This window comes from Nocardiopsis terrae, from assembly GCF_014651695.1.
Classification (GTDB): domain Bacteria; phylum Actinomycetota; class Actinomycetes; order Streptosporangiales; family Streptosporangiaceae; genus Nocardiopsis; species Nocardiopsis terrae.
In genome coordinates this window covers 605,115-647,903 of record NZ_BMXJ01000005.1, presented here as the reverse complement: position 1 = coordinate 647,903, position 42,789 = coordinate 605,115, and the positions used below count along the sequence as shown (strand labels likewise).

Sequence of the window (42,789 nt, the reverse complement as noted above, 5' to 3'; positions counted from 1 at the left end):
CCCGACACAGTCGTTTACCTGGCACAACTACCCCCTGAATCAGGTTCGTTGCAACAGATGCTAGAAACCACCCGCCGAAATCGCCCCTGGTAGCAAGATCACCGCGGTTGGGGTGGTTGTGGTGCCGGGGGTGCCGGGGTGCCGGGGTGGAGACACGTGGAGGGGCGGGCACACTGACGCGTGCCCGCCCCGGTCTGTGCGCCCCCTCCGTCGGGGCGCCGGTCAGCCGCACGAGGGGCCGCCCGGCGGTAGCGCGGTTCAGCCGCGCGCGGCCGCCCAACGGCTCCGCAGCTCTGCGGTGCCGGTCCCGGTGAGGGAGCCGTAGACGTTCAGCCGGGCGATGCCGCCGTCGGGGAAGACGTCGGTGCGCACGTGGGTCACGGTGACCGGGGCGTCCAGGACGAAGCGGTGGGCGCTGTCCGGCTGGAGCCCGGTACGGCCCACGATCTCGAACCATTCCTCCGGGGAGTCCGAGTGCGCGTCCCGGCCCAGGACGGTCACCCAGCCCGCGGAGTTGCCCTTGAGGTAGGCGGTGTCCAGTTCGATGGCGCGCACCGAGGCCTGGGCGGTGAGCCGGAAGCGCACCCAGTCGTTGCCGGTGTCACGGCGGCGACGGTTCTCCCAGCCGTCGTCCATCTTGTGGGAGCGGCCCGGCTGGATGATGTTCTCGGGCGAGGAGTAGAAGCGGTCCGAGGCGTCCTCGACCGTGCCGCCGTTGACCAGGGCGGCGACGTCGAAGCTGCCGAGCGCGGCCAGCCAGTCCGGGTCGGCGACGGGCTCGCCGTACACGCGCAGGCGGGCGACGCCGCCGTCGGGGAACTGCTTGAGCCGCAGGTGGGTCCAGCGGTGCCGGAGGTCGACCTCGAAGCCGTTCTCCGCGTGGCCGTACACCGGGGTGCGCGGGACGATCTCCGTCCACTCGGCGGCGAGGAGCTCCTCGGTGGTGGGGGTGCCCGCCACGTGCGTGGCCTCGACGCCGATCTCGGTGGGGTGGTTGCCGCGGAAGTGCGCGGTGTCCACGACCAGGCCGCGGATGACGCCGGGCAGGGCGAGCCGGACCAGCGCCCAGTCGTGGTCCTCGGCGGTGGGGTGCGGCTGCTCGGCGCTCACGCCCCGGCGGCGCCGGGTCTCCCAGCCGTCCATGACCTTGCCCTTGTGCCCGAAGTGGTGCGGGTCGAACACCGCGGGTTCGGTCCGGAGCAGGTTCTCGCGCTCGGCGAAGAACTCGTCGTTGGCGGCCACGACGCCGGCGCCCAGGCGGCGGTCGGCGAGGTCGACGAGACCGGAGAAGTCCAGCTCGGTCCTGCGGAAGTCCCCGTAGGGGTCGCCGCCGGGGTAGGGCTGGGCGTTGTAGGCGCGGGGGTCGAAGGGCGGGGTCTGGCTCACGTTTCTCCTGTCGGTGTCTGGGGTGGGACGTTTCCAGGGTGGCAGGAGAAACTGATTACTTCCAGCGAAAGTTTTTGATCACTATGTTCGTTTCAACTGAACGTTTGCTGTGCTCAGGCGCGCGGCCGCCTCCGCCAGGGCACGCAGGGCGAGGGCGATCTGCGGACGTTCGCCGGAACCGGAGCGCACGGCGGTGACCACGTGGCGTCGCGGCTGGTCCGCGTGCGGGACACGTAGGGCCACCCCGGGCGCGTCCCCGGTGGCTGCCAGGCGGGGGATCAGCGCGACGCCCATGCCTGCCGCCACCATGTCGAGGATGGCCCGCCAGTCGGAGGCCACGTGTGCCTGCTCGGGAACGAACCCGGCCTGGGCGCAGGCCGCGATGGTGATGTCCCGCCAGGGCCCGGACGCCCCGTAGATCCACGGCTCCTCGGCGAGGTCGCGCATCCGCAGCGCCGGTGTGGCGGCCAGCCGGTGCCGGGCGGGCACGGCCACGTCCAGGGGGTCGGTGAGCAGCTCGCTCCGGTCGTAGCGCCCGTCGTGGCCGGTCGGGGCCTGGGCGGCCAGGGACAGTCCGATGTCGATCTCACCCGCGGCGAGGAGTTCGTACACCTCGGCGGCCTCGGCCTGGTGCACCCGCGTGCGCAGCCCGGGACGGGCCCCGCGCAGCGCGTTCAGCGCCGGGACCACCAGAGAGGGGATGGCGGTGGCGAAGGTGCCCACGCGGACCCGCCCGGCCTCGCCGCGCACGAACCCGTCGAGTTCGGCCTCGGCCCGCTCCAGTTGGGCCAGTACGACGTCGGTGTGCCGAAGCAGCACGTGCGCGGCGTCGGTGAGGCGGACCCGGCGCCCGTGCGCCTCCAGCAACTCCACCCCCACCTGCTGGGAGAGCGTCGACAGCTGCTGGGAGACGCCGGAGGGCGTCATGGAGAGGGCCTCGGCCGTGGCCCTGACGGTCCCGAGTTCCTCGAGGGTGCGGAGTACGCGCAGTTTGCGCAGGTCCCAGTCGCTCACCCTCACAGGCATACCATTCATCTCCGCTTAACAGCAGCGGGGCGGGCGCACGGTCGCGGTGCGCCCGCCCCTGGTCGGTCCGGCCGGTCAGGCCCGGTCGGGGTGCCCGGCCTCCTCCTCGCCGCCCCGGTGGGCCGCGCCCGCCTGGTCGGTGTACTTGGCCTCGCCGGGACCGGCGGTGCCGATCTCCGCCTGGTCGATCTCGGCGGGGGTGGGCGAGGGACCGCGGCCGATCACGTTGAAGCAGATGTTCAGCAGGATCGAGACGATCGCCGCGCCGATGATGCCCGAGTGCGCGATGAGCTCGACCGACTCCGGGAGGAAGGAGTAGAAGGTCGGGTAGGCCAGCGGGATGATCGCCACACCCACGGAGGCGGCGACGAGGATCAGGTTGAGGTTGTTGGTGAAGTCCACCTTGGCCAGGGTCTTGGCCCCGCTGGCGGCCACGCTGCCGAACAGGACCAGCCCGGCTCCGCCCAGGACCGGGGTGGGGATCGCGGCCATGACCCCGCCCAGGACCGGGAACATCCCCAGGGCCAGCAGGATGGCGGCACCGGTGGCGACCACGTAGCGGCTCCGGATGCCGGTGAGCGCGAGCAGGCCGATGTTCTGCGCGAAGGAGCTGGTCGGCGTGGCGCTGAAGATCGGGCCGATGATCGAGCCGCTCACGTCGGCGCGCAGACCGGCCGAGATGCGCTTGGCGTCGACCCTGGAACCGGTGATCTCACCGACCGCGATGATGTGCGAGGCGCCCTCGGTCAGGACCACCAGCATGATGATGCACATGGTGATGATCGCGGTGACCTCGAACTGGGGGGCGCCGAAGTAGAAGACCGACGCGGGGTTGAACACGAGGTCCGCCTCGCCCACCCGGCTGAAGTCGGCCATGCCGAGCGGGAGCGCGACGAGCGTGCCCACGACCAGGCCGAGCAGGATGGACAGCCGTCCCCAGATGCCGGGGAAGAGCCGGGAGCCGACGAGGATGACCGCGAGGGTCAGGCCGGCCAGGGCGAGGTTGGCCAACGGCGCGGCCGGGACCTCGGAACCGTCCTCCAGGACGCGGACGTTGCCGTCCATGATCCAGCGGGCCGCCACCGGCATCAGGCTGACGCCGATCACCGTGATGATCGTGCCGGTGACGATCGGCGGGAAGAAGCGGATCAGCTGTCCGAAGAACGGGGTCAGGACCAGGGCGAACACACCCGCGGCCATGGACGCGCCGAAGGCGACGGGCAGGTTCTCGCCGTCCTGGCCGGCGGCCAGAGCGGTGATGGCGCTGACGGGGACGAAGGAGCAGGCCACCACGATGGGCATCTGCGCGCCGACCCGCCGGTGGCCGACGGTCTGCAGCAGGGTGGCGATACCCGCCACCAGGAGTGCGCCGCTGACGAGGATTCCCATGGCGGCGGGGTCGTTCGCGAGCCCAGCGGCGGCGCCGATGACGAGGGCCGGTGCCACCGCACCGGCGTACATGGTGAGGATGTGCTGGAGCCCGTAGACGAGCAGGAGCCGCGTGGGCAGCTTCTCGTCCTCGGGGCGGGCGGGGTTCGTGGCAGTTGTTGTGGCCGAGTCCTTCGCGGACGGACTGTTCGACATGGCCAGTTTCCAGCCTTTGCGATCGGTGGTCACCGAGGGGGCGACCGGGTTCTCCGGGCGGTTGCCCGGTGGTGTCGCTCCGGCCCCGGACGCTCGGGAGGCACAGCTCCCGGGTGCGCGGAAGGCCGGTGTGGCCCGCCTTTCGGCGGGCAGGCGAGGAATACCTCGGGTGGGGGACCTCGGGGCCGGTCAGACTCTGAGGGGATCGGATCCGTGAGGTGGGGATCCGGGGCCCGGCCGCACGCGCGGGCCCCGGGGTTCAGAGGGTTCCGAGGGACGCCGGGCGGAACCCGAACGGGTTTTCCCCGGCGTCAGGGGATCAGATGAATCCCGGAACGGTCTTCCAGGCGTCGCCGGCCTCGGGCGCGTCATCGCGCTCGACCGTGGCCTCGATCTTGCCGTAGGGGCGGTCCGCGGCGAAGAACACCTCGTTGGGGTTGTCCAGGCCGAACGGGGACAGGTCCACCAGGAAGTGGTGGTTGTTCGGCATGGAGAAGCGGATCTCGGCGATCTCCGGGTGGGCTTCGAGGACGGCGGTGCCCATCGCGTACAGCGTCTGCTGCAGGGCGAGGCTGTGCGTCTCGGCGAAGGCCTCCAGGCACAGGGCGCGGACCGAGGCGTAGGACTTGTCGAAGTCGTGGTCGGTGCCGACGTAGCGCCAGCGGGCGGTGACGTCGGTGGCCAGGATCCGGTCCTCGGTCTCCTTCAGGGTGGTGTACCGGGTCTTGGGGTAGCCGTGGAACTCCGAACCGGTGGACTTGAGGACGGTGAGGCCCTCGAAGCCGGAGACCACCCACTCCCGGTCGCCGTCCTTGTTGACGACGGTGGTGCGGGTTTCGGCGCCGCGGCGGGAGAACGCGTGGTCGTGCGGGCCCTTCGCGGTGGCGATCCGGTCCCAGGAGTACTCCTGGACCTCCTGGCGGGCGCCGTGCACGTACTCGTGCTCGTCCACGAAGTGCCGGGCCAGTCGCAGGGCGAAGTCCTCGATCGCGCCGACGCCGCCCCACTCGCGGGCCTTGGCGTAGACGGTGTTCTTCTGGGTGTCGGTCGGCAGGCACTTGGCGTTGTCGCCGACGGTGTGGACTTCCTCCAGGTCGCCGCGGAGCTGGGAGGTGACGTTGACGTCCTTGATCTGGTGGACGTCGGTGTCGCGCTGGACGTGGACGAGGCGGACCTCGGCCTTGCCGTACTGGTTGTCTCCGAGTCTGATGCCCATCAGGGTGAACTCCATCCGTGTGGATTCGGTTTCATCGCTCGCGCCGTGCGCGGCATGCGCGCCGGTGCGCTGTGCGTATGAGGGAGGACCGCTGTGGTCATGCGGAAGGACCTGTCACGCACTCGAAGAGGTCTGGGTGTCACGGGCGGGGTGGGGCCGGGCGGTTCGCCTCGCTTTCGGGTCAGGGACCGGGTGGGCCGGGCTAGGAGCCCCGGTAGGTCGAGTAGGCGAACGGGCTCAGGAGCAGGGGCACGTGGTAGTGCTGGTCCTCCTCGGCGAGGTCGAACACGATGCTGACCTCGGGGTAGAACCCCTTCTGGCCGGTCGCGGCGAAGTAGGCCCCGGTGTCGAAGACGACGCGGTAGTACCCGGCGGTGAGCTGGTCGGGGCCCAGGTCGGGCACGCGGCCGTCGTCGTTGGTGCGCCCCTCGGCGACGGTCCTCCAGGAGGTGCGGCCGCGGTCGGCGGCGGCCTCCAGCCGGACGGGCACGTCGCGGGCGGGGCTGCCCAGGGCGGCGTCGAGGATGTGGGTGGTCACGTGGCTCATGCTGCCTCCAGGAGTTTGACCAGGCGGAGCCCGGAGATCTTGCGGAGCTCCTCACCGACCACGGACAGCTCGGTCTCGCGGTCGTTGTCCAGGCGGTCGACCAGGTCGGCGAGGAGTTCGCGGCTGCTGCGCCCGCTGGCGCACACGAGGTAGATCTGCCCGAACCTCCCCTCGTACTCACCCTGAGCGAAGGTGAAGATCCGCTGGACCCGTGCCGAGGCGTCGTCGGTGTCGGCGGCGAAGGCGGACTGCTCGCCGCGCGACCAGGCCGACTCGGTGTCCCGGCCCTCGGCCTTCTCCCCGATCCGGGGGTGGCGGTCCAGGGCGGTGGCGACCTCCTCGGCGGTGATCCCGCGCGCGTGGCCGTCGGCCCGGGCGAGGAGGGTCCCGCGGTCGGCGTAGGGCGCCTCGGACGCGACGGCCTCCACCCAGCGGTCCACGTTCAGGCACTGGGCGAGTTCGGTGCGCAGCTCCTCCCGGGACAGGGCGTTCAGTCGCGCCAGACCCGGGTCGGGTGTGCTTCCCGACGTGTCCGGGGTGCTCTCGGGCATGTGTTCTCCCGTGGCTCGGCCGGCGCGCCGACCTCCCCCCGTGGGGCGGAGATCCTCGAACCGGCCAGGGCTTTCATAGTGCAGATAGCTGATTCCGTATTACGGATTGGAGGGACTCTAGTTGATGACAGTGTGACCTTGTCAACACTGGCAAGGGGGGATCGGAGAAAAACAGTCGAATCTGTATCTACCGACAAAGAAACCGTGAAGTTCCTGCGTACCGGTGGGGCTCGCGGGGTGTCCGGGGGCCGTGTTCGCGCGGGGCGGGGTGCGGGCGCACCGCTGCTCGCCGTCGGGTTCGGTCGTCGGGGTGGTTGACAAGCGGTGGTGGTCCGGCACACACTCAAGGCATTCCTTAAAGTGAAAACTACTTTCCGCAATACGGAAGTGGATGCCGGAGGCAACGCATGAGCCACACACTCGGGTACACGGTGAACTGCTCCCTGCTGTTCACCGAGCTCCCCGTCAACGAGCGTCCCCAGGCCGCACGCGACGCGGGCTTCCACGCCGTCGAGTTCTGGTGGCCCTTCGAGAGTGCGACCCCGGCGCAGGAGGAGGTCGACGCCTTCGTCGACGCCCTCGACGCCGCGGGTGTGCGCCTCAGCGGCCTCAACTTCTTCGCCGGTCGGCTCCCCGGTCCCGACCGCGGCGTGCTGTCCCACCCCTCCCGCACCGCCGAGTTCCTCGCCAACACCGAGGTGGTCGCCCAGATCGCCGAGCGCACCGGCACCACCGGCTTCAACGCCCTCTACGGCCTGCGCCAGGACGGGGCCGACCCGGCCGAACAGGACCGCCTCGCGCTGGAGAACACCGTCGCCGCCGCCGAGGCGGTCGCCAAGGTCGGCGGCACCGTGCTCGTCGAACCCATCAGCGGCTCCGAGGACTACCCGCTCAAGACCGCGGCCGAGGGCCTCGCCTTCGTCGCCAGGGTCAAGGAGGCCGGGGCCGAGAACGTCGCGCTCCTCGCCGACTTCTTCCACCTCGCGGTCAACGGCGACGACGTCGCCGCCGTGGTCCGCGACCACGCGGCCGAGTTCGGACACATCCAGATCGCCGACGCCCCCGGCAGGGGCGAGCCCGGAACCGGCGACCTGCCCATCGACGAACTCCTCTCCGCCGCCCAGGCCGGCGGATACCGGGGCCTGGTCGGCCTGGAGTACAAGCCGACCGTCCCCACCACCCAGAGCTTCGGCTGGCTGGGCTGACCCCAGGGACCGCCCCGGCCGCGCCATCCACACCAGTCACACAGTCTGAAAGGGGCCGTCATGGCCATCCGTAAGATCGCCTTCATCGGTCTGGGCATCATGGGCCTGCCCATGGCCGTCAACCTCGTCCGCGCCGGCTACGGCGTCACCGGCGTCAACAAGAGCCCCGACCGCGTCGACGCCCTGGTCACCGAGGGCGGCCTGCGCGGCGGGAGCATCGCCGAGGCGGTTGCCGACGTCGACGCGGTCATCACGATGGTTCCGGACTCCCCGGACGTCAACCAGGTCCTGCGCGGTGAGGGGGGCGTCTACGACAACGCCAAGCCCGGCACCCTGGTCATCGACATGAGCACCATCCGCCCCGACGTCTCCCGGGAGCTCGCCTCGGACGGCACCGAGAGAGGTTTCCGCGTTCTGGACGCCCCGGTCAGCGGCGGCGAGGCCGGCGCGATCGAGGCCAAGCTCTCCATCATGGTGGGCGGCTCCCAGGACGACTTCGAGGCCGCGCGCCCCGTCTTCGACGTCCTGGGCTCCACCCCGGTCCTGGTCGGCCCCAACGGTTCCGGCCAGACGGTCAAGGCCGCCAACCAGCTCATCGTGGCCGGCAACATCCAGCTCCTCGCCGAAGCCCTCGTCTTCCTGGAGGCGCACGGCGTCGACACCGAGTCCGGTCTGGAGGTCCTGGGCGGCGGGCTCGCGGGCAGCACCGTGCTCCAGCGCAAGGGCAAGGCCATGCGTGAGCGCGACTTCGCACCCGGCTTCCGGATCGCCCTGCACGACAAGGACATGCGCATCATCACCGACTCCGCGAGCGCGGCCGGGGTGGCCATCCCGCTGGGCTCGCAGGTGGCGCAGTACGTGGCCGCGCTCAGGAACCAGGGCCACGGCGGCCTCGACCACTCCGCCCTGCTCAAGGTCGTCGAGCAGCTCTCCGGCCGCGACGGCGAGTAGCACCCGCCCGGCCGGGTCCGGTCCCACCGGCCCGGCAGGCATCCCGGCAACACCAGCGGAACCAGCAGCACCGACAGCCACAGCAGTCCGTATGACCGGGGCACCGCGCTCGTCCCCGGGTGTTGGCCCACCCGGGAGGCAGGCGAGAACGCCGCCCCACCCCTAGCACCCAAGCACCCAGCACCGGGGCGCCGGGGACGGCCCGTCCAGACGGGGCCGACCCCGGCGCCCCGGCCACCCCAGCACTGAAGGGTTCGCTCCCATGGCGAAAATGCCCGCGATGAACGCCGTCGTGGAGGTCCTCAAGGACGAGGGCGTCGACACCGCCTTCGGCTGCCCCGGCGCGGCCATCCTCCCCCTCTACAAGGCGATGGAGGAGGTGGGCGGCATCGAACACCTCACCGTCCGCCACGAGGAGGGCGCCACCCACATGGCCGACGGCTGGTCGCGCACGACCGGCAGGGTCGGCGTGGCCATCGGCACCTCCGGCCCGGCCGGGACCAACATGATCACCGGCCTGTACACCGCCATCGCGGACTCGGTCCCGATCGTGTGCATCACCGGCCAGCAGCGCACCGACCTGTTGGACAAGGAGGGCTTCCAGGCGGTCGACATCGTCGAGATCGCCAAGCCCGTCACCAAGTGGGCCGTCCAGGTCAAGGAGGCGGCGACCGCCCCGTGGATCTTCCGTGAGGCCTTCCGCATCGCCCAGGAGGGCCGTCCCGGACCGGTCCTGGTCGACATCCCGGTGGACATCGCCCAGCACCTGATCGAGTACGACCCCGAACTGGACGCCGCGCTCAAGGTCAACACGGTCGAGCCGCACCTGCCCCGGGTGGAGAAGGCCCTGGACCTGCTGCTGGAGGCGGAGCGCCCGCTCATCCTGGCCGGCGGCGGCGTGATCCTGGCCGAGGCCTCCGACGACCTGCGCGAACTGGCCGAGTACCTCCAGGTGCCGGTACAGGTCACCCTCATGGGCAAGGGCTCCTTCGACGAGGACTCGCCCCTGTACTCGGGCATGACCGGCGTGCAGACCTCCCAGCGCTACGGCAACGCCTCCTTCCTGGAGTCGGACCTGGTCCTGGCCGTGGGCGCGCGCTTCGCCGACCGCCACACCGGCCAGATCGACGTCTACCGGGGCGAGCGCAAGTTCGTCCACGTGGATATCGAGGCCACCCAGATCGGCCGGGTCTTCGAGCCCGACCTGGGCGTGGTCTCCGACGCCAAGCTCTTCCTCCGGGAGCTGCTGGCCGCCGCCAGGCGCCGGAGGGCCACCGCGCGGGTGGGCGCGTGGATCGACCGGGTCAACGAGCTCAAGTCCACCCTGACCAGGCGCGAGGACTTCGACACCGTCCCGGTCAAGGCACCGCGCGTCTACAAGGAGATCAACGAGGTCTTCGACTCCAGCACCTACTTCGTCACCGCCATCGGCCTCTACCAGATCTGGGGCGGCCAGCACCAGAAGGCGTACAAGCCGCGCCACTACCAGATCTGCGGCCAGGCGGGCCCGCTCGGCTGGGAGATCCCCGCCGCCATCGGTGTCAAGAAGGCCCTCAAGAACACCGAGCCGGACGCCGAGGTGGTCGGCATCGTCGGTGACTACGGCTTCCAGTACATGGTCGAGGAGCTGGCGGTCGCGGCGCAGTACAACGTGCCGTACGTGATCATCATGCTCAACAACGAGTACCTGGGCCTGATCCGCCAGGCGTCGATCCCCTTCGACATGAACTACCAGGTGGACATCCACTACGACGAGTACGGCACCGACAGCGTCAAGCTCATGGAGGCCTACGGCTGCTCCGGCCGCCGGGTCTGGGAGCCCGGGGAGATCCGGGAGTCCCTGGAGTGGGCCCGCAAGCAGGCGCAGGCCACCTCGCGCCCCGTCCTGGTCGAGATCATGATCGAGCGCGAGGCCAACACCCCGCACGGCCCGGCCATCGACGCCGTCAAGGAGTTCGAGCCGCTGCCCGGCGCGTAGTCCCCGGCGGGTGACCCCGGTCCGGGCGCACCGTCGCCCGGACCCCACAGACCGCCAGGGGGCCGGACCTGCACCCCGGCCCCCTGGCGAGGCCCCCTCCCAGACCGGCGGGAGGGGGCCGCACAGCCCCGAGGGGCGGCGGTGTTCTTCGCTGGCGCACCGCCGCCCCCCGGGCCGTTCGTCCCGCGACCCGGATCAGGCCCGGCGGGTCTTCTGGCCGGTGACACGGGCAACGGTCTCGAAGTCGTTGTCGTTGTGCAGCAGGACGAGGCCGTGCATCTCGGCGCAGGCGGCCACCAGCAGGTCCACCGGACCCGCGCTCCGGTGCTCGCCCCTGGCGGCGAGGAGGCGCTGGACCTCCCAGGCCCGTGCGAAGTGCGGTTCTCCCAGATCGACCGGGAGCAGCATCCGGTTCAACAAGTTCACCATCCGCTCCCGGTGCCCTGCGGAACGCGCACTGTACAGGAACTCCAGTTCGGTGACAGGGCAGACCGCGATGGTGCCCTGGACGAGCGCGTGGTCCCACTCCTCGTTGCCTTCGGGATTGGTGTAGATGCGGGTGAGTGCGCTGGTGTCCACCAAGTAGACGGCTGGGCTCATCGGCGGTAGTTCCGCTTGTCTTCCAGGATCTCGGTGTCCACGCCGCCCTCGGCCACGAGTTCGCGCATCTCGGCCAGGGCGGCGGCTCTGTCCAGTCTGCGCACGGTTTCCTGGAGGGCCGTGTTGACCGTGTCCTTCTTGGTCTTGGTGCCGAGGATCTCGGAGGCCCGTGCCAGCGCCTCGTCGTCGATGTCGATCAGGACCTTGCTCATCGCCGAACCTCCTCGTATATACGAACCAACATTAACTATATACGAGATGACTGGGCAGGAACCCGGCTCCGGTGAGGTCGCGGCTTCTGTGACGGGGACGGGCTCCGCGGCCGGTGACGGCCGCGGAGCCCGTGGGAACCTCCGGGGGCGGGTCAGCCGCAGTAGGACTCCTCCTCGCCGATGATCCGGTAGGGGCAGTCCGCGTAGTCCAGCAGCCGCAGTACGGCCTCCTCGTTGCGGGAGGTCTCGCGCCCGATCACCGAGGAGGGCGGGTAGAAGCCGCCGCCCCACCACGACCGGGGATACATCTCGTAGGTGAAGTTCACGATGCCCTGGTCGGCCCACAGCCAGTCGTTGATCGAGCCGTCGGTGACGTACAGGTCACTGGACTGCTGGGGCGTGTAGCCGTTGGCCTGGGCCATGTACGTGCCCAGCGCCTCGTGGGTGTCGTACTCCTCCTGGGTCATCCCCTCGGTGGCCTCGTCGTAGGTGTAGCCGAAGGGCCACAGGATCAGCTCGCTGTAGGTGTGGAAGTCGATGGCGCTGGTGATCTGCTGCTCGCCCCCGACCGCGCGGCCGCGGACGAAGTCGGCGATCGCCGCGACCTCGGGGGAGGACTCGGGGGCCGCGCCCCGGTAGGTGAGGCTGCTCGGGTTGCCGGAGGAGCCGCCGCAGCAGCCCCACTTGTGGTCCCAGTTGCGGTTCATGTCGGTGCCGACGGCCGACGACCCCTGGTTGGGCTGGCGGTTCTTGCGCCAGTTCCGCCAGTTGGTGCCCGCCATGTCGTACTCGCTGCCGTCCGGGTTGGCGTTCGGCAGGATCCAGATCTCGCGGTTGTCGACCAGTTCGGTGATGCGGGGGTCGTTGCCGTATCCATCGGTGAGCAGGTCCAGCAGGTAGACCGCCATCTCGACGGTCAGGTGTTCGCGTGCGTGCTGGGAGTGGACGAACAGCACCTCGGGCTGGTCCTCGTCCACGGACACGTTGTCGCTGATCTTGACCGCCACCAGGTCGCGACCCTCGTACGACTGGCCGTAGACCTGCTGGGAGGCCAGGCCGGGGTGGTCCGCGACGACATCGTCGACGATGTCCAGCAGTTCGGGGTAGGTGGTGTACCCGGGGTCGGGGCTGGCGAAGGTCCCGGGGACGTCGAAGGGGTCGGGGGCGTAACCCAGGTCGTTGAGCTCCGCCACGTCCTCGACCGAACCGGTGACCAGCACCGAGTCCTCACCGACGTGGTCGACGGCCACGCCGGTCGCGGCGATCTCGGAGCGCTCCTGGGCGGTGTGCACACCGGTGATCTCGTACAGGTCGTACGAGGGTTCCGCGGTGGCGCTGCCGGTGGCCAGGGTGCTCAGCAGGAGCACGCCTGCAGCCACGGGGACGAGGGTTCTTCTGAGCAGGGGAGCGGGGGACGGGTGGTCCACGATGCCTCCATGAGCGGGGGGTGAGGCTTCGAACACGTGGCGATATTGGAGATCGGGACGCCGCAACCTGTCAATATGGCTAACTTTGCGTAGCCATAGAAGCATTCTGACTAGTTTGGCGGCCTTGCCACGTGAAGCCCGCTTTTTCCGTCACCGTTCGCATACCCAGCGTGGCCGCATGTGGCCATTCGGTACCGGGTCCCCCTGCGCTGGCCGCTCGCCGAAGGCGATCGAAGCGGGGCGGTCGGGGAGGGGTGTCGTCGTGGGGCGTGCCCGGGGTCCGTGGCCGTCCCGGCGCGGAGACGCCCGCCCCGGGTCCCGGGCGGGCGTGGATGAAGGAAGGATTTCCGTCGGCGGTACCGGCCCGGCGTCGGCGCGGCTTACGTGGCTTGCTCTGCGCGGCGATGCTGGCCTCGGGTGTTGGCCGCACCCTGGGTCCCGCCGACGGAATCCGTATGACCCCCCTAGCACTGAAGGGTTCCCCTCCAGGGTAACCGCCAACGGCTATATCTTGAAGTCGAGGTACCCGTTTTGAACGATCATCTGAAATCGGCCGAAAGCTCCTCAGTCGTCGCAGGCCAAGCCGGGGTCGTCCCACACTGTGGACATCGGGTACCGGATTTTCCCCGGCGTCTGCTAGCGTGACGATCGTTATGCTGCGCGAGCTGCTCCTCCTTAGTGGCCGCGGCGGGGATCGTTAGACGGTCGGCCCCTCGCCGCGGGACTTCGGCTTGCCGTGTCGACCACGACATCACGCGCCACAATTTCCCGAGGAGCCACACCGCTATGGTGCCGCAGCAGAAGACCAGCCCCATGCCCTTCCATCGTTACGAGCCCTTCGCTCCGGTGGACCTGCCCGACCGCACCTGGCCTTCGAAGTCCATCACCGAGGCCCCCCGCTGGCTGTCCACCGACCTGCGCGACGGCAACCAGGCGCTGATCGAGCCGATGGACTCCGCGCGCAAGCACGAGATCTTCCAGCTGCTGGTCCGGATGGGGTACAAGGAGATCGAGGTCGGTTTCCCCTCGGCCAGCCAGACCGACTTCGACTTCGTCCGGTCGCTGATCGAGGACGACCTGATCCCTGACGACGTACAGATCTCCGTGCTGACCCAGGCCCGTGAGGACCTGATCGAACGCACGGTGCAGAGCCTGGTCGGCGCCAGGCGCGCCACCGTGCACCTGTACAACGCCACCGCGCCCACCTTCCGCCGCGTGGTGTTCCGGGTGGACCGCGAGGCCTGCAAGAACATCGCCGTCGAGGGCACCCGGCACGTGATGCGCTTCGCCGAGCAGTACCTGGGCGAGACCGAGTACTTCGGCTACGAGTACTCGCCGGAGATCTTCGTCGACACCGAGCTGGACTTCGCCCTGCAGGTCTGCGAAGCGGTCATGGACGTCTGGCAGCCCGGCCCGGGCCGCGAGATCATCCTGAACCTGCCCGCCACCGTCGAGCGCGCCACCCCCAACGTCTACGCCGACCAGATCGAGTGGATGAGCCGCAACCTGACCCGGCGCGAGCACGTGGTCCTGTCCGTGCACCCGCACAACGACCGCGGCACCGGCGTGGCCTCGGCGGAACTGGCCGTCATGGCCGGGGCCGACCGGGTCGAGGGCTGCCTGTTCGGGCACGGTGAGCGCACCGGCAACGTCTGCCTGGTCACCCTGGGCATGAACCTGTTCAGCCAGGGCGTCGACCCCGAGATCGACTTCTCCGACATCGACGAGATCCGCCGCACGGTCGAGCACTGCACCCAGCTGCCCGTCGCGCCCCGCCACCCCTACGGCGGCGACCTGGTCTACACGGCCTTCTCCGGCTCCCACCAGGACGCCATCAAGAAGGGTTTCACCGACCTGGACGCCCGCGCCGCCGAGGCCGGCAAGCAGGTCGAGGACTACCCCTGGGACGTGCCCTACCTGCCCATCGACCCCAAGGACGTGGGCCGCAACTACGAGGCGGTCATCCGGGTCAACAGCCAGTCCGGCAAGGGCGGCGTCTCCTACGTCATGCAGCGGGACCACTCCCTGGACCTGCCGCGCCGGCTGCAGATCGAGTTCTCCCAGGTCATCCAGAGTTTCATGGACGCCGAGGGCGGCGAGTTCCCGGCCGAGCGCATCTGGGAGATCTTCTCCGAGACCTACCTGGCCGAGCGCGGCCCGGTGGCGGTCCTGGCGCACCGCTCCAGCACCTCCGAGGACGGCACGTACACGATCGAGGCCGACGCCCGCGTCAACGGTGAGATCCGCGAGCTGAAGGGCACCGGCAACGGCCCCATCTCCGCGTTCGGCGACGCGCTGGCCGACGTGGACGTCAAGGTCCGGGTCATCGACTACGTGGAGCACTCCATGGGCGAGGACGGCAACGCCCGCGCCGCCGCCTACGTGGAGGCCGAGATCGACGGCAGGACGGTGTGGGGCGTGGGCATCCACAGCAGCATCACCACCGCCTCCCTGAAGGCCGTGTGCAGCGCCATCGGCCGCGCCTGACCCACACCACCCGGCACCCCTGGCACGGGAGCCCGGCACCCCCGGCACTGAGCGGACGGGGCCCGCGACACACGTCGCGGGCCCCGTCCCGTGTCCGGGCCCAGGATCACAGGTGGAGGGAGAACCCGCCACCCTCCCCGGGGGTGAACCCGCAGGAGCGGTAGAAGGCGTGCACGTAGGCGTCCTCGGCGGCCAGGAACCGGATCCTGTGGCAGCCCTCCCGCTCGCCCAGTCCCCGCACGGCGGCCAGCAGCAGGCGGCCCACGCCCCGGCGGCGGTGCGCCTCGGCGACCACCAGGTTCTCCAGGACCAGGCACGGCCGCCCGCCGCGGCCGAGGTCGGCCATGACCACGCAGTCCACCGTGCCCAGCAGTTCACCCGAACCGTCCTGGGCCACCAGCAGGGTCCGCCCGTCCTGCGCGGCGATCTCCGACCAGAGCCGGGCGGTCTCCGCCGCCGGCATCGGCGGGTCCTCCGGGTGCCTCTCGCCGAGCAGCCGGAGGACCCGCGGAAGGTCGGCGCGGTCCGCGGGACGGATCTCGATGCTCACCCCGCGCACTCTAACCGCCGCGGAGACGGCACGCCCTCCGGCTACCTGTTTTGTCCGAGAGGGTTCCGGCCTTCAGGCCGGAGGTGAATCGGATCCGAGCCCGTATCCGCCCGCCTGTCAGGATGGGTGGCCCCTGCTTTGTCGTAGGCGGGTGCGAGGGTGTTGGGGTGCAGTTCCGATACCAGTACCGCCTCTACCCGGACGGGGAGCAACGCCTCGCGCTCGCCCGCTTGTTCGGGTGTGTGCGCGTGGTCTTCAACGATGCCCTGGAACGCACCACCGCCGTCAAGGCCTCCAACAAGCTGCTCGGTCCACCCCAGGCGCGGATCGCTCAGGGCCCCTAGCAGCGGGTGCCCAAGAACGCGGACCTGTCGCGGGAGCTGATCGTCCAGGCCAAGAGGACCCCGCAGCGGCAGTGGCTTTCGGAGGTGTCAGCGGTCCCGCTCCAACAGGCGTTGCGGGACCTGGACCAGGCGTGGAGGGCCCATCAGGACTCCAGAGCCGGGAAACGTCAAGGCGCGAAGGTGGGGGCGCCACGGTTCAAGTCCCGCCGTGACCGTACCCAGTCGGCCCGCTTCACCGCCAACGCCCGCTGGAAGATCACCGACCAGGGCAAGCTGTCCCTGCCCAAGATCGGTGAGGTGAAGGTGAAGTGGTCGCGATCGTTGCCCTCATCCCCCTCCTCGGTGACCGTGGTCAAGGACGCCGCCGACCGGTACTTCGCCTCGTTCGTGGTCCAGACCGACGATGCACCACTCCCCGCAACCGAGAACGAGGTGGGCATCGATCTGGGCCTGTCCCACTTCGCGGTGCTCTCCGACGGCACCAAGGTGGACAACCCCCGGTTCCTGCGCCGTGCCGAACGCAAGCTGCGCAAGGCCCAACGGGCCCTGTCCCGCAAGTCCAAGGGATCGAACAACCGGGCCAAGGCCCGTCTGGGGGTCGCCCGCGCCCACGCACGGGTGGCTGACTGCCGCCGCGAGTTCCACCACCAGCTGTCCACCACGATCGTCCGTGAGAACCAAGCGGTGTATGTGGAGGACCTGTGTGTGAAGGGGCTCGGGCGCACGAAGCTGGCCAAGAGTGTGCACGATGCCGGGTGGTCGGCGTTCGTGCACATGCTGGAGTACAAGGCTGCCCGGTACGGGCGCGCCTTTGCCAGGGTGGACCGGTTCCTGGCCTCCTCGCAGACCTGCCATGTGTGCTGGGTGGTGGACGGGCCCAAGCCCCTGCACGTGCGCCAGTGGGCCTGCCGGGCCTGTCAGACCATCCACGATCGGGACGTGAACGCGTCCCGGATCGTGCTCGCCGCTGGACGCAAACTCGCCCCAGGGCGGGAAGCGGAGAGTTGAAACGCCTGCGGAGGTTGGGTAAGACCACCACCCTTTCGGGTGGGGCACCGGCCGGTGAAGCAGGAACCAGCGGGCGCCGCGAGGCGCACCGCGCCTACAGCCGCGAGGTTGTGGGAATCCCCGGGGGTGAACCCCGGGGAGGACGTCAATCGTAACCGAACTTCTGGGTCCAGGCGTGGCCGGACTCACCGACCCCGATGGCCTCGAGGTCGCAGTTGAGGATGTTGGCCCGGTGGCCGGGGCTGTTCATCCAGGCGTCCATGACCTGCTCGGCGCTGGTCTGCCCCTTGGCCACGTTCTCCGCCCCCCAGGCGTCGTAGCCGTGCCGCCGTGCGCGCTCGCCCGGGCCCTCGCCCTCGGGGCTCTCGTGGGACATGTAGTCGCGGGCGTCCATGTCCTCGCTGTGCTCCTGGGCGGCGCTGGTGAGCCGGTCGTCCACGTGCACCGGGTCGCAACCGTTCGACGCGCGCTCGTCGTTGACCAGGTTCACGACCGCCGAGGTCGACGAGGAGCCACCGGTGGACTGGCCGCCGCCTCCGCGGCCCCCGCCACCGTTCCCGCCACTGTTGCCGCCTCCGCCGCCGCGGCCGCCCTCGCCGTCGTCGGATCCCTCGGGCTCGTCGGTCCCCTCGGACTCCTCCGTGGACGAGGAACCGGTGACGCTGGAGCTCTTCGGACCGCTGTCCCCCCGCGGTTCGGTGGTGCCGGGAGCACTGGTGGGCGTGGCGAAGAAATCGTCCTCGGGCTCCGTTCCGGGGACACTCGAGTCGTCGGCCGCGGTGTCTCCGAGCCCACTGCCGGCACCACCGGAGGCGGCGGTCGTGCCGTCCGCTGGGTCCGGTTCCTCGCCGAGCCCGGTGAGGACCAGGGCTCCGGCCAGGGTCAGCCCCACGGGGATCGCGACCATACCGGCCACGAGCGGCACCCTGCTGCGCCGTCCTTCACGGTTCGAGCGCTGTTCGCGAGCGCTCGTCCTGCGCCTGCCTCGGCGACCTCGCGCCATATCGCTCTGCCTTCCGTACCGGGATGGGAATCGTTCGGGCACCCCTGCGGGGCGGTCGGGTACACGTGGTCCCGACGGGGTTCCGACGCCGGGGTCAGTGGTCTTCCCCGGGACGGTTCTTCCCGTGCCCATGACCACGCGTGGAATCGGTGGTCTGATGCTGGGCGGGCTTTTCCTCCGGTTTCGGGCGATGATGCCGCGGGGGAAGGGCGGTGAGCCCGAAACCGTGTGCCCTAGCGCGTGAGAGTAGAGCAAATACTGTGAAAAGGGAATCCAAACCGTAATAAACCAGCTCAAGGGACTGGGCGTTCGCGCGAGACGGTCGTCGCCATCCGCGACAATGGGGGTGTGAGTCTCTACCGCGACGAGGGCGTCGTCCTGCGCAACCAGAAACTGGGCGAGGCCGACCGTATCGTCACCCTCCTGACCCGCCGCACCGGGCTGGTGCGCGCCGTCGGCAAGGGCGTGCGCCGCACCAAGTCGCGCTTCGGCGCCCGGCTGGAGCCGTGCACCCATGTCGACCTCCAGCTGCACACCGGCCGCACCCTGGACGTCATCACCCAGGCCGAGACCGTGCGCTCCTACGGCAAGACGGTCGTGTCCGACTACTCCCGCTACACGGCGGCCACCGCGATGCTGGAAACCGCGGAGAAGGTCGTCGCCGTGGAGAAGGACCCGGCGCTGCGCCAGTTCCTCCTCCTCATCGGTGCCCTGCGTACCCTGGGGGAGGGGAGCCACGACTCCAGGCTGGTCCTGGACGCCTACCTCCTGCGCTCCCTGGCCGTCGCCGGGTACGCCCCCGCCCTGACCGAGTGCGCCCGTTGCGGAAGCCGGGGGGAGCACCGTGCGTTCGCGGTCCACGCGGGCGGTATGGTCTGCTCGGTGTGCCGTCCGCACGGTTCCACGCACCCCTCGCCCGAGACGCTCCGGCTGATGTCGGCGCTGCTCGGGGGCGACTGGGACAGCGCGGACGCCAGCGACGGCAGGCATCGCTCCGAGTGCAGCGGGCTGGTTGCGGCCTACCTGCAGTGGCACCTGGAAAACGGAATCCGATCACTGCGCCATGTGGAGCGTTCTTGAGTCTGTTCAGCTTCGACAACGGTAAGCGGCGTGAGCGGGACCACGCCGCGCCCGTCCCGCACCCCAGCGGGGCCCGGCCCCCCGAGGTGCCCGCCGACCTGGTGCCCCGCCACGTGGCCGTGGTCATGGACGGCAACGGCCGTTGGGCGAAGGAACGCGGCCTGCCGCGCACCGAGGGGCACAAGGCCGGTGAGTCCTCCCTCTTCGACGTGATCGAGGGCGCTCTGGAGATGGGCATCCCCAACCTCTCCGCCTACGCCTTCTCCACCGAGAACTGGAAGCGCTCGCCCGACGAGGTGCGCTTCCTCCTCGGTTTCAACCGTGACACCATCCGCAACCGCCGCGACGAGCTGCACGCCCGCGGCGTGCGCGTCAAGTGGGCCGGACGCTCCGGGATGCTCTGGAAGAGCGTCATCCGGGAGCTCAAGGACGCGGAGGAGATGACCAGGGACAACACCCGGCTCACCCTCCAGTTCTGTGTGAACTACGGCGGACAGGCGGAGATCGTCGACGCCGCGCGCGAACTGGCCCGTCAGGCCGCCGCCGGGCGGATCTCCCCGGAGAAGATCACCGAGGAGACCCTGGCCCAGCACCTCTACGCCCCCGACGTCCCGCCGGTGGACCTCTTCGTGCGGTCCTCCGGTGAGCAGCGGCTGTCCAACTTCCTCCTCTGGCAGTCCGCCTACGCGGAGTTCGTCTTCCTGGAGACGCTCTGGCCCGACTTCGACCGCCGCGACCTGTGGCGGGCCTGTGAGATCTACGCGAGCCGGGACCGCCGCTACGGCGGTGCCGTGCCCAACCCGGTGGCTGAGGAGACCAAGTGATGGCCAAGACGAACCGCCCCGAGGAGACCTCGCCGATCAGGCCGGGGATGACGCTCGCCTCGCTCGGCGACAGCTTCACCGAGGGCGTGGGCGACCCCTACCCGGACGGCAGCGGTGTCTTCCGGGGCTGGGCGGACCGGCTGGCCGAGCACCTCGCCGACCACGTGGGCGAGGTCGGATACGCCAACCTGGCCGTGCGCGGCAAGCTCATCCGCCAGATCGTCACGGACCAGGTCCCGCCCGCCCTGGAGATGGCGCCGGACCTGGTCACGCTGTGCGCGGGCGGCAACGACCTGCTGCGCCCGGCGGGCGACCCCGAGCGGCTGGCGAAGATCCTGGACCGCACGGTGAGCCGCCTGCGCGCCAACGGCAGCCAGGTCGTGCTGTTCACCGGCGTCAACGTGGCCACCGGGTACATGCGCGGCACCATCGGCCTGTTCGCGCGCTACTACATGAACGTGCGCGCGATCGCCGACAGGTACGACTGCTTCCTGGTCGACCAGTGGTCCATGGACGTGCTGACCGACTCGCGCGCCTGGGACGAGGACCGCCTGCACATGTCCCCGGAGGGGCACCGCCGCCTGGCTCTGCGGGTGGCCGAGGTCCTGGGCGTGCCCACCGGGGAGCGCTGGGACGAGCCCTGGCCCGAGGCCGAGCCGGTCAGCTGGACCGAGGCGCGCAGGGACGACCTGCACTGGCTCAAGGAGTCCCTGGGGCCGTGGATCGGACGCAGGCTCACCGGAAGGTCCTCGGGTGACACGGTGACCGCCAAGCGCCCCGAGCTGACCCCGCTCACGAAGGACCGCTGACACCCGTCGGGAGGGCCGCCCGGTCGGCGGCCCTCCCGGGTGCCCCGCCCTCCCGGGCGCCCCGAGGTGTGAGTTCCGCCGCAAAAGGCGGAGAACCGCCAACCTACTGTCGCGTAACCAGAGGGTCGGGTTGGATCATCGGACACCATGAGCGGTGTGCCTACCGGATCCTCCGGTGACCTGAAAAGCAAGGACATCCTGTCCTACGTCGCCCTCGGTGACAGCTTCACCGAGGGCATGAGCGACCCCTACCCGGACAGCGACAGCGTGCCCAACGGCCGCTATCGGGGTTGGGCCGACCGCCTGGCCGAACACCTCGCCGTGCACGTGTCCGAGGTCCGCTACGCCAACCTCGCCATCCGCGGGCGCCTCATCGCGCAGATCCGTGACGAACAGGTCCCGCGCGCGGTCGAGATGAAGCCCGACCTGGTCACCCTGTGCGCGGGCGGCAACGACATCCTCCGCCCCGGCAGCGACCCCGACCAGGTCGTCGAGATCTTCGAGTCGATGGTCGCGGACCTGCGCGCCACCGGTGCCAGGGTGGTCGTCTTCACCGGTTTCGACACCAACTGGCAGCCGGTCATGCGGCACCTGCGCGGCAAGATCGCCACCTACAACATGCACATGCGCGCCGTCGCGGACCGTTACGGCTGCGACGTGGTCGACGTGTGGAGCATGAAGGTCCTCTCCGACTCCCGGGCCTGGAACTGGGACCGCCTGCACCTGTCCTCGGAGGGCCACCGCCGGCTCGCCCTGCGGGTGTGCGAGGTCCTGGACCTCCCGGTGGACTCCGACTGGAACCAGCCCTGGCCGCCCCCGGAACCCCGCGACTGGCGCACCGCACGCCAGGAGGACCTGCACTGGGCACGCGAGTTCCTCGTCCCGTGGATCCACCGCCGCCTCACCGGCCGCTCCTCCGGTGACGGCGTGAACGCCAAACGCCCCACCCTGGAACGCTGCGAGCCCGGCGACGGACGCCGGGGATAGACACCGCGAGGGGCCGCCACCCGGTGACGGGCGGCGGCCCCACTGCTGTCGGCACCGCGGCGCGGGCGGCCCCGGCCGCCCGCACCGCGCGTTCGGTCAGGGCAGGTCGGCGGAGCCGAACACCGGGTAGTGGTCCGAGTAGTCGTCGTAGGTGTACTCGCGGCCCCAGGAGCGGACCGTCCAGGGCTCGCTCTTCACCGGCCGGGTCTCGTTGACGTAGGTCTGCGGGGACGCGTCGCCGATCGGCAGGACGTGGTCCAGCTGTTCCGGGGCCCAGTCCGGGTACTCCTCGGCGGCGATCGAGTTGGTCCCGGTGTCCCACGAGGCCGTGTCGTTGGCGGATACGGGCTCCACGGCGCCGAGCTGCTCCAGCGCACGGTCCCACTCCTGGCCGCCGCCCACGATGTTGAGGTCGCCCGCCAGGTACACCGGTTCGGTGTCGAGGACCTCCTTCTCCTCCAGCACGGAACGGATCTGGTCCAGCTGCTGGCCGCGGACCTGCTCGTCCTCCCCGTCCCCGCAGGAACCGTCCTCGGACTGCATGTGGGTGCCCACCACGTGGAGCGGGCCGTCGGGGGTGTCCAGCTCCACGTAGGCGAAGCCCTTGTTGGAGAACCAGTCGGCGCCGCAGGAACTGGTGAAGACGTGTTGTTCACTGCGGACGATCGGCCAGACGCTGTGCACGCTCACCCCGCCGTTGGTGACGGTCTCGTGACGGAAGCCGGTCGTGCGGTCCCAGCCCGACTCCGAGCGGCCCAGGACGGGTGTGGCGTGCGGGTACTCCTCGGCCAGGCCCTCGCGCAGGCGTCCGGCACTGGAGTTCTCGAAGAGCTCCTGGAGCACCACGACGTCCTGACCGGACAGGACGCCGTCGTCCGCGATCAGGTCGGCGCGGATGTCCTGGCCCCAGTTCGGGTAGAGGGCCTTGGGCATCAGGAACGTGTTGTGGGTGGCGATGCGGGGGGCTGGCTGGGAGGCGGGCGCCGAATCGGCGAAGGCGGGGGTGGCGGACAGGAGCGGGGTGATGAGCAGCGTCGTCAGGAGCGCTGCCGTGGTTCGTCTGTACACGGTCGCACAGCCTGGCCCAGCCGTGACACGGGATGGCTACTGGCGGGTAACCAATGGGTGGAGTTCGTGTGCACGACGGGCCCCGTACGCACCCGGCCGGGTGCGTACGGGGCCCGTGACGACCCCTTCTCGGGGTCAGGTCTGCTGCACGGCCCGCAGGGAGCAGTCGGCGCAGGTGCCGAACACCTCCACCGTGTGGGTCACGCCGGTGAAACCGTGCTCGGCGCCGATCTCCGTGGCCCACTCCTCCACGGTGGGACCCTTGATCTCCACCGCGGTGGAGCAGGTCCGGCACACCAGGTGGTGGTGGTGGCTCTCGGTGTCGCACGCACGGTAGACGGCCTCGCCGTCGTCGGTGCGCAGCACGTCCACCTCACCGGAGTCGCTCAGGGCCTGCAGGGCCCGGTACACCGTGGTCAGACCGATCTTCGACCCCTCGGACCGCAGGTCCGCGTACAGGTCCTGCGCACTGCGGAAACCGGAGGCATCGGTCAGCGCCTGCCGAACGGCCTCGCGTCGTGTGCTCATGGTGTCACCCTCCCCCGATCTGTCTGGGGCATCGTATCTGCCGGTCCCCCCGGCACGGGCTGCAGGGGTTCCGGTGTCCGGCGCCTGCCCGCACGGCGCAGGACACCGCCCACGACCACCGAGAGGCAGAAGATCGCCAGTGCCAGCAGCACGATGGTGGCTCCCGGGGACAGGTCCGAGTAGAAGGCCGTGGTCAGCCCGCCGAGCGAGGAGACCAGACCGATCAGGACCGCCAGTCCCATCGTCACCCGGAAGCTGCGGCTCAGCTGCTGGGCAGCGGCGACCGGGACGATCATCAGGGCGCTCACCATCAGCACACCGACCACCCGCATCGCGATCACCACGGTCAAAGCCGCGGTGACCGCCAGCAGGATGCTCAGGAAGCGCACCGGGAGCCCGTGGGCCCTGGCCACCTCCTCGTCCTGGCACAGCACGAACAACTCGCGGCCGAAGACCGCCAGGACCACGGCCACGCCGACGGCCAGCACGCCCACGATCCAGATGTCCTGCTCGCCCACGGTGCTCACCGAACCGAACAGGAAGGACGTCAGGGTGGCGTTGCTCGCCCCCGGGGTCATCCCGATGAGCAGGACGCCGCCCGCGATGCCGCCGTAGAACAGCAGGGCCAGGGCCACGTCGCCGCTGGTGCGCGTGCGTACCCTGACCAGCTCCATGGCGATGGCGCCCAGGGTGGCCGTGACGGCGGCGGTCAGCACGGGGGAGGTGCTCGTCAGCAGGCCCAGGGCCACGCCGGTGAGAGCGATGTGGCCGATGCCGTCGCCCAGCAGGGCGAGGCGGCGCTGGACCAGGAAGGTGCCGATGATCGGGGTGACCAGACCGACCAGCAGCGCTGCGAGCAGCGCACGCCGCATGAACTCGTACTGGAGCAGCTCAGTCACGGCGGGGCACCTCCAGACGGATCATCTCCGCGGCCGTGCCGGTGTCCGCGGGGCTCGGGTCGGGATCGTTGGGATCGGGGTGGGGGTGCTGGTGCTCGTGCCCGGGACGCGCGCACTCCCCGGTGGCCTCGGGCGCCTCCCCGTCGTGCACGACGCGGCCGTGCTCCAGCACCACGGCGCGTTCGATGACCTCCTCCAGGGGTCCCAGCTCGTGCAGGACCAGGACCACCGTGCTGCCCCGGTCGCGCAGCCGGGTGATCGCTCCGGCGAGGGCGCGCTGGTTCTCCGCGTCCACCCCGGCCATGGGTTCGTCCATGACGAAGGTGTCGGGTCGTCCGGCGAGGGCGCGGGCGATGAGCACCCGCTGCTGCTGGCCGCCGGAGAGCTCGCGCACGGCGTCCCCCGCCCGGTCGGACAGGCCCACGGTGTCGAGGGCCTCGTCGACGGCGGCTCGGTCGGCCTTCGTGGTGAAGGAGAGGCGTCGGCGCGTGGCGACCTGCCCGGAAGCGACGATCTCGCGCACGGTGGCGGGCACGGCGCCCCCGGCGGTGAGCCGCTGGGGCACGTAACCGATCCGGCGCCAGCCGCGGAACCGGCGCAGGGGCGTGCCGTGGATCCGGATCTCGCCGGAAGTGAGGGGAACGATACCGAGCATCGCGCGCATCAGGGTCGACTTGCCCGAACCGTTGGGCCCCAGGACGGCCATGGTCTGACCCACGGGTATGTCGACGCTGACGCCGTTGAGGACGGGGACGCCGTCATAGGCGGCGTGCGCGTCGATGGCCTGGAAGGCGTGCGGGGCGTCGGAGGCCCGGCCCCCGGCCCCCTTGAACTGGGCAGACACTCACCCAGTATGACGAAAACGAAAATGGTTGTCAAAAATGGCGGGGGTGCTCCGGATCTCAGAACCCGAGCATCCGCGCCACCGCCAGCACCAGGACCACCGACACCATCAGGATCCGTGGGATCCGCTGCTGTCGGTTGAGCGAGGGCCAGGTCAGGAAAGCCAACCAGAGGAAGGACACCACCACCAGGAGCAGGCACAGCGCACCCAGCCAGCCGGGCGCCGTCAGCCCCGCGACGAACAGTGCTCCCAACACGGCGGGGGGCAGCCACCGGGGCCGCTGGTGCAACCACACGAGCGGTACCGCGCTGCGCCGCTCCACCTCACGGCGCAGCCGACCCGCGCCCGGTGTGAAAAGGGAGTCCCCTGGCGGAAGCGGCCGACCCGGGCCGGGCCGCCGCTGCTCGTCCTCGTGCTCGGGAGAGGCCATCGTCGCCTGTTCCTCTTCCTGTGTCCCGTGCCGCCGACCCCCGGACCGGGCGTTTTCGACCGGCTGGTGTGCACACCGTGCTCCGGGGCCTGTGATAATCGTGGATCTGACCCTAGTGCAGGGCTCTGGCACAGCGCCGGGCGCAGGCACGGCCGCACCGCCGCGCACACCCCCTCGTACCCGCATCCCGACTGTCCCGGGTTCGGCACGAGACGGGTCGTCAACCGTCTACATTCAGTTATTGGCCGTCTGAACTAACGCGGACCGTCCGCACCACGGTTCCCGCGCGTCGCACAGCGACGAACCCTCCGGAGGGTGTCAACTTCCGTGCCCGAACCCACAGTCATCGTGACGTTCGACGTCACCGAGCCGCATCTGCAGAACTGTCTCGACTCCCTGGCCCGTCAACGGGACGACAGCCAGCACGGGGAGGCGGCGCAGAGCACCGCCGCACGAGCGGACACCGAGGTCGTCCTCGTGCCGGTCCGCCCCACCGACGGCGGGCGAAAGTCCCCTGACGGCGGCTCCGAGGCCGCCGAGGAAGCCGTCGAACAGGACACGAACGGGGATGACGAGGGAGACCGAACCGGGTCCGACGAGTCCCGCCCCGAGGAGGACGACCAGGGCGACGAGGCGGTCGAGTCCGCTCGCGAGGACGGGCTCGCCGCCGCCGAAACCTTCGCGCAGGCACCGCCCGCAGGGCTGCGCGTCACCCTCCTGCCGGGCGGGCCGGCGCCGAACCACCCCGAGGCGCGTTCCCGGGGCAGCGCCGCGGCCAGCGGCAGCCACCTGCTCTTCATCGAGGGCTCCGACGCGCTGACCGGCTACGCCCTGGCCTACCTCGCCCGTAGCGCCGCCGACACCCGCTCCGACCTGGTCATCGGTAACGTCCACCGGTTCAACGAACTGGGCGCCGCACCCTCCAGGGCACACCGCAGGTTCGGGCGCCACCGGCTCGCCGAGGACCCCCGGGCCGTACCTGGCCTGGTGTCGGACGCCACCCTGGGCAACCGGCTCTGGCGCAGGGAGTTCTGGGACTCCCTGCCCGTTCACGCCCTCGCGCCGGAGGACGACGACCTCGACATCCGCCGTGCGACCCTCCTGGCCCGGGCCGTGGACGTCCTGCCCGCCCCGGTCCTGCTCCTGCGCGAACGCGAGAGCTCCGGCACCCCTCTGGAGAACGGTGCCCTCACCCGGCGTCTCACCGTCATGGGCGAACTCGGCGCGGAACTCACCGGCGCCGACCGCGAACTCTGGGACCGCACCCTCCTCCAAGGAGAGCTCCACCGCCTGCTGCTGCGGCTCGACGACGCCGACGACGAGGTCCGCCAGACCGTCCTGGACCTGCTCAACGGGTTCCTCGACCACGTGCCGGACACCCTTCTGCGCCAGCTCAACGTGCTGAACCGCCTGCTGTACCACCTGGTGCGCAAGCGGCGGCTGGACGACGTGCTGGAGGTCGCGACCTTCGCCAAGAGCGTCGAGATCAAGAAGGCCACCGTTGTCCGCCAGGGGCTCGGCTACTACATCCGCTACCCCTTCTTCGAGGCCAAGGACCCGGCCAAGGCCGTCCCCAGGGAGATCTACCGCCTCGAGGACGAGATCAAGGTCCGGCAGAAGACCGAGAACGTCCACTGGGAGGACGGCCGGCTGCACGTCAGCGGCCGAGTCGGTATCCGTAACCTGCGGGCGCGCAAACGCTGGCAGCAGCACATCGTCGCCTTCGTGGTCAACACCGCCACCCGGCGCCGCGTCCGGGTCCCGGTGCGGACCCGGCTGGCCGCCGAGTACCGACTGCCCGACCTGCCCGACTCCGCACGGCACGACTACGGCGGCTTCACGGTCGTCGTGGACCCGCGCCGACTGCGCACCTCCGGCAGGTGGGAGCCCGGCGACTGGAAGATCGAGCTCGTGGTGTTCAACCGCAGCCTGACCCGGCGCCGCATCGTCTCCAACCCGGTCTCCGGCCCGCCGGAGCGCCCCGGCTACCAGAGCGTCGGCGACGACGTGTGGGTGCGTCCGCACTGGAACAAGGACCGCCACCTCGTCATCAGCGTGGAACCGGAACGCGCCCGGGTCACCGAGCACCGGTTCGAAAGCCGTACCGCCGAACTCTCCCTCAGCGGTGAGCTGCTGTCCGCGCCCGCGGCCGAGGCCACCGAGCTCAGGCTGGTCCGGCGCCCGGGCACGGCCGTGCTCAGCTACCCGGTCAGTATCCAGGGCGGCCGCTTCGACGCCGTCGTGCGGGCCGAGGAGCTCTTCGCCCGCGGACTCAGCGAGTGCGGCGGCGTGATCCGGCAGGAGGAGTGGGACGCCCACCTGGTCACCCCCGACCAGCGGACCGTCCCCCTGATCCTGCCCGACGAGGTCACCACCGCCCCCTACGCCTCCGAGGGCGCCCAGCAGGAGTTGGCGGTCCAACGGACCGCCACCGGCCACCTGAAGCTGCGGGCGGGCCGGGCCCACCCCGTGGTCGACCGGGCCGAATGGCAGGAGCGCGTCCTCGTCCTCGGCGGGGAGTTCGCCAGCGGGGTCGACCTGGGCCTCGTCGTGAAGGCGCGCGGCCGGGAGGAGGAGCACCGGCTCCGGGTGGAGCGCTCCGGAAGCCGCTTCACCGCCCGCTTCGACCCCTCCCGCATCCCCACCCTGTCCGGCAAGCTGTCCCTTCCCGCCGGCTCCTACCAGGTGTGGGGGCGGGTCAGTGAGGAGTCCGCTCAGGAGGGCGCCCCGGCCGGCAGCGTCGACGTGGGAGTGGAGTTCACCGACACCCTCATCCACGGACTGCCGCTGGGAACCGAGACGCCCGAGCGCACCTACACGCTCTCCTACCAGGGGCGCGGCATCCCGGTGCTCCAGGTCGGCACCGACCTGCGGCCCGCCGAACGCGGGGCCTTCGCCCAGCGCGAGCTCCGGGAGGCCTTCTACCCGGCCCAGCGCGCGAAGCCGGTCACCGAGGGCGTCCTCTTCGACACCTACACCGGACGCCAGTACTCCGACAGCCCGCAGAGCATCTACGCCGAGCTGCGCAAGCGTGAGCGCTGGGCCGACTACCCCATGTCCTGGCTGGTCGCCGACGGGCAGGTACGCCTGCCCGACGACCTCACCCCGGTCCGGCACCGGGGCGAGGAGTACTACAGGGAACTGGCCCGAAGCCGCTACCTGGTCAGCAACTCCCGGCAGCCCGGATGGTTCCACCGCCACCCGGACCAGGTGGTCGTGCAGACCTGGCACGGTTCGATGCTCAAGCGGATCGGCTTCGACGTGGAGAACATCCGCGGCAAGTCGCGCGACTACTTCGACAAGCTCGCCTGGGAGACCCAGCAGTGGGACTACCTGGTCTCACCGAGCCCCTGGGCGACCCCGATCCTGCGCAGCGCGTTCCGGTTCGACGGGGAGATCCTGGAGACCGGCTACCCGCGCAACGACATCTTCTTCTCCCCGGAGCGCGAGGCCGTCGCCGAACGCACCCGGCGCCTGCTCGGCCTGCCCGAGGGCAAGAAGGTGGTGCTGTACGCGCCCACCTGGCGTGACGACAAGTACTACACGCGCGGCAAGCACAAGCTGGACCTGCACCTGGACCTGCGCCGGATGTACGACAAGCTCGGCGACGACCACGTCCTGCTGGTGCGCCGCCACCCCCGCGTGGTCGACAGCGTTCCGATCGTGGGGGAGGACTTCGTCTACGACGTGTCCCTGTACCCGGAGATCCAGGAGCTCTTCCTGATCACCGACGTACTGGTCACGGACTACTCGTCGATGATGTTCGACTTCGCCAACACCGGTCGGCCCATGCTCTTCTTCACCTACGACCTGGAGAGCTACCGGGACAACCTGCGCGGGTTCTACTTCGACTTCGAGGAGACCGCGCCCGGGCCGCTGCTGACCCGGTCGGACGACGTCATCGGAGCGCTGCTGGACATCGACGAGGTCGCCGCGCAGAGCCGGGACTCCTACCGGGCGTTCGTCGACCAGTTCTGCCCCCTGGACGACGGCCACGCCTCGGCCAGGGTCGTCGACCGGGTCTTCGGCAAGGATTAGGGGACGTTTCCCTCGCGGCCGCCGCAGGAGGGCGGTCGGGCCGGCCCGGGGATCCCCGGGCCGGCCCGCCGCGCCCCTGCGCGACAATGGTCCCGTGATCGTCATCACCCGTTACTCCGTGCCCGAGGCCGAGACCGAGGCCTTCCGAACCGACGCCGACGCCGCCGTCGACGTCCTGTCCCGGCGGCCCGGTTTCCGAGGCCACCGCATCGGCCGCGCCGCCGACGAACCGACCCTGTGGACCGTGGTCACCGAATGGGAGGGCGCCGGGTTCTACCGCCGGGCCCTGTCGGACTACGAGGTCAAGGTCACCGCGGTCCCGCTGCTCTCCCGGGCTATCGACGAACCCTCCGCGTTCGAGATCCTCACCAGCGGCGACGCGCCCTCCTGAGCGGCCCCGCTCCGGGACTGCCGCGCCCCTCGCGAAGGGTGCGCGGCCGTCTGCGGATTGCTCTAGCCTGGGGGGAAGCGGTCGCCCGGTGCGCCACATCCGTGGCTCCGCGTGCGAACCGCCCTCCCACACACCCGACGATGTATCGCGAACAGCGATCCACCGACCGCCAGCCGGATGGAGAGTCACCCATGGCCGCCAAGTCAGAGGCAATGGACGCACTGGTCAACCTCGCCAAACGCCGAGGTCTGGTCTACCCCTCCAGTGAGATCTACGGAGGTCTGCGCGCCGCCTGGGACTACGGCCCCCTTGGCGTGGAGCTGAAGAACAACGTCAAGCGCCAGTGGTGGCGCTCGATGGTGCAGGAGCGCGACGACGTCGTCGGCCTGGACTCCAGCGTGATCCTGGCCCGTGAGGTCTGGGAGGCGTCCGGCCACGTGAAGGAGTTCGTCGACCCCCTCACGGAGTGCCAGTCCTGCCACAAGCGCTTCCGCGCGGACCACCTCATCGAGGCCTACGAGGAGAAGCACGGCCGGGAGCCCGAGGAGGGCCTGGCCGCGATCGCCTGCCCCAACTGCGGTGCCAAGGCCTCCTTCACCGAGCCGCGCATGTTCAACGGCCTCCTGCGCACCTACCTGGGCCCGATCCAGGACGAGAAGGGCCTCGCCTACCTGCGCCCGGAGACCGCGCAGGGCATCTTCGTCAACTACAAGAACGTCGAGCAGAGCGCCCGCCGCAAGGTTCCCTTCGGCATCGGTCAGATCGGCAAGTCGTTCCGCAACGAGATCACCCCGGGCAACTTCATCTTCCGGACCCGTGAGTTCGAGCAGATGGAGATGGAGTTCTTCGTCAAGCCGGGCAGTGACGAGGAGTGGCACCAGTACTGGATCGACCAGCGCCACCAGTGGTACCTGGACCTGGGTATCGCCAAGGACAACCTCCGCCTGTACGAGCACCCGCAGGACAAGCTCTCCCACTACTCCAAGCGGACCGTGGACCTGGAGTACCGGTTCAACTTCCAGGGCAGCGAGTGGGGCGAGCTGGAGGGCGTGGCCAACCGCACCGACTTCGACCTCAAGACGCACGCCGAAGCCTCCGGTGTCGACCTGTCCTACTTCGACCAGGAGAGCAACGAGCGCTACATCCCCTACGTCATCGAGCCCGCGGCCGGTGTCGACCGGGCGGTGCTCACGTTCATGCTCGACGCGTACAACGTCGACGAGGCCCCCAACGCCAAGGGGAAGCTGGAGAAGCGCGCCGTGATGCGCCTGGACCCGCGCCTGTCCCCGGTCAAGGCCGCCGTCCTGCCGCTGTCGCGCAACGCCGACCTCTCGCCCAAGGCCCGTGACCTCGCCGCCCTGCTGCGCAAGCGCTGGAACGTGGAGTTCGACGACGCCGGCGCGATCGGCCGCCGCTACCGCCGCCAGGACGAGATCGGTACCCCGTTCTGCGTAACGGTGGACTTCGACACCCTGGAGGACGACGCGGTGACCGTGCGCGAGCGCGACACCATGTCGCAGGAGCGCGTGTCGCTGGACCGTGTCGAGATGTACCTGCTGGAGCGCCTCCCCGGCTGCTAGAGGGGCCACGGCCCCTTCGGGGGAACCGACACGAACGGCCGCCCGTCCTCCTTGGTGGAGGCGGGCGGCCGCTCGTGTCTCAGACGCGCTGTCAGCGCGGCGGCCTGACCTCGCGCCGCCGCACGGCCTCGGTGCCGCCGAGCTCTTCGAGGAGTTCGGTGAGCAGGGAACGCACGGTGGCGAGGGACTCCTCGCCCAGACGCCGCAGGAGCCGCTCCTCCAGGGCCTCCCGGGCGCGACGGGCGGAGGCGACGGCCTCGTGGCCCCGAGGAGTCAGCCAGACGCGGCGCACACGGGCGTCCCGGGGATCGGGAAGGCGTTCGGTGTAACCGAGCCGCTCCAGTTCGTCGACGGCCTTCGAGGCGCCCTGCTGGGTCATACCGAGCTTCTCGGCGAGTTCCCCGATGGTGGGCGGTGTGTCCAGGAGGCGCTGGAAGACGTAGCCGTGGGACACGCGCAGGTCGGCGAAACCCTGGGCGGCGAGTCCCTCCTGGACGGCGGAAACGGCCGCTGCGCCGACGAAGTGGGCCAGGGTGCCCGTGTCGAGGTCGTGCGGTTCGGGTGAGTGGTGCATGGGACCATCCTCTATTGACAACCATGGTTGTGCAAATAAGGTTGTGGATATGTCGAAGCTTGCTGACCACCCCCACGTCCGTACCGCTGTCAAATACCACCGGGCGGTGTCCCGCTTCGCGGCGCCCGAGGAGATCGCCTCCTTCTTCCATCCGGAGGCCGTGCACGTCCAGTTGCCCAACGCCCTGTTCCCCGACGGGACCGTTCGGGGGGTCGCGGAGTTGGCCTCCGCCTCCCGGGAGGGGGCCGCACTGCTCGCCGAGCAGGATTTCGAGGTGGTCAACGCCGTCGCCGCGGGGGACCGGGTCGCCGTGGAGGTCGCGTGGTCCGGGGTGCTGGCTGTGCCGCTCGGCGAGCTGGCCGCGGGTCAGGTGCTGCGCGCCCATGTGGCGGCGTTCATGGAGTTCCGCGACGGCAGGATCATCGCTCAGCGCAACTACGACTGCTACGAGCGCCCGGGCCCCGCGCCGTCGGGGGCGAGTGGCGGCGCCTGAGTCGGAGAGTGTCCTCGGCGGGGTGGAAGGGGGGAGGCGACCGGACCCGGGGGGATGTGGTTTCCGGTCGCCTCCTGGCGCCCACGGCCGCACACGGCCGTAGGAACCGGTTCCCAACCTAGCGGTAGGGGGTGAGGGATAAAGGGGGGTTTGGTGCCGATTGTCTCGCCGCGTGAGCCAATCGTGACTCCTGGCTGCCGGTCGTCAATCATACATAGCTCTTCTATGCCTAGAACTGCTAGGGTTATGACCCCTGGCAGCTCTAGGCATGAGGAAGCGAATGCACATAGACAAGGACCTGGTCGCCGCATCGGCAACACCGCTCGTCCTGGGCATCCTGGCCGAGGGTGAGTCCTACGGCTACGCCATCGTCAGGCGCGTCAACGAGCTCTCCGACGGCCGGATGCAGTGGACTGACGGAATGCTCTACCCCCTGTTGCACCGGTTGGAGCGCAACGGACTCGTCCGGGCCTCCTGGGGCAGGTCGGACGCGGGCCGCCGCCGCAAGCACTACGCCATCACGGAGGCGGGACTCGAGGCGCTGGCCGAGCGGCACGAGCAGTGGAAGGTCGTCGCCGAGGCGCTCAGGCAGGTGTGGGAGGCGGCCGCACACCCCCCGCGCCCGGGTGCCGCTCCGGCAGGGGGTTTCGCATGACGACCGAGCCCGCCCGCGGGAACGTCCTGGAGGAGCAGATCGGCCAGTGGCGCGGTTTCGTGCGCCGCCGTCAGGCCATCTCCGCGCCGGACATCGAGGAGATGGAGGACCACCTGCGCGAACAGATCGCCGACCTGGAGTCGAGCGGTCTCGACAGTGAGGAGGCCTTCCTCGTCGCGGTCAAACGCATGGGCAACCTGGACGCGGTCTCGCGTGAGTTCGCGCGCGAACACTCCCACCGGCTGTGGAAGCAGCTGGTCCTGGTCCCCGAGGCCGACGGCGGACCCGGCGCGCGGCGCTGGCGCGAGCTCGGGGTGATGCTGGCGTTCGCGGTCGGCGCGGGCGTGGCGGTCAAGATCCTCGTCAGTGCCGTCGACGACGAGATGGCGCTGCTGCGCAACCTCCCCTTCGTGGTCCTTCCGTTCCTGGCGGGGTGGTTCGCCTGGAAGAGCCGCGCCCCGTGGCGGGTGTGCGCGGTGACGGCCGCACTCGCGGCGGTCCCGGCCCTGGCGGTGAACCTCTACCCCTTCACGCAGACCCCCGGCCCCTACCCGGCGCCCGGGATGACCGAGGTGCTCGCGTTCACGCACGCCCCGGTCCTGCTGTGGCTGCTCGCCGGTGTACTGCACACGGGTGGTCGGTGGCGCTCGCACGAGCAGCGGATGGACTACGTGCGGTTCGCGGGTGAGCTGGCGATGTACCTCGCGCTGCTCGCACTGGGTTCGATGGTCCTGCTCGGCCTCACCGCTGCGGTGCTCTCCCTGGCCGGCGTCGACCTGGAGCCCTTCATGGAGGACTGGCTCCTGCCGTTCGGCGTGCCCGGCGCGCTGCTGGTCGCCGCGTGGCTGGTGGAGGCCAAGAAGAGCGTGGTGGAGAACATCGCTCCCGTGCTGACCAGGGTCTTCACCCCGCTGGCACTGCTGATGCTGGTCGCCGACCTCGTGGTGCTGCTGGTGAACGGTCCGCTGACCACGGTCGACCGCGAGCTGCTCATCATCATGGACGCGGTCCTGGTGCTCGTGCTGTTCCTGTTGCTGTACTCGATCTCCGCCCGCGACCCGCTGGCCCCGACCGGGATCTTCGACTGGCTCCAGCTCGCACTGGTGGGCGCCGCGCTCGCGGTGAACGCCGTCGCACTGACGGCGATGCTGACCCGGATCGCCGAGTTCGGTTTCACCGCCAACAAGACGGCGGCGCTCGGCCTGAACCTCGTACTGCTGGTGCACCTGGCCTGGTCCGCGTGGCTGCTCCTGGGCTTCGTGCGTGGCAGGCGCCCGTTCACGGCGGTCGAGCGTTGGCAGACCGCCTACCTGCCGGTGTACGCGGTGTGGGCCGCGGTGGTCGTGCTGGTCTTCCCGCCGATGTTCGCCTTCGCCTGACTGGCAGGTGCCTGACACGCGCGGTGGCCGGTCCCGCAGCGGGACCGGCCACCGGGGCAGACCGTGTGCTGGGGCGGGACCCCGGCTTCAGGCCGCCGCGTAGACCACGAACGACACCGCGACGTAGTGGCAGACGAACGCGGCGATGGTCAGTGAGTGGAAGATCTCGTGGAAGCCGAACCAGCGCGGAGCCGGGTCGGGCCGCTTGAGCCCGTAGACCACCGCGCCGACGCTGTAGAGCACACCGCCCGCCAGGATCAGGATCCACGTGGCCGGATTGGTGCCGTTGACCAGGTCGGGGATGAACAGGACCGCCACCCAGCCGATGGCCAGGTACAGGGCGGTGGACAGCCAGCGCGGTGCGTTCAGCCACAGGAGCTTGAACGCCACCCCGGCGATCGCCCCGCCCCAGACCAGGGCCAGCATGGCCGTGCGCAGGGGGCCGTCCAGGACCAGCACGATGAACGGCGTGTAGGTGCCCGCGATGATCAGGTAGATGTTCGAGTGGTCCATGCGGCGCAGCACCCTCTGCGCCCGCGGCGACCAGCGGCCCACGTGGTAGACGGCGGAGGTGCTGAACAGCAGCACCGAGCTGAGCGCGTAGACCGCGCTGGCGGCCAGGGCGGGCAGGGTGGGGGAGAGCGCGACCAGGACGATACCCGCGGCCAGGGCGAGCGGTGCGGTTCCGAGGTGGAGCCAACCGCGAAGCCTCGGCTTCACGGCCTCCAGCAGGTCCCCGGCGGCCGCGGCGGCCCGCTCGGGTACGGAGGCGGCCGGGCCCTCCCCGGCGGTGGGGTCCCGTCCCTCGGCACCGGTCGCCGCTTCGGCGTTCCCGGCCTCCGTGTTCTCCGTCTCCGGCTCCCTCGACTCCGGCTCCTTGGACACCGTTCGCACCCCTCACGTCCTGTGGTCCCGCTCGGCGCGGGACACACCCGAAGCCTAACTTACGGATGCGTAGGTTACTTGCAAGTAATGCTGTGTCACGCCGCACAGTCGCCCCCGGGTCCGTGTGCTGCGGGGATTGGTCGTGCCGCCGGTTCCCGGGCTCCGCCCCCTGTTCGGTTGCTGACCGATGATGGCTCCACTCTCCTGACCAGCGGTGTCCTGGGCCACAGGTGCTCCTGGGTGTTGTTTTGCGTGGTGGGACGGGTGTGCTTGTGCTGAACCATTGGTATAGACCTTTTCAATGCCTTTGAGCAGGGACTATTCCATAAAACGGTGGTTCATGGAGGGTCGCTTTTGCGAAGTGTGGATAGAGTCGCGCCAGACAAGGGGCCGACCCGACGCCGAGCCGCCGAGACAGAACGAGGGAGCACCCCCGTGACCAAGTACGTCTACAAGTTCACCGAGGGCAACAAGGACCTGAAGGATCTGCTCGGTGGCAAGGGGGCCAACCTCGCCGAGATGACCAACATCGGTCTCCCGGTTCCCCCCGGCTTCACCATCACCACCGAGGCGTGCCGTCACTACCTGGAGAGCGGGACCGTGCCCGCGGGCCTGGACGCCGAGATCGAGGCCAACCTCAGGGACCTGGAGAAGTCCATGGGGCGCGGGCTCGGCCAACCCGATGATCCGCTCCTGGTGAGCGTACGGTCGGGCGCCAGATTCTCCATGCCCGGCATGATGGAGACCGTCCTCAACATCGGCCTCAACGACGAATCCGTCGTCGGCCTGGCCAACCAGGGCGGGGACGAGCGCTTCGCCTGGGACTCCTACCGGCGCCTCATCCAGATGTTCGGCAAGACCGTCCAGGACATCGACGGTGAACTCTTCGAGGACGCTATCGACGAGCTCAAGTCCGCCAAGGGCATCACCAACGACCTCGACCTGGACGCCGCCGACTTCCGCCAGCTCGTGGAGCGGTTCAAGGAGATCGTCGCCGAACAGACCGGCAGCCCCTTCCCGACCGACCCGCGCGAGCAGATGGTCCTCGCCGTCAAGGCGGTCTTCGACTCCTGGAACGCACCCCGCGCCGTCCTCTACCGCCGCCAGGAGCGCATCCCCGCCGACCTCGGCACCGCCGTCAACATCTGCTCCATGGTCTTCGGCAACCTGGGGATGGACTCCGGTACCGGTGTCGCCTTCACCCGCGACCCCGCCTCCGGCCAGCCCGGCGTCTACGGCGACTACCTCCAGAACGCCCAGGGCGAGGACGTGGTGGCGGGCATCCGCAACACCGTCCCCCTCGCCGACCTGGAGAAGATCGACGCCCGCAGCTACGAAGAGCTCATGGGCATCATGGACATCCTGGAGAACCACTACCGGGACCTGTGCGACATCGAGTTCACCGTCGAGCGCGGCAAGCTGTGGATGCTCCAGACCCGGGTGGGCAAGCGCACCGCCGCGGCCGCCTTCCGCATCGCAGACCAGCTCGTCGACCAGGGCATGATCACCCTCGACGAGGCGGTCCAGCGCGTCACCGGCGACCAGCTCGCCCAGCTGATGTTCCCGCGCTTCGACGACGTCGCGGCGGCGGGCGACGGGGTCCACCGCCTGGGCCGGGGCATGAACGCCTCGCCCGGCGCCGCCGTCGGCAAGGCCGTCTTCGACTCCTACACCGCCGTCAAGTGGTCGCGCAGCGGGGAGAGGGTCATCCTCTGCCGCCGTGAGACCAACCCCGACGACCTCGAGGGCATGATCGCCGCCGGGGGCATCCTCACCAGCCGGGGCGGAAAGACCTCGCACGCCGCCGTCGTGGCGCGCGGTATGGGCAAGACCTGTGTCTGCGGTGCCGAGGAGCTCGACATCGACACCAAGAACCGGCGCATGACGGCGCCCGGCGGCGAGGTGGTCGAGGAGGGCGACGTCATCTCCATCGACGGCACCAGCGGTCAGGTCTACCTCGGCGAGGTGCCGGTCGTGGACTCCCCGGTGGTCCGCTACTTCGAGGGCGAGATCGACCCCGCCTCCGACCAGGCCGACGACCTCGTGCGCGCCGTGGACCGGATGATGCACTACGTCGACGCCGCCCGCCGCATGTACGTGCGGGCCAACGCCGACACCCCCGAGGACGCTGCCCGTGCCCGCCGCATGGGGGCCCAGGGCATCGGCCTGTGCAGGACCGAGCACATGTTCCTCGGTGACCGCCGCCAGCTCGTCGAGCGCCTCATCCTGGCCGACACCCCCGCTGAGCAGCAGGAGTCCCTGGACGCGTTGCTGCCGCTGCAGCGGGAGGACTTCAACGGCATCCTCGGAGCCATGGACGGCCTGCCCGTCACGGTCCGCCTGCTCGACCCTCCGCTGCACGAGTTCCTGCCCGACATCACCGAGTTGTCGGTGCGTGTGGCGGTGGCCGAGGCCCGTGGGGAGAGCCACGAGAACGACCTCCGCGTCCTCCAGGCCGTGCACAAGCTGCACGAGCAGAACCCGATGCTGGGTCTGCGGGGCGTGCGCCTGGGCCTGGTCGTCCCCGGACTGTTCACCATGCAGGTGCGCGCCATCGCCCAGGCCGCCGTCGACCGCATCCGTGCGGGCGGCCGACCCCGTCCGGAGATCATGATCCCGCTGGTGGGCACCGTCCAGGAGCTGGAGATCATCCGTGACGACGCGCTGCGCGTGCTGCGCGAGGTGGGCGAGGAGAACGGGCTGGAGCTGGACTTCCCGGTCGGCACCATGATCGAGCTCCCCCGCGCCGCGCTCACCGCCGGACAGATCGCGGAGAACGCCGCGTTCTTCTCCTTCGGTACCAACGACCTCACCCAGACCGTGTGGGGCTTCTCCCGCGACGACGTCGAGGCCTCCTTCTTCTCCGCCTACCTGGAGAAGGGCGTGTTCGGGGTCTCGCCGTTCGAGTCCCTGGACGTGGACGGGGTCGGCCGCCTCATCCGCATCGCAGTGGAGGAGGGCCGCGCCGCCCGCCCCGGCATCAAGCTCGGCGTGTGCGGCGAGCACGGCGGCGACCCCGCCTCGGTGCACTTCTTCCACAAGGTGGGGCTGGACTACGTGTCCTGCTCGCCCTTCCGGGTCCCGGTGGCCCGCCTGGAGGCCGGCCGCGCCGCAGGCCGCTCCGCCTGATCTGACGCGGGCCGGGGTCGAGAGGTGCCCGGCTCAGGCCGGTGTGGCGGCGTTCCCGGAAGGGGCGCCGCCACTGGAGTTCCAGAGGTTCGGGGCGACTAGAATCGGGCACCACGACGGAGGTCGGCCGGAAAGTCACTCGTGACCTTTTCGTGATATATTCTTGCCTGCCGGTACGAGCCACCACACGATGTCCCGATCCGTCACCCCACAGGCGGGGCGTCGGGCACGACCAGCCACCTATCCCACGTCCACGACCCTCCCCGACCGGGGAACCGCGAACCAGCGGCGGACACGAGGCGTCCCAGTGGGGGGTACCGCGCCCAGGGCCAACAATGCGGAGGTGAGCCGGTGCGAACGGCGAGCGACGGTCGCGGCGACGAGCCGCAGGAGGACCCCATCACGACCCCCTCGGCTGACGACGAAGCCACCCGGGTCTTCTCCCGGGACGGTTACGCCGGTGCCGCCTCGGCCACCGACACCACCCGGGAGTTCACCAGGGGTGCCGTGCACAGCGGTGATCAGGCCCCCTCCGGCGACGGCGGTGCCGCCGAAGCCACCCGTGAGTTCACCCGCTCCGACCAGGAACCGGCCCCGGCCGCCTTCACCCGCAGGTTCGTCCGGGACCGACCGCTGCCGCGCACACGCGGGGAGCGGCCCCTCCACCGGGACGGGGCGGACGGACCGGCCACCGAGGAGCCGCACCCTCCGGAGCCTGGCACCGAGGACCCGCGTCTGTCGGAACCAGACAACGGGGCCCGGCCGCCCAGGGGACCGCGGCGAAGCGGCCGCCGCCCCCAGGCCCGGCCCCACAAGCCCAAACGCCGCAGGCGCCGCAGATTCCGGCTGCGCTGGATCCTCGCCCTGGCCCTGGTGGCGGCCCTGGCCGTCCCGCCCGCCACCTGGGGCTGGGTCTGGTACACCGCCCGCCAGGACGAGCGCGGCGCCACCGACGCCATCGTGGTGCTCGGCGCCAGCCAGTACAACGGCGTGCCCTCACCGGTCTTCGAGGCCCGCCTGCGCCAGGCACAGGTGCTCTACCTGGACGGTGTCGCACCGTTCATCGTCACCGTCGGCGGCAAACTGCCCGACGACGCCTATACCGAGGCCGCGTCGGGCCGGAACTGGCTCGTCGAGGTAGGCGTCCCCGCCGACCAGGTCATCGCGGTCGAGGAGGGCAGCGACACCCTCCAGAGCTTCCAGGCCGTCTCGGAGGTCTTCGAGGCCAACGGCTGGGAGACCGCGACCCTGGTCTCCGACCCCTGGCACAGCCTGCGCTCCAGGATCATGGCGGCCGACCACGGGATTGAGGCGGGAACCTCGCCCGCGCGCTCCGGGCCCGCCGTCATCGAGCGCCGCACCCAGCTGTGGTACATCACCAGGGAAACCGCCTCGCTCTGGTACTACTGGATCTTCAACGACAGCAGCGACATCCGCGTCAACGCGGCCTGACCAGGCCCAATGGTGCGTTCTGTCACTGTCGGAAAGTAGGCTCGGGCCCATGACGACCACCCCTGGTGAGAACACTGTGCACCTCGAGAACACCACGCACGGGTACACCGCGGGCGACACCGAACGCCTCTTCCGGGAGCCGCGCAAGAACAGGCGGCGCGGACCCTTCGAACGGGACCGCGCCCGTGTACTGCACAGTTCCGCACTGCGCAGGCTCGCCGCCAAGACCCAGGTCGTCCAGCCCGGGGTGAGCGACTTCCCGCGTACCCGGCTGACCCACTCCCTGGAGTGCGCCCAGATCGGCCGCGAGCTCGGCCAGGCCCTGGGCTGCGACCCCGACCTGGTCGAGGCCGCCTGCCTCTCCCACGACCTCGGCCACCCGCCCTTCGGGCACAACGGCGAACGCGCCCTGGACGAGGCCGCCGCGGCCTGCGGCGGGTTCGAGGGCAACGCCCAGAGCCTGCGCCTCCTCATCCGGCTGGAGGGCAAGGTCATCGCCCCCGACGGCCGCAGCGCGGGCCTCAACCTCACCCGCGCCACCCTCGACGCCACCGTCAAGTACCCCTGGCGCCGGGGCGAGGGCGGCGACACCCACAAGTTCAACTGCTACCCGGACGACACCGAGGCCTTCACCTGGCTGCGCGAGGGGGCACCCGCGGGCCGCACCTGTTTCGAGGCCCAGGTCATGGACTGGGCCGACGACGTCGCCTACTCCGTGCACGACGTCGAGGACGCCCTGCACGCCGGGCTGGTCAGCATGGCGGCCCTGCGCGACCCCGGCCAGCGCGCCGAGGTCTGCCGCACCGCCGCCGCCTCCTACTGCGACGCCGAGCAGGCCGAACTCGACGAGGTGTTCACCGACCTGCTCGCCGAACCCGTCTGGCCCAGCGAGTTCACCGGCGACCTCGCCTCCCTGGCCGCACTCAAGAACCTCACCAGCGAACTCATCGGCCGGTTCTGCCGGGCCGCCGAACGCGCCACCCGCCGCGCCCACGGGCCCGGCCGCCTGACCCGCTACGGGGCCGACCTGGTCCTGCCGCGCCGCGCCCTGCTGGAGTGCGCCCTGCTCAAGGCGGTGGCCGCGCACTTCGTCATGTCCCGCGAGGAGGCCCAGATCTATCAGGCCGAGGAGCGCCGCACCGTCACCGAACTGGTCGACGCCCTGTGGCGGGGCGCCCCCGGCGCCCTCGACCCCCAGTTCCGCGCCGCCTTCGACACCGCCCCGGACGACGCCGCGGCCCTGCGCGCGGTCGTCGACCAGGTCGCCTCGCTCACCGACACCTCGGCCACCGCGCTGCACGCCCAGCTCGCCCGCTGATCAGCGGCCCCTGCCGGTACGCCGCGCCGCCCGGCGGCGCTTCCGGACAGCGGGTCCGCTCCCCGGCCAGCTCCAGGTAGGCGGCCATGTCGAAGGACCACGTGCCGTCCTCCGCCCGGGAGGCGACCCGCGCCTCCGCCGACGCGGCCGCCACGGGTCCGTGGCCGAGCAGCACCACCGGTGTGCTGAAGGGCCGGTACCCGGCGGTGACCCCGTGGAGCTCCCGCACGTCCTCGAAGAGGGCGACCTTCGCCGGTCCCACGACCCCCGCGACCGGCACCGGCTCCCCGGCCCCGCCGAACCGGTCCACCTCGACCACGCCGAGCACCGAGGCCAGGGCGGTGATCACCGGCACGCCGATCCGCAGGACCCGTCTTCGGGCGGGGCGTGGACCGGGGGACGGTCTCGCACCGGAAAGGACCTCCTGGGGGCTGGGGGAAGGAACGGGCCACCACGGTGGCATCCGGCCCCGGAGCGGCCGACGCCCGGGTGCCCGTCGGATGGCGTAGCGGGGAAACCCGGCCTGTGGACGGTGGCCGGAGGGTCCCCGAAGAGAACTAGGCTGGAAACCGTGGCAGGCCGGATCAAAGACGAAGACATCGCCCTCGTACGCGAGCGCACCCCCATCGCTGACGTCATCGGCGAGTACCTCCAGTTGCGCAACGCCGGAGGCGGCTCGCTCAAGGGGTTGTGTCCCTTCCACGACGAGAAGTCCCCCTCCTTCAACGTCACCCCGGCCAAAAACCTCTACTACTGCCTGGCGGGGGAGACGCGCGTTCTGACCCGTGACGGGGTCAGGCCCATCCGTGATCTGGCCGGGGGCAGACACACGGTCCTCACGAGGAGCGCCACCTGGGTGGAGGCGCCCTTCTACTCCTTTGGTGAGCAGCGGCTGATGCGTCTGACGCTGAGCCGTGACGGTCAGCGCAAGGAGATCCACGCGACCCCCGAACACCGGTGGTTCGTGCAGGCGGGCAAGGACTGTTCGAAGGTGCGCGAGGTCACCACCGAGGAGCTGCGTCCCGAGCACCGTCTCGCCTACGTCTTCCCGCCCAAGAAGGTCACCAGGACCACGCCCTCGCCGTTCGGGATCGCGCACGGCATCACCTTCGGCGACGGCACACGGCTCGGGCGAGGCAGCATGGCGGAGCTGGACACCGAGAAGGACCCCGGCCTGCTCAAGTGGTTCCCCAACAGTGAGACCAGCCAGCACGGTCGTCAGATCCTCGTCCACCACCTGCCCGGATTCTTCAAGGAACTGCCATCCCTGGACGAGTCCCGCTCCTACCTCTACGGCTGGCTCGCCGGATATCTCGCCGCCGACGGCCACGTCTCCAAGGACGGGACGGTC

Annotated in this window: 37 protein-coding genes and 1 pseudogene (1 of these 38 cut by a window edge); 19 read left to right on the top strand and 19 right to left on the bottom strand. The window is 70.3% G+C overall.

The window, feature by feature from the left end; genetic code table 11:
• Window positions 1–258: 258 nt before the first annotated feature.
• The 6 genes from alc to IE195_RS17220 form a co-directional block, all read right to left on the bottom strand.
• Complete coding sequence (gene alc / locus IE195_RS17245; RefSeq protein ID WP_191272629.1) at window positions 259–1,386, bottom strand: allantoicase; 1,128 nt, start codon at window positions 1,384–1,386, stop codon at window positions 259–261.
• Between the two features lie 81 nt (window positions 1,387–1,467).
• Window positions 1,468–2,400: a LysR family transcriptional regulator gene (locus IE195_RS17240; RefSeq protein ID WP_229826256.1), complete on the bottom strand. Its 933-nt coding sequence runs from the start codon at window positions 2,398–2,400 to the stop codon at window positions 1,468–1,470.
• Window positions 2,401–2,487: 87 nt separating this feature from the next.
• The gene (locus tag IE195_RS17235) at window positions 2,488–3,996 is read right to left on the bottom strand and encodes a nucleobase:cation symporter-2 family protein (RefSeq protein ID WP_191272624.1); all 1,509 of its coding nucleotides are present in this window, start codon (window positions 3,994–3,996) and stop codon (window positions 2,488–2,490) included.
• A 319-nt stretch (window positions 3,997–4,315) separates the two neighbouring features.
• Window positions 4,316–5,212: a factor-independent urate hydroxylase gene (gene pucL / locus IE195_RS17230; protein ID WP_191272622.1), complete on the bottom strand. Its 897-nt coding sequence runs from the start codon at window positions 5,210–5,212 to the stop codon at window positions 4,316–4,318.
• 202 nt (window positions 5,213–5,414) lie between these two features.
• The gene (gene uraH / locus IE195_RS17225; RefSeq protein WP_191272620.1) at window positions 5,415–5,759 is read right to left on the bottom strand and encodes a hydroxyisourate hydrolase; all 345 of its coding nucleotides are present in this window, start codon (window positions 5,757–5,759) and stop codon (window positions 5,415–5,417) included.
• Entirely contained in the window at window positions 5,756–6,310 is a 555-nt protein-coding gene (locus IE195_RS17220) for a 2-oxo-4-hydroxy-4-carboxy-5-ureidoimidazoline decarboxylase (RefSeq protein ID WP_191272618.1), read from the bottom strand. Before IE195_RS17220 ends, uraH begins: the two co-directional genes overlap by 4 nt.
• A 407-nt stretch (window positions 6,311–6,717) precedes the next feature.
• Here IE195_RS17220 and IE195_RS17215 point away from each other — a divergent pair, with 407 nt between their 5' ends.
• The 3 genes from IE195_RS17215 to gcl all read left to right on the top strand — a co-directional run bounded on the left by IE195_RS17215 (window position 6,718) and on the right by gcl (window position 10,444).
• The gene (locus tag IE195_RS17215) at window positions 6,718–7,515 is read left to right on the top strand and encodes a hydroxypyruvate isomerase family protein (RefSeq protein WP_191272616.1); all 798 of its coding nucleotides are present in this window, start codon (window positions 6,718–6,720) and stop codon (window positions 7,513–7,515) included.
• A 60-nt stretch (window positions 7,516–7,575) separates the two neighbouring features.
• Window positions 7,576–8,466 carry a 2-hydroxy-3-oxopropionate reductase gene (locus IE195_RS17210; RefSeq protein ID WP_191272614.1) on the top strand — a complete coding sequence of 297 codons (891 nt, stop codon included), beginning with the start codon at window positions 7,576–7,578 and terminating at the stop codon, window positions 8,464–8,466.
• Between the two features lie 262 nt (window positions 8,467–8,728).
• Window positions 8,729–10,444: a glyoxylate carboligase gene (gene gcl / locus IE195_RS17205; RefSeq protein WP_191272612.1), complete on the top strand. Its 1,716-nt coding sequence runs from the start codon at window positions 8,729–8,731 to the stop codon at window positions 10,442–10,444.
• Between the two features lie 195 nt (window positions 10,445–10,639).
• Here gcl and IE195_RS17200 read toward each other — a convergent pair whose 3' ends face one another.
• From IE195_RS17200 to IE195_RS17190, 3 genes are all read right to left on the bottom strand, one after another.
• On the bottom strand, window positions 10,640–11,044 hold the full coding sequence (locus IE195_RS17200; protein ID WP_191272610.1) for a PIN domain nuclease: 405 nt from the start codon (window positions 11,042–11,044) through the stop codon (window positions 10,640–10,642).
• On the bottom strand, window positions 11,041–11,256 hold the full coding sequence (locus IE195_RS17195; protein WP_191272608.1) for a type II toxin-antitoxin system VapB family antitoxin: 216 nt from the start codon (window positions 11,254–11,256) through the stop codon (window positions 11,041–11,043). The genes IE195_RS17200 and IE195_RS17195 overlap by 4 nt, the downstream gene beginning before the upstream one ends.
• 152 nt (window positions 11,257–11,408) lie before the next feature.
• Window positions 11,409–12,683, bottom strand: coding sequence for a M14 family metallopeptidase (locus tag IE195_RS17190; protein ID WP_229826255.1), 1,275 nt, complete (start codon window positions 12,681–12,683; stop codon window positions 11,409–11,411).
• A 786-nt stretch (window positions 12,684–13,469) separates the two neighbouring features.
• Here IE195_RS17190 and leuA point away from each other — a divergent pair.
• On the top strand, window positions 13,470–15,170 hold the full coding sequence (gene leuA / locus IE195_RS17185) for a 2-isopropylmalate synthase (RefSeq protein ID WP_191272604.1): 1,701 nt from the start codon (window positions 13,470–13,472) through the stop codon (window positions 15,168–15,170).
• A gap of 106 nt (window positions 15,171–15,276) precedes the next feature.
• Here the strand turns inward: leuA and IE195_RS17180 are convergent, their stop codons facing one another.
• Window positions 15,277–15,720 (bottom strand): GNAT family N-acetyltransferase, encoded by a 444-nt coding sequence (locus IE195_RS17180; RefSeq protein ID WP_191272602.1) that lies wholly within the window; start codon window positions 15,718–15,720, stop codon window positions 15,277–15,279.
• A 167-nt stretch (window positions 15,721–15,887) separates the two neighbouring features.
• Between IE195_RS17180 and IE195_RS17175 the strand changes: the two are divergent.
• Window positions 15,888–17,072, top strand: a pseudogene (locus IE195_RS17175) (RNA-guided endonuclease InsQ/TnpB family protein).
• 145 nt (window positions 17,073–17,217) lie between these two features.
• On the opposite strand, the gene IE195_RS17170 reads toward IE195_RS17175, so the two are convergent.
• Window positions 17,218–17,988 (bottom strand): CAP domain-containing protein, encoded by a 771-nt coding sequence (locus tag IE195_RS17170; RefSeq protein ID WP_229826254.1) that lies wholly within the window; start codon window positions 17,986–17,988, stop codon window positions 17,218–17,220.
• 435 nt (window positions 17,989–18,423) lie between these two features.
• Between IE195_RS17170 and recO the strand changes: the two genes are divergently transcribed.
• The 4 genes from recO to IE195_RS17150 all read left to right on the top strand — a co-directional run bounded on the left by recO (window position 18,424) and on the right by IE195_RS17150 (window position 21,775).
• Window positions 18,424–19,155, top strand: coding sequence for a DNA repair protein RecO (recO, locus tag IE195_RS17165; RefSeq protein ID WP_191272598.1), 732 nt, complete (start codon window positions 18,424–18,426; stop codon window positions 19,153–19,155).
• Window positions 19,152–19,979: an isoprenyl transferase gene (locus tag IE195_RS17160; RefSeq protein ID WP_191272596.1), complete on the top strand. Its 828-nt coding sequence runs from the start codon at window positions 19,152–19,154 to the stop codon at window positions 19,977–19,979. The genes recO and IE195_RS17160 overlap by 4 nt, the downstream gene beginning before the upstream one ends.
• Complete coding sequence (locus IE195_RS17155; protein WP_191272594.1) at window positions 19,979–20,788, top strand: SGNH/GDSL hydrolase family protein; 810 nt, start codon at window positions 19,979–19,981, stop codon at window positions 20,786–20,788. Before IE195_RS17160 ends, IE195_RS17155 begins: the two co-directional genes overlap by 1 nt.
• Window positions 20,789–20,935: 147 nt before the next feature.
• Window positions 20,936–21,775, top strand: coding sequence for an SGNH/GDSL hydrolase family protein (locus IE195_RS17150; protein ID WP_191272591.1), 840 nt, complete (start codon window positions 20,936–20,938; stop codon window positions 21,773–21,775).
• 96 nt (window positions 21,776–21,871) lie between these two features.
• Here the strand turns inward: IE195_RS17150 and sph are convergent, their stop codons facing one another.
• The 5 genes from sph to IE195_RS17125 form a co-directional block, all read right to left on the bottom strand.
• On the bottom strand, window positions 21,872–22,843 hold the full coding sequence (gene sph / locus IE195_RS17145; RefSeq protein WP_191272589.1) for a sphingomyelin phosphodiesterase: 972 nt from the start codon (window positions 22,841–22,843) through the stop codon (window positions 21,872–21,874).
• A 135-nt stretch (window positions 22,844–22,978) separates the two neighbouring features.
• Window positions 22,979–23,371 carry a Fur family transcriptional regulator gene (locus IE195_RS17140; protein WP_191272587.1) on the bottom strand — a complete coding sequence of 131 codons (393 nt, stop codon included), beginning with the start codon at window positions 23,369–23,371 and terminating at the stop codon, window positions 22,979–22,981.
• Window positions 23,368–24,270 (bottom strand): metal ABC transporter permease, encoded by a 903-nt coding sequence (locus tag IE195_RS17135; RefSeq protein ID WP_191272585.1) that lies wholly within the window; start codon window positions 24,268–24,270, stop codon window positions 23,368–23,370. Before IE195_RS17135 ends, IE195_RS17140 begins: the two co-directional genes overlap by 4 nt.
• A complete protein-coding gene (locus IE195_RS17130; RefSeq protein WP_191272583.1) occupies window positions 24,263–25,114 on the bottom strand; it encodes a metal ABC transporter ATP-binding protein in 852 nt (283 codons plus the stop codon). The genes IE195_RS17135 and IE195_RS17130 overlap by 8 nt, the downstream gene beginning before the upstream one ends.
• 58 nt (window positions 25,115–25,172) lie before the next feature.
• Window positions 25,173–25,544, bottom strand: coding sequence for a DUF6703 family protein (locus tag IE195_RS17125; protein ID WP_191272581.1), 372 nt, complete (start codon window positions 25,542–25,544; stop codon window positions 25,173–25,175).
• A 327-nt stretch (window positions 25,545–25,871) separates the two neighbouring features.
• Between IE195_RS17125 and IE195_RS17120 the strand changes: the two genes are divergently transcribed.
• The 3 genes from IE195_RS17120 to IE195_RS17110 all read left to right on the top strand — a co-directional run bounded on the left by IE195_RS17120 (window position 25,872) and on the right by IE195_RS17110 (window position 31,553).
• On the top strand, window positions 25,872–29,582 hold the full coding sequence (locus tag IE195_RS17120) for a bifunctional glycosyltransferase/CDP-glycerol:glycerophosphate glycerophosphotransferase (protein ID WP_191272578.1): 3,711 nt from the start codon (window positions 25,872–25,874) through the stop codon (window positions 29,580–29,582).
• A gap of 94 nt (window positions 29,583–29,676) precedes the next feature.
• Window positions 29,677–29,973 (top strand): antibiotic biosynthesis monooxygenase family protein, encoded by a 297-nt coding sequence (locus tag IE195_RS17115; RefSeq protein WP_191272576.1) that lies wholly within the window; start codon window positions 29,677–29,679, stop codon window positions 29,971–29,973.
• 191 nt (window positions 29,974–30,164) lie between these two features.
• Complete coding sequence (locus IE195_RS17110) at window positions 30,165–31,553, top strand: glycine--tRNA ligase (protein ID WP_191272574.1); 1,389 nt, start codon at window positions 30,165–30,167, stop codon at window positions 31,551–31,553.
• A 91-nt stretch (window positions 31,554–31,644) separates the two neighbouring features.
• Here IE195_RS17110 and IE195_RS17105 read toward each other — a convergent pair whose 3' ends face one another.
• Window positions 31,645–32,127: a MarR family winged helix-turn-helix transcriptional regulator gene (locus IE195_RS17105; RefSeq protein ID WP_191272572.1), complete on the bottom strand. Its 483-nt coding sequence runs from the start codon at window positions 32,125–32,127 to the stop codon at window positions 31,645–31,647.
• A 49-nt stretch (window positions 32,128–32,176) separates the two neighbouring features.
• On the opposite strand from IE195_RS17105, the gene IE195_RS17100 reads away from it, so the two are divergent.
• From IE195_RS17100 to IE195_RS17090, 3 genes are all read left to right on the top strand, one after another.
• Window positions 32,177–32,620, top strand: coding sequence for a nuclear transport factor 2 family protein (locus IE195_RS17100; protein WP_225942491.1), 444 nt, complete (start codon window positions 32,177–32,179; stop codon window positions 32,618–32,620).
• A 280-nt stretch (window positions 32,621–32,900) separates the two neighbouring features.
• Entirely contained in the window at window positions 32,901–33,275 is a 375-nt protein-coding gene (locus IE195_RS17095; protein ID WP_191272568.1) for a PadR family transcriptional regulator, read from the top strand.
• Window positions 33,272–34,654 carry a permease prefix domain 1-containing protein gene (locus tag IE195_RS17090; RefSeq protein ID WP_191272566.1) on the top strand — a complete coding sequence of 461 codons (1,383 nt, stop codon included), beginning with the start codon at window positions 33,272–33,274 and terminating at the stop codon, window positions 34,652–34,654. Before IE195_RS17095 ends, IE195_RS17090 begins: the two co-directional genes overlap by 4 nt.
• Before the next feature lie 87 nt (window positions 34,655–34,741).
• On the opposite strand, the gene trhA is transcribed toward IE195_RS17090, so the two are convergent.
• Window positions 34,742–35,386 carry a PAQR family membrane homeostasis protein TrhA gene (gene trhA, locus IE195_RS17085; protein ID WP_191272738.1) on the bottom strand — a complete coding sequence of 215 codons (645 nt, stop codon included), beginning with the start codon at window positions 35,384–35,386 and terminating at the stop codon, window positions 34,742–34,744.
• Window positions 35,387–35,974: 588 nt separating this feature from the next.
• Here trhA and ppdK point away from each other — a divergent pair.
• The 3 genes from ppdK to IE195_RS17070 all read left to right on the top strand — a co-directional run bounded on the left by ppdK (window position 35,975) and on the right by IE195_RS17070 (window position 41,438).
• Window positions 35,975–38,668: a pyruvate, phosphate dikinase gene (ppdK, locus tag IE195_RS17080; RefSeq protein ID WP_191272564.1), complete on the top strand. Its 2,694-nt coding sequence runs from the start codon at window positions 35,975–35,977 to the stop codon at window positions 38,666–38,668.
• A gap of 351 nt (window positions 38,669–39,019) precedes the next feature.
• Entirely contained in the window at window positions 39,020–40,120 is a 1,101-nt protein-coding gene (locus IE195_RS17075) for a YdcF family protein (RefSeq protein ID WP_191272562.1), read from the top strand.
• A 49-nt stretch (window positions 40,121–40,169) separates the two neighbouring features.
• Complete coding sequence (locus IE195_RS17070) at window positions 40,170–41,438, top strand: deoxyguanosinetriphosphate triphosphohydrolase (protein ID WP_191272560.1); 1,269 nt, start codon at window positions 40,170–40,172, stop codon at window positions 41,436–41,438.
• On the opposite strand, the gene IE195_RS17065 is transcribed toward IE195_RS17070, so the two are convergent.
• Window positions 41,392–41,793 carry a hypothetical protein gene (locus tag IE195_RS17065; protein ID WP_191272558.1) on the bottom strand — a complete coding sequence of 134 codons (402 nt, stop codon included), beginning with the start codon at window positions 41,791–41,793 and terminating at the stop codon, window positions 41,392–41,394. The genes IE195_RS17070 and IE195_RS17065 overlap by 47 nt on opposite strands.
• A gap of 216 nt (window positions 41,794–42,009) precedes the next feature.
• On the opposite strand from IE195_RS17065, the gene dnaG reads away from it, so the two are divergent.
• On the top strand, window positions 42,010–42,789 hold the 5' end (the start) of the coding sequence (gene dnaG, locus IE195_RS17060; RefSeq protein WP_191272556.1) for a DNA primase. Its footprint extends 2,046 nt past the window's final position; the window shows 780 of its 2,826 coding nt (coding positions 1–780); the start codon lies at window positions 42,010–42,012; its stop codon lies off the right edge, out of view.

What these genes read in the sequence shown, in the direction of transcription:
- IE195_RS17150 (WP_191272591.1), top strand. Translation starts at nt 20,936, where the DNA reads ATGAGCGGTGTGCCTACCGGATCCTCCGGTGACCTGAAAAGCAAGGAC.
- leuA (WP_191272604.1), top strand. Translation starts at nt 13,470, where the DNA reads ATGGTGCCGCAGCAGAAGACCAGCCCCATGCCCTTCCATCGTTACGAG.
- IE195_RS17140 (WP_191272587.1), bottom strand. Translation starts at nt 23,371, where the DNA reads ATGAGCACACGACGCGAGGCCGTTCGGCAGGCGCTGACCGATGCCTCC.
- IE195_RS17125 (WP_191272581.1), bottom strand. Translation starts at nt 25,544, where the DNA reads ATGGCCTCTCCCGAGCACGAGGACGAGCAGCGGCGGCCCGGCCCGGGT.
- IE195_RS17235 (WP_191272624.1), bottom strand. Translation starts at nt 3,996, where the DNA reads ATGTCGAACAGTCCGTCCGCGAAGGACTCGGCCACAACAACTGCCACG.
- IE195_RS17095 (WP_191272568.1), top strand. Translation starts at nt 32,901, where the DNA reads ATGCACATAGACAAGGACCTGGTCGCCGCATCGGCAACACCGCTCGTC.
- IE195_RS17215 (WP_191272616.1), top strand. Translation starts at nt 6,718, where the DNA reads ATGAGCCACACACTCGGGTACACGGTGAACTGCTCCCTGCTGTTCACC.
- IE195_RS17105 (WP_191272572.1), bottom strand. Translation starts at nt 32,127, where the DNA reads ATGCACCACTCACCCGAACCGCACGACCTCGACACGGGCACCCTGGCC.
- IE195_RS17220 (WP_191272618.1), bottom strand. Translation starts at nt 6,310, where the DNA reads ATGCCCGAGAGCACCCCGGACACGTCGGGAAGCACACCCGACCCGGGT.
- IE195_RS17090 (WP_191272566.1), top strand. Translation starts at nt 33,272, where the DNA reads ATGACGACCGAGCCCGCCCGCGGGAACGTCCTGGAGGAGCAGATCGGC.
- uraH (WP_191272620.1), bottom strand. Translation starts at nt 5,759, where the DNA reads ATGAGCCACGTGACCACCCACATCCTCGACGCCGCCCTGGGCAGCCCC.
- pucL (WP_191272622.1), bottom strand. Translation starts at nt 5,212, where the DNA reads ATGGGCATCAGACTCGGAGACAACCAGTACGGCAAGGCCGAGGTCCGC.
- IE195_RS17110 (WP_191272574.1), top strand. Translation starts at nt 30,165, where the DNA reads ATGGCCGCCAAGTCAGAGGCAATGGACGCACTGGTCAACCTCGCCAAA.
- gcl (WP_191272612.1), top strand. Translation starts at nt 8,729, where the DNA reads ATGGCGAAAATGCCCGCGATGAACGCCGTCGTGGAGGTCCTCAAGGAC.
- IE195_RS17195 (WP_191272608.1), bottom strand. Translation starts at nt 11,256, where the DNA reads ATGAGCAAGGTCCTGATCGACATCGACGACGAGGCGCTGGCACGGGCC.
- IE195_RS17070 (WP_191272560.1), top strand. Translation starts at nt 40,170, where the DNA reads ATGACGACCACCCCTGGTGAGAACACTGTGCACCTCGAGAACACCACG.
- IE195_RS17155 (WP_191272594.1), top strand. Translation starts at nt 19,979, where the DNA reads ATGGCCAAGACGAACCGCCCCGAGGAGACCTCGCCGATCAGGCCGGGG.
- IE195_RS17210 (WP_191272614.1), top strand. Translation starts at nt 7,576, where the DNA reads ATGGCCATCCGTAAGATCGCCTTCATCGGTCTGGGCATCATGGGCCTG.
- IE195_RS17200 (WP_191272610.1), bottom strand. Translation starts at nt 11,044, where the DNA reads ATGAGCCCAGCCGTCTACTTGGTGGACACCAGCGCACTCACCCGCATC.
- IE195_RS17100 (WP_225942491.1), top strand. Translation starts at nt 32,177, where the DNA reads ATGTCGAAGCTTGCTGACCACCCCCACGTCCGTACCGCTGTCAAATAC.